The organism is Pseudomonas sp. B20(2017) (assembly GCF_002113125.1).
Taxonomy (GTDB): Bacteria; Pseudomonadota; Gammaproteobacteria; order Pseudomonadales; family Pseudomonadaceae; genus Aquipseudomonas.
Window position 1 is genome coordinate 130,450 of the sequence record NZ_NEJP01000005.1, and the last position, 56,841, is coordinate 187,290.

Genomic DNA, 56,841 nt, shown 5'->3' on the forward strand with positions numbered 1-56,841 from the left:
GAGCGTGGGAACGATCAAGCACAAAGCTAAGCCGCCCTGACGATACCGACTGCCAGCCACAAACCGCATTCGCTGGCAGATCGATTGGGACGCAGAGCGTCCCGGGCTGCATTCCCACGCGGAGCGTGGGAACGATCAAGTTACAGCCATGCGTGGGAGGGCCTACGCCCTGCCAGGTTCCATTCCCCGGTCGACCAACCCGCGCATGGCTCCCCCAAAAAACAGGATGAGCGTTAGCTCGACAAAGCTCTTGATCTTGATCCACAGGTCCCGTCGGCAGGCTGAGTGGAGGGGTTCATCCGGGGGGTAGGCGCGCAGCGCCGTTCGACGCAGTCGAACACATCGAGAGGAGGTGCAGCGAAGCAAACCGGAGGCGATGCCCCCGGATGAATCCCGGAGCGAAGGAACCCCGAGCCTCAGCGAGCGGGCCGAACGTTGGGACAAGCCTTTTTTTGCTTACTTTTTTGAGGCGTTTGTCAAAAAAGTGAGTCGCCGTAAGGGCGAAACCGCCAGCGGCAACCCCCGCAGAAACGGATATTCACCAAAAACCCAAGAGCATGGTCGGCCCAAAGGCCGCCAAGCCCAACCCCAAAACCCTGTCAAAACCCTGAACACACAAGCAGAAACACCCATCCCCATTGAAACCACCCAAACCCTGCCCCATCTAACAGCCATACCCAATTGCGCAGGTGCCCCATGAGCGACCAGCAAGAATTCCCCGAGAACCCCGACGACATCACCGAAACCGACGCCGAACACATCGAACACCACGTCCCCGGCAAAGGCCTCGCCCTGCCCGGCCAGAACCTGCCGGACAAGGTCTACATCATCCCGATCCACAACCGCCCGTTCTTCCCGGCGCAGGTCCTGCCGGTCATCGTCAACGAAGAACCCTGGGCCGAAACCCTCGAACTGGTCAGCAAATCCGAACACCACTCCCTGGCCCTGTTCTTCATGGACACACCCCAGGAAGACCCGCGCCACTTCGACACCAAGGCGTTGCCGCAATACGGCACCCTGGTCAAGGTGCACCACGCCAGCCGCGAAAACGGCAAACTGCAATTCGTCGCCCAGGGCCTGAGTCGCGTGCGCATCAAGACCTGGCTCAAACACCACCGCCCGCCGTATCTGGTGGAAGTCGAATACCCGCACCAGCCCACCGAGCCGACCGACGAGGTCAAGGCCTACGGCATGGCGCTGATCAACGCGATCAAGGAACTGCTGCCGCTCAACCCGCTGTACAGCGAAGAGCTGAAGAACTACCTCAACCGCTTCAGCCCCAACGATCCGTCGCCGCTGACCGACTTCGCCGCCGCCCTTACCTCGGCGACCGGCAATGAGCTGCAGCAAGTGCTCGACTGCGTGCCGATGCTCAAGCGCATGGAAAAAGTCCTGCCGATGCTGCGCAAGGAAGTCGAAGTTGCGCGCCTGCAGAAAGAAATCTCCGCCGAAGTGAACCGCAAGATCGGCGAGCATCAGCGCGAGTTCTTCCTCAAGGAGCAGCTCAAGGTCATCCAGCAGGAACTCGGCCTGACCAAGGACGACCGCAGCGCCGACCTCGAACAGTTCGAGCAGCGCCTGGAAGGCAAAGTCCTGCCGACCCAGGTGCAGAAGCGTCTCGAAGAGGAAATGAACAAACTGTCGATCCTCGAAACCGGATCGCCGGAATACGCGGTCACCCGCAACTACCTCGACTGGGCGACCTCGGTGCCGTGGGGCGTATACGGCGAGGACAAGATCGACCTCAAGCACGCGCGCAAGGTACTGGACAAACACCACGCCGGCCTCGACGACATCAAGGACCGGATCCTCGAATTCCTCGCGGTCGGTGCCTACAAAGGTGAAATCAGCGGCTCCATCGTGCTGCTGGTCGGCCCGCCGGGCGTGGGTAAAACCAGTGTCGGCAAATCGATCGCCGAATCGCTCGGCCGGCCGTTCTACCGTTTCAGCGTCGGCGGCATGCGTGACGAGGCCGAAATCAAGGGCCACCGCCGCACTTACATTGGTGCGCAGCCGGGCAAACTGGTACAGGCGTTGAAAGACGTCGAAGTGATGAACCCGGTGATCATGCTCGACGAGATCGACAAGATGGGCCAGAGCTACCAGGGCGACCCGGCCTCGGCGCTGCTGGAAACCCTCGACCCGGAACAGAACGTCGAATTCCTCGACCACTATCTGGACCTGCGGATGGACCTGTCGAAAGTCCTGTTCGTCTGCACCGCCAACACCCTGGATTCGATTCCCGGCCCGTTGCTGGACCGGATGGAAGTGATTCGCCTGTCGGGTTATATCACCGAAGAAAAAGTCGCCATCGCCAAGCGTCACCTGTGGCCGAAACTGCTGGAAAAGGCCGGCGTGTCCAAGGGCAGCCTGAGCATCAGCGACACGGCGCTCAAGGCCTTGATCGACGGTTACGCCCGTGAAGCCGGCGTGCGCCAGCTGGAAAAACAAATGGGCAAACTGGTGCGCAAAGCGGTGATGAAGCTGATCGACGACCCGAAAGCGGTGATCAAGCTCGGCCCGAAAGATCTCGAAGCGTCCCTCGGCCATCCGGTGTTCCGCAACGAACAGGTGCTGTCCGGCACCGGCGTGATCACCGGCCTGGCGTGGACCAGCATGGGCGGCGCGACTCTGCCGATCGAAGCCACGCGGATTCACACGTTAAATCGTGGTTTCAAACTCACCGGGCAACTGGGCGATGTGATGAAGGAATCGGCGGAGATCGCCTACAGCTACGTCAGTTCACACCTCAAATCCTTCGGTGGCGATCCGAAGTTCTTCGATGAGGCTTTCGTCCACCTGCACGTACCGGAAGGCGCAACACCGAAAGACGGCCCGAGCGCCGGCGTGACCATGGCCAGCGCCCTGCTCTCGCTCGCCCGTAACCAGCCGCCGAAAAAAGGCGTGGCGATGACTGGCGAGCTGACGCTGACCGGGCATGTGCTGCCGATTGGCGGGGTGCGCGAGAAGGTGATTGCGGCGCGGCGGCAGAAGATTTTCGAACTGATTTTGCCGGAGGCGAATCGTGGCAACTTTGAGGAACTGCCGGATTACTTGAAGGAAGGCATTACGGTGCATTTCGCCAAGAAGTTTGCGGATGTGGCGAAGGTGCTTTTCTGACAATGATGTAGTGCCTGCACTGCCGCCTTCGCTGGCAAGCCAGCTCCCACAAGTTCAAATGGTGCTCACGAATCTTGTGTTCAACCGAGAAACCTGTGGGAGCTGGCTTGCCAGCGATGGCGTCAGCCAGGACAGCACCCACTCCCGCACGGTCACACTTTGTCTCATCTTCAGTTATGCTCGCCGTTCGTCGCCAACGCCGGAGCCACTGAATCCATGTCCCCCCTTCGCCTGTTTGTCCCCCTGTCCCTTGCCCTGCTGGCCGCCTGCGCCACGCAACCGAAAACCAACGTGACCGTGGAAAAACAGAGCGAATGCCCGGTGCAACTCAGCAACGGACAAAACCTGATCGTCACCCTGCCCAGCAATCCGAGCACTGGCTACCGCTGGGCCATTCAGGATTCGGCCGGAGGCGTGTTGCGTGCGCTCAGCCCCGAGGTCTATACCAACCCGGAAGATGCCGGCGTGGTCGGCGCGGCCGGTCTATCGACCTGGCGCTTCCAGGCCTTCGCCCCCGGCACCGGTCGTCTACGTCTGACTTCGCAGCAACCGTGGGCACCGGAAGTGTTGCCGGTGGAAACCTTTGACTGCGCCATTTCGGTGAACTGATCGTGGGCTGGCTGATCCTCGCGCTGATGGGCGCCGTGACTTTTCTGTATGGCGTCAGCACCCATGCGGCGTTGCTCTGCCTGCTGGTCAAACCGCTGCCGGTGCTGGCGTTGCTCGGCTGGCTGCACGATGCGCCGCCGAGCGAATATCGCCGCTGGATCAGCCTCGGTCTGATTTTCTCGTTGATCGGCGATGTGCTGCTGGCGTGGCCGGGGGATTTGTTTGTCTTCGGTTTGGGCGCGTTTCTGGTCGCGCATCTGGCGTATCTCAAGGCTTACCTCAGCGATTGCCGGCGCCTGGCCCTGCTGCCGCTGATCCTGGCGCTCAGTGTCGGCGCCGTGCTATTGGGCATCCTGATTTCCAATGGACTGGGTCCGTTGACCGCGCCGGTGATCGTTTACGGCACCGCCATCAGCGCCATGCTCTGGCGCGCCCTGGCCCGACTCGACAGCGGCGTGCCGCAACGTTCGGCATTGTTGGCGGCGGGCGGCGCGGTGGCGTTCGTGTTCTCCGACAGCGTGATTGGCATCAACCGGTTCGTGTCACCGTTCAATGCGGCGCCTTACATCATCATCCTCAGTTACTGGCTGGGGCAGTGGGGGATTGCCGCCTCGGCCTTCTCCCAAACCAAACGCCCCGACCTCTGAAACCGATCGTTCCCACGCTCTGCGTCCTTGTGCAAGTGACGCAGAGCGTCACGGGATGCATTCCCACGCGGAGCGAGGGAACGGTCACTTGCTGCAAAGCGGTTTATCAGACAACCCGCGCATCTGCGCGCCAGTTTGGCTAAAATGCCGGCCTTTTCATCGACACCGCCGGAACCGCCGTGAGCAAAGAACCCGATCGCATTTTCGCCCAACCGATGGCCCAGGTGCCTGACTTCGCCTTCAACGAAGACGTGGTGCGGGTGTTCCCGGACATGATCAAGCGTTCGGTGCCGGGTTACCCGACCATCGTCGAAAACCTCGGCGTGCTCGCGGCGCAGTTCGCCCAGCCGAACAGCGTGCTCTACGACCTTGGCGCCTCGCTCGGTGCAGTGACCCAGGCCCTGCGCCGCCACGTGCGCACCGACGGTTGCCGGGTGATCGCGGTGGATAACTCGGCGGCGATGGTCGAGCGCTGCCGCGAATACCTCAACGGTCAGGATTCGATGTTCCAGGAGTTGCTGCCGGTCGAAGTGATCGAAGGCGACATCCTCGCCCTCGATTTCAAACCGGCGTCGGTGGTGGCGCTGAACTTCACTCTGCAATTCATTGCCCCGGAGCAGCGCACGGCGTTGCTGTCGCGCATTCGCCAGTCGTTGTTGCCGGGCGGCGCGCTGATCCTGTCGGAGAAGCTGCGCTTCAACGATGCCGAAGAACACGCGCTGCTGACCGATCTGCACGTCGCGTTCAAACGTGCCAACGGCTACAGCGAACTGGAAATTGCCCAGAAGCGCAGCGCCATCGAAAACGTCATGAAGCCCGACAGCCTCGAAGAACACCGCGAGCGCCTGCTGGCCGCCGGGTTCTCGAAAGTCGTGCCGTGGTTCCAGTGTCTTAACTTTGCCTCGTTGATTGCCTTGCCATGATTGATCTGTCCCCCCTCGCCCGCCGTCTGGCCGGCACGCCGCTGGCCGAATGGGCCAACACCCTGCAAGTGCAGCTCGACAAGAAAATGGAGAAAGGCCACGGCGATCTGGAACGCTGGCAAAGTGCGCTGGACGCTTTGCCGAAGCTCCAGCCGACCGAAGTCGACCTGCTCGACGGCCTGAAGCTGGACACCGATTGCGACGACGCAACCCGCGCACAGATGCGCACCGCGCTGATGGGCCTGTCGCCGTGGCGCAAGGGGCCGTTCGATCTGTTCGGCGTGCACGTCGACACCGAATGGCGCTCGGACTGGAAGTGGTCGCGGGTCGCTCCGCATCTGGATCTGAAGGGCAAGCGCATCCTCGATGTCGGTTGCGGCAACGGCTACTACATGTGGCGCATGCTCGGTGCCGGCGCCGACAGCGTGATCGGCGTCGACCCGAACTGGCTGTTCTTCTGCCAGTTCCAGGCGGTGCAGCGTTATCTGTCAGAGCCGAATGCCTGGCACCTGCCGTTCCCGTTCGAAGACCTGCCGCCGAATCTGGAAGGCTTTGACACGGTGTTTTCGATGGGTGTGTTCTATCACCGTCGCTCGCCGATCGAGCATTTGCTGGCGCTGAAGGATTGCCTGGTGAAGGGTGGCGAACTGGTGCTGGAGACGCTGGTGGTCGAAGGCGACAAACATCAGGTGCTGGTGCCGGAAGACCGCTATGCGCAGATGCGTAATGTGTGGTTCTTGCCGTCGGTGCCGGCGCTGGAATTGTGGCTGCGTCGTGCGGGTTTCACGGATGTGAAATGCGTGGATGTGAGCACCACCACCGTTGAAGAACAGCGCGGAACCGAGTGGATGAAGTATCAGTCGTTGAGCGATTTCCTTGATCCGGAAGATCACAGCAAGACGATCGAAGGGCTGCCGGCGCCGATGCGGGCGGTGATTGTCGCGAAGAAGTAACCCCGATATCCAGAAAAAGGAGATCCCCTGTGGGAGCGGGCTTGCTCGCGAAGGCGGTGTGTCAGGCACATCAATGTCGACTGGCACTCCCACTTCGCGAGCAAGCCCGCTCCCACATTTGTTTTGTTTTTATTCAGTGGGCTTGGCGCGCCGCGCCCTGAAGAACTCGGTCAACACTGCCCCACACTCCTCCGCCAACACCCCGCCTTCATACAACACTCGATGGTTGAGAAAGCCCTGAGTGAAGAACTGCCCCTGACTCTGCACAATCCCGGCCTTGGGCTCCAGCGCCCCATACACTACGCGGGCGATCCGCGAATGCACGATCAACCCGGCGCACATGCTGCACGGTTCCAGCGTCACGTAGAGCGTGCTGCCCGGCAGACGATAGTTATCCACCGCTTGCGCGGCGGCGCGGATCGCGACCATTTCTGCGTGTGCGCTGGGATCGCTGGTACTGATCGGACAGTTGAAACCACGCCCGATGATCTCGCCGTCCTGCACCAGCACCGCGCCCACCGGCACTTCGCCAAGGGCTGCGCCTTGGGCCGCCAATTCCAGCGCCTCGCGCATGAAATCGCGGTCACGGCTGCGGTCGATGATCGCCGCGGGGCGAATCTGGCGCATCACTTCACCTCGATGGCGGCCATCAGGCCGGTTTCCATGTGATCGATCACGTGGCAGTGGAACATCCACACCCCCGGGTTATCCGCCACCAGCGCCACTTGCGCGCGCTCGTTCTTGCCCAGCAGATAAGTGTCGGTGAAGTACGGCACGATCTTGTGCCGGTTCGACGCAATCACCTTGAAGCTCATGCCATGCAGGTGGATCGGGTGCTGGTACTGGGTCATGTTCTTCAGTTCGAAGATATAGCTCTGACCGAGTTTCAGGCTGGCGATCGGCCGGTCGGCGCAGGTCTTGTCAGTGATGTCCCAGGCCTTGCCGTTGATCTGCCACAGGCTCGGTGGCTTGCCGTTGTCGACATTCACCGACACCGAACCGACCCATTCGAAATTGAAGTTGAGTTTCTCGGCATTGGCCAGGTCCGGCTCGGCCACCGGGTTGGCCGGCAATGCCTTTGGCCAGTCGGTCGGCGCGTCATTGTTGGCCACCGACCGCAGGGTGCCCAAGCGAACCGGACCGTTGCGCAGCGACAGTTCCTCGCCGGCCGGCGGTGCCTTGATCGCCAGGCAGATGCGCATGCCGGGACCGAGCCAGTACTCCTTGCCCAACGGGCGCGGCTCGACCGGATTGCCGTCCAGCGCGTAGATTTTTGCCTCGACGCCGGGAATATTGATGCGGTAAGTCAGGGTGTTGTCGAGGTTGAGCAGGCGTACGCGGGTGATCTGCCCGGCCGGCAACTCGATCACCGGGGTCGGCACGCCGTTGATGGTCGACAGCCGCCCCGCCGTACCGCCACGGGCGGCTTCGCGCGGAATGCTGAATTCGACGAAGTTGCCCTCGTCGTCGATATGCCAGTTTTTCAGGCTCAGGGTCTTTTCGTACCTGAACCCGGTCGGCTCGCGCTCCTCGACAATCAACGGCCCGACCAGCCCGCGCCCGAGTTCTTCGCTGCTGCTGACGTGCGGGTGATACCAGTAGCTCCCGGCGTCCGGCACGCGGAATTTGTAATCGAAATATTCACCCGGCAGTACCGGCAGCTGCGACACGTAAGGCACGCCGTCCATTTCCAGCGGCAGGCGAATGCCGTGCCAGTGAATGGTGGTCGCGACCGGCAGATGGTTGATGAACCGCACCCGCAGCCACTCGCCCTGACGCACGCGCAATTCGGTGCCCGGCGCCGACGGGCCGAACGCCCAGGCTTCAGTCTTGTACCCCGGCACCAGCTCGACGTCCAATGGCGCGGCGATCAGTTCGTAGTCATGTCCTGCGTTGGCATCCGCCACCTTGCCCAACCAGTAACGCGTCGCACCACCGGCTCCCGCACCAACCACTGCAAGACCGGCCAGACCACCGAGTATCTGTCGACGGGTAAAGGACTTGGACACAACTACCTCACGTATCTGCCGCGAGCCTGGGCGCCCGCAAAAGGCGAATACGATACACCTGCGCCTGCGAAACAGTAAGGGCGGCGCGGCGGATGGCCGCACATCCGGAACAATATCGGGTGGTAATCATGTACCGCACACCCCTTGAGCGAGTGGATCACCCTTCTCTTCCCGCTCAAGGAATAGAACGAATGAACCCGACAGAACAACGTCCGCTGCCCAACGACGCCGACAGAGCTGCACTCAAGGTCATGGCCACACAGGTGATCACGGCGTGCCCGAGCCTGAACGACACGGCCCGTCAGATTGCCATTGAAGTGCTCGCCAGACATGGCCTTACCGGCCTCGACCCCGATCACGTCTATTACCATCGATTCAGAACTGCTCAGAGCCTGTCCACATCATTCACCGGTTGGCAGCATTATGGTGAAAAACCCTATGAAAGCCTGACCCTGACGCAACTGGTGATACACCGGTTCCGCGCCACGGATCAGGACAACGCCGACTTGCTCGGTGTATACGGCGGGTTTTACAGCGCAGGACCTGACTCCGAAAACTTCGATGCAAGCAACGAAGTCCGGCTGCACGGTCACGAGGTGATCAACGACTTCTGGAACCTCAATTTCAGCGAGCGTTACCGCAACGAGCTGCAGTCGTTCTGGAATCAGCACTCCAGCGAATTCCGCACACTGGCCAAATGCAACTTCCTCGGCAAAGCCGTTGAGGCCCAAGCGCTCGGCCACCTGAACGACAAGGACTTCCAGACTGCAATCAGCGCGGTCATCGGACCGCTGACCTGGCCCGTGAGCCTGCCAAGTCTGCAAGCCGAGTTCATGCCCGGCCATGGCCTGCGGGTTTGCGCACTGGATATCGACGGCCGCGTGGCCACCGACATCCTGCGCATCATCGACTCGACCGGCCGGCAAATCCTCTATGTGCCGGGCGACAACCAACCATTTCATGTGCTGGACACCCCCACTGACATGCACTGGTGGGCCTTGCAACAGCTGAACGAGAAAGCGCCGCGCGAACTGTTCCTCAAACATTTCTCGCTGGCTGACCGGCACTGGATGACCGAACACATCAGTGACCTGATGAATCGACTGGTCAGCACCTGGGGGCATTCGGATCATCATCTGATCAACCGTAACGATCACACGGTCACGGTGGATGCATTCAGCTGGCTGCGTGACTGTGCCCATAGCGCGATGTTCGCCGAAGCGGATCTTTCCCTGACCTCAAACGCGGATCTGCGCAAGAAACTGTGGATCGGTTATCTGAGCGCCGGCCTGAAAATATTTGGCCCGATGACCGTAGTGGGCTGGCCCGTGGCATTGCCGGTCATTGGCGCCAGTCTCGCCGACATGGGGCTGAACATTGACAGGGCGGTCAATGGCAGGACTGCCGCGGAACGCAAGGAAGGTGTCCTGGCGGCCATTTTCAGCGGCATCGACGCGTTGTTTAATATTCCGTTTCTCAAGGGCACAGGCGCACTGGCGGAGCTCGACGTGCCGTCAGAAGCCATCGAAGCAAGCGAACTGACAGAAGCCGATACAGCAGCGGAACTGGAGCCAGAACAACCGAATGACATCGTGTCTGTTCTGCCAGAACAGCCCTCGGTCATATCCGAACCAGTGCAAGCTTCACAAATCCCGCAACGCTTTCAATCCAATGCAATCCTCGACGGTCTTGATCCGGTTACTGAGCCGGGCAAATATCGCGGCATCTACAGACTCGACACCGATCCTCCCTACGCCATCCAGATGAACGACACGGCCTACTGCGTCCGTTACTTCAACGACTCACAGGGTGGCGGATTCTGGGCGATCATCGACCCGGCCAAACCCAGCCAACTGATCCACGCCATACCCGTGCGCTTGAACAGCGAAGGCCTGTGGGAGCGCATGACTCAACTGGGACTCAAGGGAGGCGGCCAGTGCCTGGGCAGGCAATGCACCGTCGATGTGGCACTTGAGCTTGATACACGCGAACCCTCGCCCGCTGAGCCGGAGCCGTTGGTCACACAACCTGGACCGTCAAACCCTGCGCCCAGCGAGCCAACGGCCATCCGATTGGTCAAGACGCCTTACGCAGTCGATCCGCAGCGGGAGTTCGAACTGAGGCGTTGGGCCCTGCAATTACGTGAAACCCATATTCAACTGCGAATTGGCCCTGACGGCGGGCTGATCGCTCCGGATCGCTATGCCCTGTATTTCGCCGATAAAGCCCGGGCGCTTCGGATCTCCGCCAGGCGCTTCTACAAGAATCTGCCATGGGCCAATCTGCCGCCACGCCCGCCGATACCTGCAATTACCTCTTCAATGACCTTCATGGATTTCGTTGCACAGGCACTCAAGGAAGCGCCCGGCCTGGTGATCGGCGAAACCCCGGGCCGAATCACCAGCATGCGACTGATCATTGAAAACATGCCTGCTCTGGCGCGCGAAGGCGTCAAGACGCTTTATGTGCGCCGACTGCTCAGCGACTTTGCCCAGGCTGACCTGAATGCATACTTCAAGTCCGGCGTCATGTCCGAGGACTTGCAGAAGTACCTGAGTCGCCTCGGTACCGATCCGGCAGGGCAGTTCGACGAACTGGCACTGATCAAAAGCGCCCGAGAAAACGGTATTCGAGTCCAGGCGACCGATTGCGCGGCCTCCTACAAAAGGCCCGATACGCTCGCACGGCCCGAGGAGCAAATCATGACCAATCACCTGACAGCCGACATCATGTTTATCGACAAGAACCTGAATGACGTCGGCAAGTGGGTGGTACTGACAGGCGTGGAAAACACCAATACGTTCAGGGGCGTTGCCGGCATCAGCGAACTGGAAGGCGGCATCGGTTTGCGCATTGAAGAAGTTGATCCGGGACTGGGCGAACGTGTCTCACCGGACCCAGGCATCGATATAGAACGGGGCCCGCATTCAGAAACGCTGGTACAACGCGGGACTTTCGATACCCATTACGTCGACGCACTGGTGCAATTGGAAGCGGCCCCGGTCAGCCGAAGCGAACTGCAAATACACCGACTGCTGTATCGCGCGGGCATGTATGTTTTCGAACGTTCGCAAGGTACCTATCGGTTGTTCCACAGAAGTCTGAACGGCGAGATTGTACAAACCCCTGTCCAGACCTTCGCAGACGGGCGCTATTACATTGATCGCCCGTCCTGGGGTCCGGTACACCGCGTCGCCTACGATAATCTAGAGCAGTTATCCAGCGCACTGAAACAGATGGGGCTGCAACTGCAAAGCCGCCTTCCCCACTGACCTGCCCATTGCCACAAACAAAAAAACCCTGGCCGAAGCCAGGGTTTTTCATTGCATCAATACAACCGGTGTCGCGGGATCATTCCCACTCAATCGTCGCCGGCGGCTTGCTCGACACGTCGTAAGTAACGCGCGAAATACCTTCGATTTCATTGATGATGCGGCCGGAAACGGTTTCCAGCAGTTCGTAAGGCAGGTGTGCCCAACGTGCGGTCATGAAGTCGATGGTTTCCACGGCACGCAGGGCAACGACCCAGGCGTAACGACGGCCGTCGCCGACCACGCCAACCGATTTCACCGGCTGGAACACTACGAAGGCCTGGCTGACCTTGTGGTACCAGTCGGCCTTGCGCAGTTCTTCGATGAAGATGTGGTCGGCGCGACGCAGCAGGTCGGCGTATTCCTTCTTCACTTCGCCGAGGATGCGCACGCCCAGGCCCGGGCCCGGGAACGGGTGACGGTAGACCATGTCGTACGGCAGGCCCAGTTCCAGGCCCAGACGACGGACTTCGTCCTTGAACAGTTCGCGCAGAGGCTCGACCAGTTTCAGGTTCATCTCTTCCGGCAGGCCGCCCACGTTGTGGTGCGACTTGATCACGTGGGCCTTGCCGCTTTTCGCGCCAGCCGACTCGATCACGTCCGGGTAAATGGTGCCCTGAGCGAGGTACTTGATGTTGTCCAGCTTGCAGGATTCGGCATCGAACACGTCGATGAAGGTACGGCCGATGATCTTGCGCTTCTTCTCTGGATCGGCTTCGCCGGCCAGGTTGTTCAGGAACTGGTCTTCCGCGTTGGCGCGGATCACCTTGACGCCCATGTTCTCGGCGAACATGGCCATAACCTGTTCACCTTCGTGCAGACGCAGCAGGCCGTTGTCGACGAAGACGCAGGTCAGTTGATCACCGATGGCCTTGTGCAGCAGCGCCGCAACTACCGAGGAGTCCACACCGCCGGACAGACCCAGCAACACGTTGTCGGTACCGACCTGTGCGCGGATGTTGGCGATGGCGTCTTCGGCGATCTTCGACGGAGTCCACAGGGCTTCACAGCCGCAGATGTCGAGAACGAAGCGCGACAGGATGCGACCGCCCTGCTTGGTGTGGGTCACTTCCGGGTGGAACTGCACGCCGTAGTAAGCGCGCTCGTCGTTGAACATGCCGGCGATCGGGCAGCTCGGGGTGCTGGCCAGGATGTGGAAATCGCTTGGCATCCTGGTGACCTTGTCACCGTGGCTCATCCACACGTCGAGGCCGAACAGGCCGTCGGCGTCGATGTGGTCTTCGATGCCGTCGAGCAGGCGGCTCTTGCCGACCACGTCAACGCGGGCATAACCGAACTCACGCAGTTCGGAGCCTTCAACCTTGCCGCCCAGTTGCTCGGCCATGGTCTGCATGCCGTAGCAGATACCGAAGACCGGAACACCCAGGTCGAACACCGCTTGCGGGCAGCGCGGGCTGTTGGCTTCGTGCACGGACTCGGGACCGCCGGCGAGGATCACGCCTTTTGGCGCGAATTCGCGGATCGCATCTTCGTCCATGTCGAACGGGTGCAGTTCGCAGTACACACCGATCTCGCGCACGCGGCGGGCGATCAGTTGGGTGTATTGCGAACCGAAGTCGAGGATCAGGATGCGGTGAGCGTGAATGTCGAGGGCCATGATTCAGTCTCGTCTAAGTAATTCAGAAACAGTCTTTGATTCAGAAACGACTCGGGGCTGAATAAAACAGCCCCGGTCATTTAACGTTTTGCTTGAAGCCTCAACCTACGCGGTAGTTTGGCGCTTCCTTGGTGATCTGCACGTCGTGAACGTGGGACTCGGCCATGCCGGCACCGGTGATCCGCACGAACTCAGGCTTGGTGCGCATCTCTTCGATGTTGGCGCTGCCGGTGTAACCCATCGAGGAACGCAGACCGCCCATCAACTGGTGAATGATCGCGGTCAGGGTGCCTTTGTACGGCACGCGACCCTCGATACCTTCCGGAACCAGCTTCTCGGCGCCTGCCGAGGAGTCCTGGAAGTAACGGTCGGAGGAACCTTGAGCTTGGGACATGGCGCCCAGCGAACCCATGCCGCGATAAGCCTTGTAGGAACGGCCCTGGAACAGTTCGATCTCGCCCGGTGCTTCTTCGGTACCGGCGAACATCGAGCCCATCATCACTGCCGAGGCACCGGCCACGATGGCCTTGGACAGGTCACCGGAGAAACGGATGCCGCCGTCGGCGATCAACGGAACGCCGGTGCCTTCGAGGGCAGCGGCCACGTTGGCGATGGCACTGATTTGCGGAACGCCGACACCGGCGACGATACGGGTGGTGCAGATCGAGCCTGGACCGATACCGACCTTGACAGCGTCGGCGCCAGCTTCGGCCAGAGCCTTGGCGGCTGCGCCGGTGGCGATGTTGCCGCCGATCACCTGCACTTCAGGGAAGTTCTGTTTGACCCAGCGAACGCGGTCGATCACGCCTTTGGAGTGACCGTGTGCAGTGTCGACCACCACCACGTCCACACCGGCATTGACCAGGGCTGCAACGCGGTCACCGGTGTCTTTACCGGTGCCGACCGCAGCGCCGACACGCAGACGACCTTGATCGTCCTTGCTGGCCAGCGGGTAGGCCTTGGCTTTTTCGATGTCGTTGACGGTCATCATGCCCTTGAGGGCGAACTTGTCGTCGACGATCAGCACGCGCTCGATGCGGTGCTTGTGCAGCAGTTCACGCGCTTCGTTCTTGTCGGCGCCTTCCTTGACCGTGACCAGACGCTCTTTCGGCGTCATCACGTCGCGGACCAGGGCGTCCAGACGGTTTTCGAAACGCACGTCACGGGAGGTGACGATGCCGACCAGGTCGCCATCGTGCAAAACCGGAACGCCGGAAATGTTGTGCATGCGGGTCAGTTCGAACAGATCACGAACCGTGGCGTCAGCCTCGATGGTGATTGGGTCCTTGACCACACCGGCTTCGAACTTCTTGACCTTGCGAACTTCGGCAGCTTGCTGCTCGATGGTCATGTTCTTGTGGATAATGCCGATGCCACCTTCCTGAGCCATGGCGATTGCCAGACGGGCTTCGGTTACGGTGTCCATGGCGGCAGAAACCAGAGGAATGTTCAGCTCGATGCCACGGGTAAGGCGGGTCTTCAGACTGACTTCGTTAGGAAGCACCTCGGAATAACCGGGCACTAGGAGAATGTCGTCGAAGGTCAGAGCTTCTTGGCTGATACGCAGCATCGCGGGGGCTCCCGAGCGGGAAAATGGAAGCGCGCCATTATACTCAGACACCCTACCGGGCTCAATGTAAAACTTGTCTTATATCAATGTTGCTGATGTACGGGAAAAACGCCCCCTACAACTCGACCTTGACCCAGCTCACCGGCTGATCCAGCCAGTCGGCGAATTCGTCGATGAAACTCTGCTTGAACCCCGCTTCCAGCCAGTTGTTGAAGATGAAGCCGAGGTTGGAAAACCCGCATTCCTGCAAATACAGAAAACCGTTGATGTCGTCTTCATGCCCGCATTCAGGGCAGGTGAAGTTGTCGGTGCGGCCCGGCATCCAGTCTTCCAGGCTTTCGAACAGCGCTTCGCCAATCTCCTGGCGGCACTCGGCGCAACCGGCTTCTTCGAGAAAACCCTTGGCCGGGGTGTAGATGCAGCGCTTGGTGATGACTTCCAGCCCATTGATCGGCTCACCGAACGGCAGCGCCTCGGGGTGCAGCACCACCGCGCGGGCACCATCGGCGATGGCGTAGGCCATGCGGTTGCCGGTGCGTCCGCAGGTACTCAGCTCTTCCTTGACGATGTTCTTGCGCACCAGCCAGCGCAGGATCGCCCGGGCCCGGGGCTCGTGCACCGGCAGGTTGGAGATTTTCGGGACGATGATGCTTTGGGAATTCATGAAAAGTCCTGCGGTATGGCTTCTGACGCCTTCGCGGGCAAGCCCGCTCCCACAAGGTTCTCAGTCGCTCACACATCCTGTGTACATCTGAGAAATCTGTGGGAGCGGGCTTGCCCGCGAAGAGGCTCTAAAGGCCGGCAGCTTAATCCCTGAGACAATCCGGTCAAGTGCTTAAATAGCGACCGATCAGCGCAATCCCGCTCGCCAGCACCAGCCAGGTCACCAACCGCACGAAAGCCTCGCGGGACAGGCGCATGGTCAAACGCCGCCCAATCCACAAACCCAGCGCCATCGCCGGCAACAGGCACAGTGCAAGCATCAACAAGGGTAGCTCGGCATACACCCCGGCGATGGCAAACAGGCTCAAACGCACCACCGTGCTGCAACTGATCAGCGCACTTTGCGTGGCCCGGGCTGCGTCTTTGGGCAGTCGGCTGTTGAGGTAGATCGCATAAAGAAAGCCGCCACTGCCGAACAACGCCCCGAACAACCCGCCTACCGTGCCCATCGGCAACGCCCACCCGGCCGACAACTGCGCCGGCCGCGCCTTTATCCACAAGCTGTAAATCGCGTAGGCACTGATAAACAACCCCATCAGCAGCAACAGCAGATCGGACTTGAGGTTGAGCAGAAAGATCACCCCCAGCGTGCACCCCACCGCCATGCACGGCAGCAGCCGCAGCAATTCCGGTTTCGCCACGTCGCGCCGCGACGGGAGCAAGTTGCCGAACGCCGCGACGAAATCCAGCAATACCAACAACGGCACGATCTTCGACAGCGGCATGAACAGAATCAGGATCGGCCCGGCCACCAATGCGGTGCCGAAACCGGCAATCCCGAACACGATGTACGCCAGCGCGACGGCCAGCCCGATCACCGCCCAGCCCTGCGCGCCCCACGACCATTCGCTCAACAACCCCGCCACACTCATTCGCTCGCTTCCTTTATAAGCCTGCGATGACTTTAGCCAGCGCCGAGGGTTGCGACTAATATCATCGAAATCGCCAAGCCATCTCGAAAAGGCATGCCTCGTGCTTTCAACCCGTCAATTACGCTACTTCGTGGAAATCGCCGAGAGCGGCAGCTTCAGCGCCGCGGCCGAACGACTGTTCATCGCTCAATCGGCCTTGAGCCGGCAGATCAAGGACATGGAAACCCGCCTGCAAACGCCGCTGTTCGAACGCACCGCGCGCCAGCCCCGGCTCACCGCCGCCGGCGAAGCGTTCCTGCCCCGGGCGAGAAACCTGCTCAATGAGTTGAACAAGGCCAGCACCCTGGCCACGGAAATCGGCCTGGGCCAGCGCGGCACCTTGCGCCTGAGCCACTCCAGCACCGTACCGATCAGCGGCCGATTGTTGCGCGACATGAGCACTTACCTCGAGCAACAGCCCGGCGTTTCGCTGGACATCGGCACGCTCTCCTCTGAGGTACAACTTGAAGAACTGGCCGAGGGACGGCTCGATATCGGCCTTCTGCGTCTGCCGGTATTGCGTCAACGCGAGGGTGTTCAGATTGTGCCGCTCTACACCGAGCGTTTGCTGCTTGCAGTGCCGGCGGATCATCGACTGGCGTTGACGGAGGCGGTCGATCTGGCGCAATTGAAGGACGAAGCGTTCATCTCCATCCCGCATCCGCAGCGCGGCGGGCTGAGTTATTTGTGCGCCGACCTGTGCATGCGTCACGGTTTCTTTCCCCAGGCCGCTCGGGTGATGTCGCGCAAGACCACACAACTGCAGTTGATCCAGGCGGGATTCGGCATTGCTCTGCTGCCGGAATCAATGCAGGACATCGCGCCCGCCGGGGTGAGATTTCTGCCGCTGACTGGCGATTGCCAGAGCACCGTCGCCCTCGCCTCTCGGCAAAATCCCACAGCTCTGGTGCAACACTTCCTCCAGACATTCACCGGCGAATGCCTTTAAACTGCGATCCATGATTAAAGATCCCTTTGCAAGACTCGGCCTGGACCGCGAAGTCCTGACCGTCAGCCAGCTCAACGGCCGCGCGCGGGTGTTGCTCGAAGACGTGTTCAGCAACATCTGGGTCGAAGGCGAAATCTCCAACCTCGCCCGCCCGGCGTCCGGCCACGTGTATTTCACGCTCAAGGACAGCGGCGCGCAGGTGCGTTGCGCGCTGTTCCGCCAGAATGCTGCGCGGGTGCGTCAGGCGCTGAAGGATGGCCTGGCGGTCAAGGTACGCGGGAAGGTCTCGCTGTTCGAAGGGCGTGGCGACTATCAACTGATCCTCGATACCGTGGAGCCTGCCGGTGACGGCGCCCTGCGTCTTGCTTTCGATGCCTTGAAGGAAAAGCTCAGCGCCGAAGGTCTGTTCAGCGCCGAGCGCAAGGTGCCGCTGCCGGCGCATCCGCAGCGCATCGGCATCATCAGTTCACCGACCGGCGCGGTGATTCGCGACATCATCAGCGTGTTCCGCCGCCGCGCGCCGCAAGTGCAGCTGACGCTGATTCCGACTGCCGTTCAGGGCCGTGAAGCCACCGCACAGATCGTCCGCGCCCTGAAACTGGCGGATGCCCGCGGTTTCGACGCGCTGATCCTGGCCCGTGGCGGCGGCTCGCTGGAAGATCTCTGGTGTTTCAACGAAGAAGCCGTGGCCCGGGCGGTGGATGCCTGTGTGACGCCAATCGTCAGTGCGGTCGGCCATGAAACCGATGTGTCGATCAGCGACTTCGTGGCGGATGTGCGCGCCCCTACACCGTCCGCCGCTGCTGAACTGCTTGCCCCGGATTCCAGCCATCTGATCCGGCAGGTCGAAAGCCTGCATCGCCGACTGGTGATGCGCATGCGTGATCGCCTGATGCGTGATCGATTGCGCCTGGAAGGCATGACCCGCCGCTTGCGCCATCCCGGCGAGCGTTTGCGCCAGCAGGCACAGCGTCTGGATGACCTGGACATGCGCATGCGCCGCGCCTTCGAGCGCCAGCTCAATACCCGTCGCGAACGCCTGATCCGTCTGGAAACCCGCCTCGCCGGGCAACACCCGGGACGCCAACTGGCCCTGTTGCGCCAGCGCCTCGACAGTCTCGCTGAACGCCTGCCACGCGCCATGAACGAAGGCCTGAAACGCCGTCGACTGCAGTTGCAAAGCCAGATGCAAACTCTGCACGTGGTCAGCCCGCTGGCGACCCTCGGTCGTGGCTACAGCATTCTGCTGGATGAGCGCGGCAACGCGATTCGTAACGCCGCGCAGACCCACACCGGCCAGCGCCTCAAGGCCAGACTGGGCGAAGGCGAACTGCAAGTGCGCGTCGAGGACAATCACCTGACGCCTGTCACTCTCTCTTTACTGGACTGATCCATGCCGCGCTTTCTCGCTCCGCTGCTGTTGCTGTGCCTGACCTTCAACGCCCACGCCGACAGTTACATCACCCGCCTGCTGAACAAACCGGTGCCGGGCGGCGTGGCGGTCGTCGATCTGGGCACCGCTGCGCAAGCGCCAAAAGCCACGTATCAGGGCAAACCGGTGCTGGTGGTCAAGGAACAGAACAACTGGCTGGCGATTGTCGGCGTTCCGTTGACCGTCAAACCCGGCGTGCAACAGATCAGCAGTGGCGCCCGTAACCTCAATTTCAGTGTCGGCAACAAGAAATACCCGGAACAGCACATCACCCTGAAGAACACCCAGCAGGTCAATCCGAACCCGGCCAATCTCAAGCGCATCGAGGGCGAGCTGGCCGAGCAGATCAAGGCCTATCGCAGTTTCAGCCCGAACACCCCGAGCAACCTGCTGCTGGACAAACCGGTCAACGGGCCACTGTCGAGCAAGTTCGGCGTGCGCCGTTTCTTCAACGGTGAAGAGCGCAATCCGCACGCAGGCCTCGACTTCGCAGTGCCGGCCGGCACGCCGATCAAGACCCCGGCGGCGGGCAAGGTAATCCTGATCGGCAACTACTTCTTCAATGGCAACACCGTGTTCGTCGACCACGGCCAGGGCTTCATCAGCATGTTCTGCCATATGTCGAAGATTGACGTGCAGAACGGCCAGCAACTGGCGCGCGGCGCGGTGGTTGGCAAGGTGGGCGCTACAGGTCGGGCGACCGGCCCGCACATGCACTGGAACGTCAGCCTGAACGATACGCGGGTCGATCCGGCGATTTTCATCGGGGCTTTCCAGCCCTGATTTGCGGTGAGGCGACTGGCCTCATCGCGAGCAGGCTCGCTCCCACAGGGATTGCGCACGACGAACGGACTGCGCAATCTCTGCAAACATTCACTTTGATTCAGAGAATAAAATCTCGGAAAAAACCGCTTTCCGGGTATTCCTCTCAATTTTTTTCGACTGCTTGCCATCCTCATCCCCCGCGGTTAGGGTTGAAGGCATGAAAACCTCTCACACCCTCATTCAGCTTCGCCAGCACCGCAGCCTGTGCCTCGTCAGCGCACGACTGCCGGGCTGAATCGCTGCGCCTCGTCCCACGCTTTTCCAAGAACGTTCGTTCCACCGGCAGGCCGCCTCTTTTCGGCCCAGACAATAAGGAATTTCCCGATGAGCATGCTCAAAGACCCGTCTTCGAAATACCGCGCGTTTCCAGTGATCAACCTGCCGGATCGCACCTGGCCGTCGAAAACCATCGATGCCGCGCCGATCTGGTGCAGCTCCGACCTGCGTGACGGCAACCAGTCGTTGATCGAGCCAATGGACGCGGTGAAAAAGCTGCGCTTCTGGAAAACCCTGGTGCAGGTGGGCGTGAAGGAAATCGAAGCCTCGTTCCCGGCCGCTTCGCAAACCGACTTCGACTTCGTGCGCACCCTGATCGAAGACGGCCACATCCCGGACGACACCACCATTCAGGTGCTGACCCAGGGCCGTGAAGACCTGATCGAGCGCACCTTCGAATCCCTGCGCGGGGCGAAGAAAGCGATTGTTCACCTGTACAACGCCACCTCCCCTTCTTTCCGTCGCATCGTGTTCAACCAGGACAAGGACGGGATCAAGGCCATCGCCGTGAACGCCGCGAAGCTGTTCGTCAAATACGCAGCCATGCAGCCGGACACCGAATGGACTTTCGAGTACTCGCCGGAAACCTTCAGCGCCACCGAGCTGGAATTCGCCAAGGAAGTCTGTGACGCGGTGATCGAGGTCTGGAACCCGACACCTGAGCACAAGATCATCCTCAACCTGCCGGCCACCGTTGAATGTGCGACCCCGAACGTCTACGCCGACCAGATCGAGTGGTTCCACCGCAACATCAACCGTCGTGACAGCGTGATCATCAGCCTGCACACCCACAACGACCGTGGCACCGGCGTGGCCGCCACCGAGCTGGGCCTGATGGCCGGCGCTGACCGCGTCGAAGGCTGCCTGTTCGGCAACGGCGAGCGTACCGGCAACGTCGACCTCGTGACCGTGGCACTGAACATGTACACCCAGGGCCTCGACCCGCAACTGGACTTCTCCGACATCGATGGCGTGCGCAAGGTCGTCGAAGAGTGCAACCAGATCCAGGTTCACCCACGTCACCCTTACGTCGGCGACCTGGTGCACACCGCCTTCTCCGGCTCCCACCAGGACGCGATCCGCAAGGGCTTCGCCCAGCAGAAATCCGACGCACTGTGGGAAGTACCGTACCTGCCGATCGATCCGGCCGACATCGGCCGCAGCTACGAGGCGGTGATCCGCGTCAACAGCCAGTCGGGCAAGGGCGGCATCGCCTACTTGCTGGAACAGGAATACGGCATCAGCCTGCCACGTCGCATGCAGATCGAATTCAGCCAGGTCGTGCAGCGTGAAACCGATCGCCTGGGCCTGGAGATGACCGCGCAGCAAATCCACGCGCTGCTGCACAGCGAGTACCTGCAAGCCAACACCCCGTATGCGTTGGTCAGCCATCGCCTGCAGGAAGAAAACGGCAACAGCGCCGTCGAAGTGGAAGTGGCGAGCAAGGGTCAGGGCGAGACCAACCTGCACTGGCGCGGCAAGGGCAACGGCGCGCTGGAAGCGCTGGTGGCCGGTCTGCCGATTCCGGTGGAGATCATGGACTACAACGAACACGCTATCGGCGCAGGCACCAACGCCAAGGCGGCGGCCTACATCGAACTGCGTGTGAACGGCGAACGTGCGGTACACGGCGTGGGCATCGATGAGAACATCACCACGGCCAGCTTCAAAGCCCTGTTCAGCGCGCTGAACCGCTCGCTGAGCCAGCCGGAAGCGAAAGCGGCGTAACTGACCGCTGCAATGCAAAAGGCCCCGGAGTGCGAACTCCGGGGCCTTTTTTTGCCTGCCATTCTGGTGCTGTCTGTAATGACCCCTTCGCGGGCAAGCCCGCTCCCACAGGGGACGCTGGTGCACCCCAGACTCATGTGCACCATAGAACACTGTGGGAGCGGGCTTGCCCGCGAAAAGGCCCTTGTAGACACTGCAAGTGTCAGGTGAACTCGAAGGTGTCCGCATCCAGATTCGCCGGGAACCGCTCGCGGTAAGCCGCCAGCGAAGCCGCTTCCAGAACCACCTTGAACACCCCGTCCGCCTCCCCCGCCGCCAGCAAGGTCTCGCCCTGGAAATCCAGTACCTGACTGTCGCCGGTATACGCGAAACCCTTGCCATCGGTGCCAACCCGGTTGACCGCCGCCACATAGCACAGGTTTTCGATCGCCCGGGCCGGCAGCAGCCGGTTCCAGTGCTGACGTCGCGCGCCCGGCCAGTTGGCGGTGTACAACAGCAGATCAGTGTCCTGAGCGTCGCGGCTCCACACCGGGAAGCGCAAGTCGTAGCAGATCAGCGGACGCACCCGCCAGCCCTTGAGCTCGAACTGCACCTGGCGTTCGCCGGGGGTGTAGTGGTTGTGCTCGCCGGCCATGCGGAACAGGTGGCGCTTGTCGTAATGCAGCACCTCACCGTCCGGGCGCGCCCACAGCAAGCGGTTGCGGTGACTGCCGTCGGCGGCCTGGATAATCACACTGCCGGTGACGACCGCGTTCAGCTTCGCAGCCTGGGCCCGCAGCCATTTACTGGTCGGGCCGTTTTCGGCTTCGGCCAGGGTTTCGGACTCCATGGAGAATCCGGTGGTGAACATCTCCGGCAGGATGATCAGATCCGCACCGCGCGCCTGCTCCAGCAAGGCGTCGAAATGCTCGAGATTGGCCTGACGGTCATGCCAGGCCAGGCTGGTCTGGATCAGCGCCAGATTGAGATCGGGCAACGCACTCAGATCACGCATAGTTTGGCCGCCGCTTCCCGCAGCGTCTCCTCACGTTTGGCAAAGCACAGGCGCACCAGGCGCTGGCTTTCGGGTGGATTCTGGTAGAACACCGACACCGGAATACTCGCCACGCCGTGCTCGCGGGTCATCCACATCGCCATCTCGACATCGTTCAGGTCGGGACGAATCTGCGAATAATCGACCAGCTGGAAATAGGTGCCGGTGACCCGGGTAAAACTGAATCGCGACGGCGCCAGCAGATCACAGAACAGATCGCGCTTGGCCTGATAGAAACCCGGCAGCTCTTCGACGTGTTCCGGATGCTCGGCCATGTAATCGGCCAAAGCGAATTGCAACGGCGTCACGCCGCAGAAACTGACGTACTGGTGCACCTTGCGCAGCTCCGCCGTCAGGGCCGGCGGCGCCACGACGTAGCCGGTTTTCCAGCCGGTGACGTGATAGGTCTTGCCGAACGAGCTGACCACGAAGGCGCGCTGATACAGCTCTTCATGGGCCAGCACGCTGACGTGCGGGACGCCGTCGAACACCAGGTGTTCGTAGACTTCGTCGCTGATCACATAGATGTCGCGATCACGGATCAACGCCGCCAGCTGATCCAGCTCGGCACGGCTGATCAGCGCTCCGCTCGGGTTGTGCGGGGTGTTGAGGATAATCATCCGCGTGCGCGGGCTCAGGGCTGCGCTGAGTTGTTCGAAGTCGATGGAAAAATCTTTGAGCCCAAGTTGCACATGCACACAGCGCCCACCGGCCAGCTCTACTGCTGGCTCGTAGCTGTCGTAGGCCGGGTCGAACACGATAACTTCGTCGCCACTGTGGATAACCGCCTGGATGGCGCAAAAGATCGCCTGCGTCGCGCCCGGGGTCACGGTTACTTCGGTATCGGCATCGACATTGACGCCGTAACTGCGGGCGATTTTCGCCGCGATCTGCTGGCGCAGCGCCGGCAGGCCGGTCATCGGCGAATATTGGTTATGGCCACTGGCGATGTGTCGACCGACCGCGTCGCGCAGTGCCTGCGGGCCGTCGAAATCGGGAAAACCCTGGGAAAGGTTGATCGCTCCGGTCTGCGCCGCGAGCTGAGACATCTGCGTGAAAATAGTGATGCCGACATTCGGCAGCTTACTGGTGATCATCGGGGTTCCCTGCTCTGCCCCGGCTCTGACGACGGCGCGGGAGAGCCCGAGGATAGCCCATCCGGCGCCCATAAAAAAAGGGCGCCAAACGCGCCCCTTTTCTCTGTTCGCAGCGACCTTACTTCTTGTCGCGGCGCTTCTTGCTGGCTTTCTTGTTGTGCGACATCAAGCGACGCTTCTTGTTGACCTGGCGGTCGGTCAGCGTGTTCTTGTTGCCTTCGTACGGGTTCTCGCCGCCCTTGAACTCGATACGGATCGGCGTACCGACCAGTTTGAGCACACGACGGTAAGTATTTTCCAGATAGCGCACGTACGACTTCGGCACTTTCTCGATCTGGTTGCCGTGGATCACGATGATCGGCGGGTTCGCACCACCCAGGTGAGCGTAGCGCAGCTTGATCCGGCGGCTGTTGACCATCGGCGGCTGGTGCTCGCTGACCGCGTCTTCGAGAATCTGCGTCAGGCGGCTGGTCGGCCAGCGGGTGACCGCGGACTTGAACGAGTTCTGCACCGAGGCGTAGAGGTTGCCCACGCCAGTACCGTGCAGTGCCGAGATGAAGTGGATATCGGCGAAGTCGACGAAGAACAACCGGCGTTGCAGCTCGACCTTCACGAAATCGCGTTCGCTCGGGGTCATGCCGTCCCACTTGTTGATCGCGATCACCAGCGCACGACCTGCTTCAAGGGCGAAGCCCAGCAGGTTGAGGTCGTGATCGACCACGCCTTCGCGGGCGTCCATCACGAAGATCACCACGTTGGCGTCTTTGATCGCCTGCAGGGTTTTGACCACAGAGAATTTTTCGACTTCTTCGTGGATCTTGCCGCGCTTGCGCACACCGGCGGTGTCGATCAGCGTGTACTTCTCGTCGTTACGCTCGAACGGGATGTAGATACTGTCGCGGGTGGTGCCGGGCTGGTCGTAGACGATCACCCGGTCTTCACCGAGCATGCGGTTGACCAGGGTCGACTTGCCGACGTTCGGACGGCCGATGATGGCGATCTTGATCCCGTCTTTTTCGCTCGGGCCAGGAATGCGCTTGGCTTCCTCGCCTTCGGCGACCACTTCTTCCTCTTCACCTTCGGCCGGCTCGTCGTCATCACGCGGGAAATCGCTCAGGGCGGTTTCCAGCAATTGCGTAATGCCGCGACCATGGGCACCGGCGATCGGGATCGCGTGGCCCATGCCCAGCGGGGCGAATTCGGCGCGGGCCATTTCCGGGTCGATGTTGTCGACCTTGTTGGCCACTACGTGGGAACGCTTGTTACGTTTGCGCAAGTGTTCGGCGATCATCTGGTCGGCGGCGGTGAAGCCGGCCTTGGCATCTACCAGGAACAGAACGACATCCGCTTCTTCGATGGCCAGCAGCGACTGCTCGGCCATTTTTTCGTCCATACCATGCTCGTCACCGGAGATACCGCCGGTGTCGATCAGAATGTAGGAACGCCCTTGCCACTTGGCCTCACCGTACTGGCGATCACGGGTCAGACCGGACAAGTCGCCGACGATGGCGTCGCGAGTCCTGGTCAGGCGGTTGAACAAGGTGGACTTGCCGACGTTCGGTCGGCCCACCAGGGCGATTACGGGAACCATGCGGCTCTCCACTTCGTTATTTCAGAAAATACAAAAGCCGCTGCGAGGCAGCGGCTGGTGCTCGGGGCAACACCCGTGAGTGCTGCAAACCCTGCAGAAGCAAGGCCGCCTGGGGAATTAACCCCAAGCATAGTTGTTACTTGATGGTCAGGGCTTCCAGTTTGCCGCTGTTGCCATACACATAAATCGTGTCACCCACCACCAGCGGACGGGCACGCAGGCCGTCGCTGTCGATGCGCTCGCGGCCAACGAAACGACCGTCCACCTGACTCAGCAGGTGCAGGTAACCTTCCAGGTCACCGACTGCAACGTAGCTGGAGAACACTTCCGGCGCCGACAGTTGACGACGGGCCAGCGAGTCGTTGCTCCACAGTGCTGTGGTGGAACGCTCGTCGACGCCTTCAACGGTGCCTGACGACAGGCTTACGTAGACGTTGCCGAAACCCTGGGCAACACCGGCATAGCTCGAAGCGTCGCGCTGCCAGAGTTGACGGCCGCTTTCCAGATCCAGTGCCGCAACGCGACCCTGATAGCTGGCAACGTACAGGGTGCCGCCGGACAGCAGCAGACCGCCGTCGATGTCGACCACGCGCTCCAGTTCCGAACGACCTTGTGGAATCGCGATCCGCTGTTCCCAGACCGGCACGCCGTTGGAAATGTCGAGAGCGACCACTTTACCGGTCGACAGGCCAGCCACCGCGAGGCGGTTGGTGACGATCGGTGCGCTGGTGCCGCGCAGGGTCAGCACGGCCGGCGTGCTGTCATACACCCAACGCTGATTGCCGGTGGACGCGTCCAGACCGATCAGACGATCGTCCTGGGTCTGCACCACCACCACGTCACCGTTGTTGGCCGGTGGCGCGAGGACTTCGCTGTTGACGCGCGAGCGCCACTTCTCTTCACCGTTGATGGCGTCGAGGGCAACGACTTCACCGCGCAGGGTGCCGACCATGACCAGACCGTAACCCACGCCAACGGCGCCGGACACAGGCAGTTCAAGGTCTTTCTTCCATTTCACGTCGCCGTTGCCACGATCCAGGCCCATCACGATACCGGTCACGTCGGCCGCATAGATGGTGTCACCGTCGATCGCCGGCACCAGCATGTTGTACGTTTCGCCCTGACCGTCACCGATCGAACGGCTCCATTGCTTGTGCAGGACCACTTCTTCTTTGAAGTCGGTCAGCTCGGCCGGTGGCAGTTCTTTTTTGCTGTTGCTGCTGCAACCCGCGGCCAGAATGGCCAGAGCCAGCAATGCTGCATGCTTCCAACGGATCACGTCACGCATCCCCTTTGGCCAGGTCGTCCAGCTTGATTTGAAGGCCACCGACCGCCGCTTCATCCGACAGTGCCGCCTTGGCTTTTTGATACGCCGCGTTCGCTTCGTCGGTACGGCCCAGCTGTACCAGCAGGTCGCCCTTGAGTTCTTCGCGAGTGGCCAGGAACGACTTGTCGGCATCGCCTTCGAGCAGTTTCAGGGCTTCATCGGCCTTGTTCTGTGCGCCCAGTACCTGCGCCAGACGCTGACGGGCGATTTCGCCCAGCGCCGGGTTGGCCGGTTTGGCAACGATGGCCTTGAGTTCGGTCGCCGCGTCGTCCAGCTTGCCACTGTCGACCGCTACCTTGGCCACGAACAGGCTGCCGTACTGCGCGTAGGCAGAACCGCCGAATTCGCTGTTGAGCTTGCCGGCCAGATCCGCAACGCGCGCGGCGTCAGGCTTGCCGTCCGGGGTCAGCGTGGTTTCCAGCAATTGCTGATAGAGCACCGAGGCGCCTTGCGACTGGTTGCTCTGATACTTGTGATATGCCTGCCAGCCGAACACGATGACCAGCGCCAACAGGCCGCCGGTGACCAGAGGTTTGCCGTTGCGTGTCCACCAGTCCTTCAAATCCGCCAACTGTTCGTCTTCGGTACTCGACACCCCAATACTCCTTAATCGCTAAATCGGCTGTTTAGACAGCTTCAACCCTGCACGACGCAGGTGGCCAGGTGTGCAGCGAGCGCATCCCAGGCAATGCTTTGTTGTTCGCCCTGGCCACGCAGGGGTTTGAAACCTACCACTTGCTGGGCCATTTCGTCGTCACCGAGGATCAGTGCGTACAGCGCACCGCTCTTGTCGGCTTTCTTGAACTGGCTCTTGAAGCTGCCGGCGCCAGCATTGACTTGCAGGCGCAGGTTGGGCAGTTGGTCGCGTACACGCTCGGCCAGGGCCAGACCGGCCAGCTCCGCTTCTTCGCCGAAGGCGCAGAGATAGACGTCGACCTGACGGGAGATTTCTTCCGGGATCTGCTCCAGGGTTTCCAGCAGCAGCACCAGACGCTCGATGCCCATGGCGAAACCGACGCCCGGGGTCGGCTTGCCGCCCATCTGCTCGACCAGACCGTCATAGCGCCCACCCGCGCAGACGGTGCCCTGGGCGCCGAGCTTGTCGGTGACCCATTCGAATACGGTTTTGCTGTAGTAATCCAGACCACGCACCAGCTTCGGGTTCAGCACGTAAGGAATGCCGACGGCATCCAGACGGGCCTTCAGGCCTTCGAAGTGGGCACGGGATTCGTCATCCAGGTAGTCGGCCATTTTCGGCGCATCGACCAGCACGGCCTGGGTGTCGGCATTTTTGGTGTCGAGCACGCGCAGCGGGTTGGTTTTCAAGCGACGCTGGCTGTCTTCGTCCAGTTTGTCGTGGTGCGCCGAGAGGTACTCGACCAGCGCTTCACGATAACGGCCACGGGATTCGCTGGTACCCAGACTGTTGAGTTCGAGCTTGACCGCATCGCGGATGCCCAGCTCGCCCCACAGGCGCCAGGTCATGATGATCAGCTCGGCGTCGATGTCCGGACCGTCGAGGTTGAACACCTCCAGACCGATCTGGTGGAACTGGCGATAACGGCCCTTCTGTGGACGCTCGTGACGGAACATCGGGCCGATGTACCAGAGTTTCTGCACCTGGCCACCGCCGGTGATGCCGTGCTCGAGCACCGCACGCACGCACGCGGCCGTGCCTTCCGGACGCAGGGTCAGGGAGTCGCCGTTGCGGTCTTCGAAGGTGTACATCTCTTTTTCGACGATGTCGGTCACTTCACCGATCGAGCGCTTGAACAGCTCGGTGAACTCGACGATCGGCATGCGGATCTGCTTGTAACCGTAGTTATCCAGCAGACGCGAAACGGTGCCTTCGAAATAACGCCATACCGGCGTCTGTTCCGGCAGGATGTCGTTCATGCCACGAATGGCTTGCAGAGACTTGCTCACAGAAATTCCTTAATTCGTTCGATCAGCCGCGCGCGATAACCGCTGCGTCAGCTTCGACCTTCTCGGCCGCTTTCTCGCGGATCAGCTTTTCCAGCTCGTCCACCAGATTGTCATTCGTCAGTTTCTGCGACGGCTTGCCGTCGATGTAAATCAGGTTTGGCGTGCCGCCGGTCAAGCCGATATGGGCTTCCTTGGCTTCGCCGGGGCCGTTGACCACGCAACCGATCACCGCGACATCCAGCGGCACCAGCAGGTCTTCAAGGCGCCCTTCCAGCTCGTTCATGGTCTTGACCACATCGAAGTTCTGCCGCGAGCAGCTCGGGCAGGCGATGAAGTTGATGCCACGGGAACGCAGATGCAAAGACTTGAGAATGTCGTAACCGACCTTCACTTCCTCGACCGGGTCGGCTGCCAGCGAGATGCGGATAGTATCGCCAATCCCCTCGGCGAGCAGCATACCTAGGCCCACGGCGGATTTCACTGTACCGGAGCGCAATCCACCGGCTTCGGTGATGCCCAGGTGCAGCGGCTGGACGATTTCCTTGGCCAGCAGACGGTAGGCTTCAACGGCCATGAACACGTCGGAAGCCTTCACGCTGACCTTGAAGTCCTGGAAATTCAGGCGTTCGAGGTGTTCGACGTGACGCAGGGCGGACTCGACCAACGCGGCCGGGGTCGGCTCGCCGTATTTCTTTTGCAGGTCTTTTTCCAGGGAACCGGCGTTGACGCCGATGCGGATCGGGATCCCGCGGTCACGGGCGGCATCGACCACCGCACGCACGCGGTCTTCGCGACCGATGTTGCCCGGGTTGATGCGCAGGCAGTCCACACCCAGCTCGGCCACGCGCAAAGCGATCTTGTAGTCGAAATGGATGTCGGCAACCAACGGCACCTTGACCAGTTGCTTGATCTTGCCGAACGCCTCGGCGGCGTCCATGTCCGGTACCGAAACGCGGACGATGTCGACGCCGGCGGCTTCCAGACGATTGATCTGTGCGACGGTGGCAGCGACGTCATTGGTGTCGCTGTTGGTCATGCTCTGCACAGCGATAGGGGCATCGCCGCCCACGGGCACGTTACCGACCCAGATCTTGCGCGATTCGCGACGTTTGATTGGAGATTCGCCGTGCATGACTTATTGACCCAACTTCAGGCGAGCGGTCTCGCCACTGGTGAACGGAGCGACATCGACCGGCTGGCCGTTGTAGCTGACCTGCGCGCCACGGGCCACGCCCAGACGCACGGCAAACGGAGGCTTGCCGACGACGGACAGGCTGTCGCCCTTACGCTTGAGGCCGCTGTACAGCACCTTGCCACTGCCATCGGTCACTTGAGTCCAGCAATCGGCGATGAACTGCACCTGAACCTGGCCTTGACCTGCCGCCGGAGCAACTGGCGCTGTCGGCGCGGGTGCGGCGGCGACCGGAGCTGCCGGTGCAGTGACGGTCGGAGCAGGCGTGGCCGGAGCGGCAGGTGCTGGAGTTGCTGGAGCAGCCACCACAGGCGCTGGCGTATGAGCCGGTGCAGCCGGAGTAGCGGCTGGCGCAGCAGGTGCCGGAGCAACCGGTGCGGTCGCTGGAGCGGCGGCCTCGGTCTCGGCGCCGGTCGATTCAACCGTGGTTTCCGATTGAGGCAGCGCCAGAGCGGTCGAACCCTCGGCTTCGCCTTCCGCGACGGCCTGGTCTTCCGGCTCGTCCAGCGGATGAATCTGGGTAGTACCGTCGGCGCCTTCGACTTCAACGTGCTCCGGCGCCAGGCCGATCAGGTCCTTGGTACGCAGCGAGGTCTGATCCTGCCACCAGACGAAACCGCCGCCGATGACCGCGATCAGCAGCAGCAGGCTGACGATACGCAAAATGGTGTGGGAAACCCGTACCGGCTCTTCAATGCGACCCAGCGCGTGGACGTTGCTGCCTTGAGAATCGGTGCCGGTGGACTGGTCGAATTGCTGGACCAGAACGGTCTGGTCCATGCCGAGCAATTTGGCATAGGCGCGAATGTAGCCTCGAGCGAAGGTATGCCCGGGCAACTTGTCGAATGCGCCGGCTTCAAGATTGCTCAGGGAAGTCACGGTGAGGTTGAGCTTGAGGGCCACTTCGGCCAGCGACCAACCATTGCTTTCGCGGGCCTGGCGCAGGGTCTCACCGGGGTTAACGCGATTCGCTGCTACAACTTCGGGATGCGCCGCTTTCATCATTGCTCCGACAGGTATTGCTGATATTCCGGCGTACCGGGATAGAGTCGTTTTAATTGCAGGCCCGCACTGGCGGCCTTGTCGCGATCTTCAAATACTTTTGCCAACCGAACGGCGAGCAACAGACTACGTGCATTTTGCTCGGAGAGCTGGCTGAAACGGTCGTAATAGTCACGCGCGGGCACATAATGCCTGTCTTCGAATGACAACTCAGCCATTTCCAGCAATGCCCGTGGCTGCTGACGGTTCAAACGCAGCGCTTTTTCCAGCTGCTGCTGCGCCACGTCGCGCTGACCAAGCTTCGCCGCCGTCATGCCGAGGTTCTCGAACACCCGCGAACGCTCAGGATACAGGGTATCGGCGGCCGCCTGTTCAAAACGCTCGTAGGCTTCCTTGTAACGCTGTTCTTCGTAGAGAAAACTGCCGTAGTTGTTGAGGATGCGCGCATCGGTGGGGCGAGAGGACAAGGCTTTGCGGAAGTGTTCGTCAGCCAGTTTTGGTTCCATTTCGGCCTGGAACACCAGCCCCAGCGCGGCGTTGGCGTCGGGATCCGACCCGTCCAGCTCCAGGGCCTTCTTCAGTGGAACCTTGGCCCGCTCGGTCATGCCCTGCTGCAAGTATCCCAGCCCCAACTGCACGTAGGCAGCCCGCGCTTCGTCACGGCCCTTGCTGGTCTTCATCGGGTTGTAATCGCCCGACAGGACACAACCAGCACACAGGCTGGTCAACAGCAACAGCAGCGCAAAGCGCAGGGACATAGAGATCCTCTCTTAGTTAGTGTTCGCGGCGTTCTGTGCCAGATCGCTGTCGGCGCTCAATTCACGCACGGCGATGTAACGTTCGCTGCGACGGGTGCGATCCAGCACCTGCCCTACCAATTGACCACAAGCCGCGTCGATGTCTTCACCACGAGTGGTGCGCACAGTGACGTTGAAACCGGCCTGGTGAAGCTGATCCTGGAACCGGCGGATGGCGTTGTTGCTCGGCCGCTCGTACCCGGAATGCGGGAACGGGTTGAACGGAATCAGGTTGATCTTGCACGGAATGTCCTTCAGCAACTCGATCATTTCCACGGCGTGCTCAAGTTTGTCGTTGACGTCCTTGAGCAAGGTGTACTCGATGGTCAGCACGCGCTTCTCGCCCAGTTCGGACATGTAGCGCTGGCACGACTCGAGCAGCATCTTAAGCGGATATTTCTTGTTGATCGGCACCAATTGGTTACGCAATGCGTCATTCGGTGCGTGCAGGGACAACGCCAGGGATACGTCGATGTGCTTGGCCAGCTCATCGATCATCGGCACCACACCCGACGTGGACAGGGTCACGCGGCGCTTGGAGATCCCGTAGCCCAGGTCATCCATCATCAGATGCATGGCGGCCACGACGTTGTCGAAGTTCAGCAGCGGTTCGCCCATGCCCATCATCACCACGTTGGTGATGGCGCGGTCGATGGTTGCCGGAACACTGCCGAAGGATTTGTTGGCAATCCACACCTGACCGATGACTTCGGCGGCGGTGAGGTTGCTGTTGAAGCCTTGCTTGCCGGTGGAGCAGAAACTGCAGTCCAGGGCACAGCCAGCCTGGGACGAAACGCACAAAGTGCCGCGTTTGCCCTGGGGAATATAAACGGTCTCGACGCAGCTGCCGGACGCCACGCGCACCACCCACTTGCGGGTGCCGTCGCTGGAAATGTCCTCGCTGACCACTTCGGGACCACGGACCTCAGCAACAGCCTTGAGCTTTTCGCGCAAGGCCTTGCTGACGTTCGTCATGGCGTCGAAATCATCGACGCCAAAGTGGTGAATCCATTTCATTACCTGACCGGCACGGAAACGCTTCTCCCCGATTGAGTCGAAGAATTTTTCCATTTCCGGCTGGGTCAGACCCAGCAGGTTGGTTTTAACAGTCGATGTAGTCATGGATTCACCTTCACTCTTTAAGCCAATGCTTAGCGAGTGGTTACTTCAGTAGCTGCGAAGAAGTAAGCGATTTCGCGAGCAGCAGCGGCTTCGGAGTCCGAACCGTGAACGGCGTTGGCGTCGATCGACTCAGCGAAGTCAGCACGGATGGTGCCTGGAGCAGCTTCTTTAGGGTTGGTCGCGCCCATCAGCTCACGGTTGCGAGCGATGGCGTTTTCGCCTTCCAGAACCTGAACAACAACAGGACCCGAAGTCATGAAGGCAACCAGGTCGCCGAAGAAACCACGAGCGCTGTGCTCAGCGTAGAAGCCTTCGGCTTCGGCTTTGGACAGTTGCTTCAGTTTCGAAGCTACAACGCGCAGGCCAGCGTCTTCGAAGCGAGTGGTGATCTTGCCGATCACGTTTTTAGCAACGGCGTCAGGCTTGATGATGGAGAAAGTACGTTGAACAGCCATGGTGTAACTCCAGAAACGGTAATTTGCGAAAAATTAAACCCGCGAATTATACGCGGGTTCTTGGGTATTGCCTAACCTGCGAGGACGATCAGTCTATTTCGTCATTCCAGAGCTGCTGAACCGCTTCCAACACCTTCTCACCGACACGGCCAGAGTTGTTGTCGAAGTCAGGCAGCTCCATGATCCATCGCTGCAGGTCGACGAAATTGACAGAAAACGGATCTACACCCGGCTTGGCTTCCGCCAGCTCTTCTGCAATACGTTGAACATCATTCCAACCGTAGCTCATGACAGTCTTACCAGTCAGTGCGGCGCTTCGGCCGCATGGTTAAGCGAATATTTCGGAATTTCGACGGTGATGTCTTCTTCACCGACGATCGCCTGACAAGCCAGGCGCGACTGGGCTTCCAGACCCCAGGCACGATCAAGGAAATCTTCCTCCAACTCGTCGGCTTCTTCCAGCGAGTCGAAACCCTCGCGAATGATGCAGTGACAAGTGGTGCAGGCGCAGACGCCGCCGCAGGCGCTTTCCATCTCGATATGGTGTTCGTGAGCCAGCTCGAGGATCGACGTGCCGGGTGCGGCGTCAACGACCATGCCTTCAGGGCAGAACTTCTCGTGTGGCAGAAAAATGACCTGCGGCATCAGATATCCTCGATTTCATTCAGATTGCGCCCGGACAGAGCGGCTTTCACCGTCTGATCCATACGACGGGCTGCAAAAGCATCGGTCACTTGCGACAGACGCTTGGTCTGCTGCTCGATGGCATAACCATCAGTGCCTTTCATCAGTTCGGTCAGTTCCTGCACCTGCAGATCGATGACCATGCGCTCTTCGGCGTCGAGCAAACGCTCGCCATCCGCCTCCAGAGCACCCTGCACCGCTTCGATCAGGCGCTGGGCATCGACTTGCTGCTCGCGAAGAACGCGGGCGATCTTGTCGTCATTGGCGTGCTGGAACGAATCTTTCAGCATCTTGGCGATTTCGCCGTCGGTCAGACCGTAGGACGGCTTGACCTGGATGCTCGCTTCAACGCCCGAACCCAGTTCACGGGCAGAAACGCTGAGCAGACCATCGGCATCGACCTGGAAGGTCACACGAATTTTCGCCGCACCGGCCACCATCGCCGGGATGCCGCGCAACTCGAAGCGAGCCAGAGAGCGGCAATCGCTGATCAGCTCACGCTCGCCCTGCAATACGTGGATCGCCATGGCCGACTGGCCGTCTTTATAGGTGGTGAAGTCTTGGGCGCGAGCGACGGGAATGGTGGTGTTGCGCGGAATCACCTTCTCCATCAGGCCGCCCATGGTTTCCAGCCCCAGGGACAGCGGAATCACGTCGAGCAGCAGCAGTTCGCCGCCATCGCGCTTGTTGCCGGCCAACGTATCGGCCTGGATCGCGGCACCGATGGCCACCACTTGATCCGGGTCGATTTCGGTAAGCGGCTGACGACCGAAAGCTTCGGCGACGGCTTCGCGAACACGTGGAACGCGGGTCGAACCACCGACCATGACCACGGCGTGCACATCTTCCAGCTCGACGCCGGAATCGCGCACGGCGCGGCGGCAGGCTTTCAGACTGCGGGCGACCATTGGCTCGATCAGCGCATCGAAGGCTTCGCGGGTCAGTTGTGCTTTCCAGTCACCGTAGGCAACTTCAACACTGTCGGCATCCGTCAGGGCTTCTTTGGCGGCGCAGGCAGCTTGCAGCAGGCTGCGCTGTGCGCCCGGATCGAGGTCGGCGGACAAGCCCGCGCTCTCGATGATCCAGCCGGCAATCGCGTGATCGAAGTCATCGCCACCTAGCGCGCTATCGCCGCCGGTTGCCAGGACTTCGAATACACCGCCAGTAAGGCGCAGAATCGAAATATCGAATGTACCGCCGCCCAGGTCGTAAATGGCGACCAGGCCTTCGGCATGCTGATCCAGACCGTACGCTACCGCCGCCGCAGTCGGCTCGTTGAGCAGACGCAACACGTTCAGACCGGCGAGTTTCGCCGCGTCCTTCGTAGCCTGGCGCTGAGCATCGTCGAAGTACGCCGGAACGGTGATCACCGCGCCCACCAGCTCACCGCCAAGGGTAGCCTCAGCGCGCTGACGCAATACTTTCAGGATATCGGCGGAGACTTCGACCGGACTTTTCGGACCCTGCACGGTATCGATGAACGGCATGTGCGATTCGCCGCCGACAAAGCGGTACGGCAGCTGATCGCCCAATTGCTTGACGTCGGACAGACCACGACCCATCAGGCGCTTGACCGACAGCACAGTATTCAGGGGATCGGAGGACGCAGCCAGTTTGGCTGACTCGCCGACTTCGACGCGATCGGCGTGATAACGCACGGCGGAAGGCAGGATGACCCGCCCTTCAGCATCGGCCAGCGGCTCGGAAAGACCACTGCGCAACGCAGCGACCAGCGAATTGGTAGTACCCAAGTCGATCCCCACAGCCAGACGACGCTGGTGCGGTTGAGGACTTTGGCCGGGTTCGGCGATCTGCAGTAGGGCCATCGTGATCAGGACTTATCTGTATATCAGGCGTGCGACCGGAGCGGCACTGGGTTAATCGTCGAGGCGCTCTTCTAACTGGCGCACTTCGTAGGTGAGCTTGTCGAGGAACTGCATGCGCCGCATCAGGCGTTCGGCCTGCTCGCGTTGCGCTGCATCATCCCAACAGGCTGCGAAGCTTTCGCTGAGCTCTTCCTGGGCGGTTTTCAGGCGACGCTTGAACGCCGCGACACCGTCCAGATCGGCACTGTCCTGCAGATCTTCGAGCTCTTCGCGCCATTGCATCTGCTGCAGAAGAAACTCGGGATCGTGGACGGTGACTTCCATCGGCACTTCATGCCCACTGATGGTCAGCAGGTAGCGTGCACGCTGGGCCGGACTCTTGAGTGTCTGGTAGGCATCGTTGAGCCGAGCAGACTGCTCGAGCGCCGACCGCTGCTCGCGCTCGGAAGCATCGGCAAAGCGGTCAGGATGAACGGCGCGCGCCAGCTCGCGATAGCGCGTGGCCAACTGCTCAAGATCCAGACGGAAGCCCGGTTGCAGCTCGAATAAAGCAAAATGACAAGGAATACCCACGACAAGCCTCAGATGTTGAAGCTTTCGCCGCAGCCACATTCACCGCGTACGTTGGGGTTGTTGAACTTGAAGCCTTCGTTCAACCCTTCCTTGACGAAGTCGAGCTCGGTGCCGTCGAGGTAGGCCAGGCTTTTCGGGTCGATGATCACCTTCTCGCCGTGACTTTCGAACACCTGATCTTCTGCAACCACCTCGTCGACAAACTCCAGCACGTAGGCAAGGCCGGAACAGCCTGTGGTGCGAACACCCAGACGAATCCCTTCACCCTTGCCGCGCCCGTCGAGGGAGCGTCGCACGTGTCGAGCAGCCGCTTCTGTCATGCTGATAGCCATCGTTGACTCCTTACTCGTCGCCAAATCTTGAAAGTCAGATCAAGCCTTTCTTCTGCTTGTAATCGCGAACGGCCGCCTTGATGGCGTCTTCAGCGAGAACCGAGCAGTGAATTTTCACTGGCGGCAGGGCCAGTTCTTCGGCCAGCTGAGTGTTCTTGATGGTTTCAGCTTCGTCCAGGGTCTTGCCCTTCATCCACTCGGTAGCGAGGGAGCTGGAGGCGATAGCCGAACCGCAGCCGTAGGTCTTGAACTTGGCGTCTTCGATAACGCCCTGATCGTTGACCTTGATTTGCAGACGCATCACGTCGCCGCACGCCGGAGCGCCGACCATGCCGGTGCCGACATCCGGATCTTCGGCATTCATCTTGCCGACGTTACGCGGGTTTTCGTAGTGGTCGATGACCTTTTCGCTGTAAGCCATGATTCTCAATCCTCACTCATCAGGGCCGCTCTTGAGACCCTGCAACTGCGCTGCGTAAACCGCCGCGTCGCTACAGGATCTGTATCCGGCGGCTTCTATATTTAGTGTGCCGCCCACTCGATCTTCGAGATATCGACGCCGTCTTTGTACATGTCCCACAGCGGCGACAGAGCGCGCAGTTTGGTAACGGCCTCGCAGACTTTCTGCGCGGCGTAGTCGATTTCTTCTTCGGTGGTGAAACGGCCGAAGGTGAAGCGGATCGAGCTGTGTGCCAGTTCGTCGTTGCGGCCCAGGGCGCGCAGTACGTACGAAGGCTCCAGCGACGCCGAGGTGCAGGCCGAACCGGACGATACCGCCAGATCCTTGAGCGCCATGATCAGCGACTCGCCTTCAACGTAGTTGAAGCTCAGGTTCAGGTTGTGCGGAACGCGGGCGGTCAGGCTGCCGTTGACGTACAGCTCTTCCAGGTGCTCGACCTGCTTGTAGAAGCGGTCGCTCAACGCCTTGATACGGACGTTTTCGGCAGCCATGTCTTCCTTTGCCACACGGAACGCTTCGCCCATGCCGACGATCTGGTGGGTAGCCAGGGTGCCGGAACGCATGCCGCGTTCGTGACCGCCACCGTGCATGGTCGCTTCGATGCGCACACGCGGCTTGCGGCTGACGTACAGCGCGCCGATGCCTTTAGGGCCGTAGGTCTTGTGGGCGGAGAACGACATCATGTCGACTTTCAGTTTCTGCAGGTCGATTTCGACCTTGCCGGTGGACTGAGCAGCGTCGACGTGGAACAGAATACCCTTCGAACGAAGCAGCTCGCCGATGGCGGCGATGTCATTGACGGTGCCGATTTCGTTGTTCACGTGCATTACCGACACCAGGATGGTGTCTTCGCGCAGCGCGGCTTCGATCATGGCCGGGGTGATCAGGCCATCTTCGGTCGGATCGAGGTAGGTGACTTCGAAACCTTCACGCTCCAGTTGGCGCATGGTGTCGAGGACGGCCTTGTGTTCGATCTTGGAGGTAATCAGGTGTTTGCCCTTGGAGGCATAGAAATGTGCCGCACCCTTGATTGCCAGGTTGTCGGACTCGGTGGCACCGGAGGTCCAGACGATTTCACGCGGGTCGGCGTTGACCAGATCGGCCACCTGACGACGGGCGTTTTCGACGGACTCTTCGGCTTTCCAGCCGAACACGTGGGAACGGGACGCCGGGTTACCGAAGTTTCCGTCGACCAGCAGGCATTCACTCATTTTTTGCGCAACGCGCGGATCGACCGGGGTGGTCGCAGAGTAATCAAGGTAAATCGGCAATTTCATGGACTATCTCCTAAATCAGGCTGGCTGGCGTGCCGCTAGCTCTCTGGCTGTCATTCGACGGCGGACGCTTCAATCTTGTCCAGGCGCGGCGCCTTGCCATTGCAACGACGCTGATCCTGACGCTGGGCCACTTCCTGCACCTCACGGCGAGTTACGAGGTCGGCCAAGCTGATACCGCTGAGAAATTCGTGAATCTGCAGGCTCAGGTCGCACCACAGGTGATGGGTCAGGCAGGTGTCACCGGAGTGGCAGTCGCCCTGGCCCTGGCATTTTGTTGCATCGACCGATTCGTTCACCGCATCGATCACCTGAGCCACCTGGATGCCCTGCATGTCGCGGGACAACTGGTAGCCACCGCCCGGCCCGCGAACACTGGAAACCAGGTTGCTGCGGCGCAGCTTGGCGAAAAGCTGTTCGAGATAGGACAGGGAGATGCCTTGGCGCTCGGAGATATCGGCCAGGGACACCGGCCCGTGTTGCGCGTGCAACGCCAGGTCAAGCATGGCGGTCACGGCGTATCGGCCTTTTGTAGTCAGTCGCATGGACAATTACCACGGAGTTCGGAATGGGCGGGAGTATGCAATTCCCGAGCATTTAAGTCAACTATAAGACCTAGTGCTTTAGTCGGGTTTACCCGCAAAAGAGCGCGCGAATGATAGCAGGGTCTGCGGCCTAATGGCACACCGGTCGACAGCAGCCCTGCAAGTGCGTCAGTGGAGCTTGGATTCGTCCTTGCCCTTGACGCAGGCGAAGTCTTCTTCACGCAGCTCGGGCAGATCTTTCGCACAGTAATTGCTGCCCAGATCCTTCAGCGCGCCGCACATTCCTTCCAGACGCCCGTCCACCGCTTGCAGGTGATCGAGCAACTGGCCGATGGCACGCGCCACCGGATCGGGCATGTCTTCACTGACGCCGTAGGCGTCGAAGCCGATCTTCTCGGCCATCGCCTTGCGCTTGGCGTCGGCCTCGTCATCGGACTTGACGATGATCCGGCCCGGAATCCCCACCACAGTGGCGCCCGGAGGCACTTCCTTGGTGACCACAGCATTGGAACCGACCTTGGCGCCGGCACCAACGGTAAACGGGCCAAGCACCTTTGCGCCTGCCCCTACCACAACGCCATCACCGAGCGTCGGGTGACGCTTGCCCTTGTTCCAGCTGGTACCACCCAGGGTCACACCCTGATAGATCGTCACGTCGTCGCCGATTTCAGCGGTTTCGCCGATCACGATGCCCATACCGTGGTCGATGAAAAAGCGCCGACCGACCTTGGCGCCCGGATGGATCTCGATTCCGGTCAGCCAGCGACCGAAGTTCGACACCAGCCGCGCCAGCCATTTCAGATCGTTGCGCCAGAGCATGCCGGCCAGTCGATGAATCCAGATTGCATGCATGCCGGGATAGCAGGTCAGGACTTCAAAAGCGTTACGCGCCGCCGGGTCTCGGTGGAATACGCTCTGGATATCTTCACGCAAACGCTCGAACATCATTAATCCTTCCGCTTAAGGAGCTCGCCACGGGCCGCTTTCTGGGTTTCCGTGAGGATGCCACGCAAAATATTCATTTCCGCCCGGCTGACCGAGCTGCGTCCGTACAACCGGCGCAGGCGCGCCATCAAGTGCCGCGGTTTTTCCGGATCGAGGAATTCGATGGCCACCAGAGTCTGCTCCAGGTGCTCATAAAACCGCTCCAGCTCATCCATGGTCGCAAGCTCTGCGCTTTTCACGGAGGCCACTTCTTCCTTCTCGATCTTGGTCGGCTGGCCCTGCGCAGCCAGCCACGCCATGCGCACTTCATAACTCAACACCTGCACCGCCGCCCCGAGGTTCAGCGAGCTGAATTCAGGATCGGAGGGAATGTGCACGTGATAGTGACATCGCTGCAGCTCGTCATTGGTCAGGCCGGAATCTTCACGACCGAACACCAGCGCGATTTCCGCGCCCTGCCCCGCCTCCTCGACCACTTTGGTCCCGCACTCGCGCGGATCCAGCAATGGCCAGGGAATGCGCCGGTCACGGGCGCTGGTACCGAGCACCAGATTGCAACCGACCAAGGCGTCTTCCAAGGTGGCGACGACTTGTGCGCTTTCAAGGATGTCACCGGCACCGGAAGCGCGGGCATCGGCTTCGTGATGCGGAAAGACTCGCGGATCAACCAGCACCAACCGCGACAGGCCCATGTTTTTCATGGCGCGCGCGGTCCCGCCGATGTTTCCCGGATGGCTGGTATTGACCAGGACGACACGAATATTTTGCAGCACGGCGGGCGCTCTCGGACTCGGCAAAGGGGTGCAAATCTTACAGAACAGCCTACCGTTAAGCTATGAAAGCGAACAGCGACCTTCACCTGAAGAAAAGTTCTGATAGAATGCGCGGCTTTCTTTAACAACCTTAGGTGACACATCCATGCAGCCCATGCTGAATATCGCGCTGCGCGCCGCCCGCAGCGCCAGTGAACTGATCTTCCGCTCCATCGAGCGCCTGGATACCATCAAGGTCGACGAAAAAGACGCCAAGGATTACGTATCCGAGGTCGATCGCGCCGCCGAACAGAAAATCATCGACGCCCTGCGCAAGGCTTACCCGAATCACTCGATCATGGGTGAAGAGACCGGCCTGCACGCCGGCACCGGCATCGAAGGCGAAGAATACCTGTGGATCATCGATCCGCTGGACGGCACCACCAACTTCCTGCGCGGCATTCCTCACTTCGCTGTCAGCATTGCCTGCAAATACCGTGGTCGCCTGGAACACGCCGTTGTTCTGGATCCGGTTCGCCAGGAAGAATTCACCGCCAGCCGTGGTCGCGGCGCTCAACTGAACGGTCGTCGCCTGCGCGTCAGCGGTCGCACCAGCCTGGACGGCGCTCTGCTCGGTACCGGTTTCCCGTTCCGTGACGACCAGATGGACAACCTCGACAACTACCTGGGCATGTTCCGCGCTCTGGTTGGCCAGACTGCCGGCATTCGCCGCGCCGGTTCGGCAAGTCTGGACCTGGCTTACGTGGCCGCCGGCCGTTTCGACGCGTTCTGGGAGTCGGGTCTGTCCGAGTGGGACATGGCCGCTGGCGCCCTGCTGATTCAGGAAGCAGGCGGCCTGGTGAGCGACTTCACCGGCGGTCACGACTTCCTTGAAAAAGGCCACGTTGTTGCCGGCAACACCAAATGCTTCAAGGCAGTTCTGACGGCGATCCAGCCGCACCTGCCGGCCTCGCTGAAGCGCTAAGCGTTTCGCGAAACCAAAAAAACACCCTTCGGGGTGTTTTTTTATGGGCATGAAAAAGCACCCCGAAGGGTGCTTTTCTTATAAGCCATCAACCAGTTACTGGCCCGGCTCGTTCTGTGACAGGATCAGCTTGCCTTCCTTGTCGACCGGAATCTGATTGCCCGGATCACGATCCATCCGCACCTTGCCTTCCTTGCCGTCCAGCGAATACCGGACGTCATAGCCCACGACCTTGTCGCTGATGTCATTCACGGTGTTGCAGCGAGTCTGAGTCGTGGTGTAGGTATCACGCTCCTGCATACCCTCCTGAACCTTGTTACCGGCGTAACCACCACCGACCGCACCGGCCACCGTGGCAATCTTCTTGCCGGTGCCACCGCCAATCTGGTTACCCAGCAGACCACCTGCCAGCGCACCGACCACGGTGCCGGCGATCTGGTGTTGATCTTTCACCGGCGCCTGCCGGGTCACTGTCACATCCTTGCACACTTCACGTGGAGTCTTGATTTGTGTTTTGACCGGTTCTACGGCCAGCACTTGCGCATACTCAGGGCCGCTTTTAACCAGGCTGTAGGTGGCAACAGCACCCCCGGCAGTCACACCGACAGCACCCAATACCGCACCAACCAGCAACGACTTGTTCACATGAACCTCCTGACCATCACATGCGGGACGCGCCCGCGCTTCTCCCAGCCTTGGAGCAAAAAAAAAGACGCGAGTTCAACTCGCGTCTTTTTTGACTGACAACCGGGAAAACGATGGCCGTTATGGACGGTCGTCGACTTCCTTCTCGGTATTGACCGGCGGAATCAGGTCTTCCGTCGACAGGTTCAGCCAGATCAGCACCACGTTGGCGATGTAGATCGACGAGTAGGTACCCGCCAGAACACCCACCAGCAGCGCCAGGGAGAAGCCGTACAGGTTGTCACCGCCGAAGAACAGCAGCGCCGCGATCGCCAGCAAGGTCGAAACCGAGGTCGCGATGGTCCGCAGCAGGGTCTGGGTGGTCGAGATGTTGATGTTCTCGATCAGCGTGGCCTTGCGCAGAACACGGAAGTTCTCACGCACCCGGTCGAACACGACGATGGTATCGTTCAGCGAGTAACCGATGATCGCCAGTACCGCCGCCAGCACCGTCAGGTCGAAGGTGATCTGGAAGAACGACAGGATACCCACGGTCACGATCACGTCATGGATCAGCGACACGATGGCGCCGACCGCAAACTTCCACTGAAAGCGGAAAGCCAGGTAGATCAGGATACCGCCGAGTGCCAGCAGCATGCCGAGGCCGCCCTGGTCACGCAGTTCTTCGCCGACCTGCGGGCCGACGAACTCGACGCGCTTGACGGTCGCCGGGTTGTCGCCGCCAACCTTCTGCAGCGCTTCCGCCACCTGATGGCCCAGCTGCGGGTCTTCACCCGGCATGCGCACCAGCAGATCGGTGGTCGCGCCGAAATTCTGCACGACAGCTTCGTGATAACCGGAAGAAACCAGTTGCTCACGCACCTTGGTGACATCGGCCGGACGCTCGTAGGTCAGCTCGATGAGCGTACCGCCGGTGAAGTCCAGACCCCAGTTCATGCCCTTGTGGAACACACTGAAGATTGCCAGCAAGGTCAGGAATACGGTGACGCCGAACGCAAAGTTGCGGACGCCCATGAAGTTGATTGTACGTAACATGGCAGCCCCTTAAATCCACAACTTCTTGAAGTCACGACCGCCGAAGATCAGGTTGACCATCGCGCGGGTGACCATGATGGCCGTGAACATCGAAGTCAGAACCCCGAGGGACATGGTTACTGCGAAGCCCTTCACCGGGCCGGTGCCCATGGCGAAGAGGATGCCGCCGACCAGCAAGGTGGTCAGGTTGGCGTCGAGAATCGCAGTGAATGCCCGACCGAAGCCTTCGTTGATTGCACGCTGCACGGTCATGCCGGCGGCGATCTCTTCACGAATCCGCGAGAAGATCAGTACGTTGGCGTCGACCGCCATACCCATGGTCAACACGATACCGGCGATACCCGGCAGGGTCAGCGTGGCACCCAGCAGCGACATCAGCGCCAGCAGCAGCACCATGTTCACCGCCAGTGCAACGGTGGCGATCAGGCCGAAGAAACGGTAGATGGCGATGATGAACAGCGAGACGAACAGCATGCCCCACAGCGATGCATCGATACCCTTGGTGATGTTGTCCGCACCCAGGCTCGGGCCGATGGTGCGTTCTTCAGCAAAGTACATCGGAGCGGCCAGACCACCGGCACGCAGCAGCAGCGCCAGTTCGGACGACTCGCCCTGGCCGTTCAGGCCAGTGATACGGAACTGAGCACCCAGCGGCGACTGAATGGTCGCCAGGCTGATGATTTTCTTCTCTTCCTTGAAGGTCTGCACCGCGACGTCTTTCTCGACGCCATCGACCACTTGCTTGGTGTAAGTGGTGACCGGACGCTGCTCGATGAAGATCACCGCCATGCTGCGACCGACGTTGCTGCGGGTCGCGCGGCTCATCAGCTCGCCACCGTGGCCATCCAGACGGATGTTCACTTCAGGGGTGCCGTGCTCGCCGAAACCGGCCTTGGCGTCAGTCACCTGGTCACCGGTGATGATCAGGCCACGCTCGATCTGGGCAGGAGGACGCTTGCCTTCGCGGAATTCGAAGGTCTCGGAAGTGGCTTTCGAAGCGCCCGGCTCTGCAGCCAGACGGAACTCCAGGTTCGCCGTCTTGCCGAGGATACGCTTGGCTTCGGCAGTGTCCTGCACGCCCGGCAGCTCAACCACGATACGGTTGGCGCCCTGACGCTGGACGATCGGTTCGGCAACACCCAGCTCGTTGACGCGGTTACGTACCGTGGTCAGGTTCTGCTTGATGGAGTATTCACGGATTTCCGCCAGCTTGGCCGGGGTCATCGCCAGACGCAGCACCGGTTGACCGTTGAGGTCGGCCGGAACAATGTCGAAATCGTTGAAATTCTTGCGGATCAGCGCACGGGCCTGTTCGCGGGAATCAGCATCGCTGAAGCCCAGCTGAATGGCGCCATTGAGTTGCGGCAGGCTGCGATAACGCAGTTTCTCTTTGCGCAACAGGCTCTTGACGTCGCCTTCGTAGACTTTCAGGCGGGCATCGAGGGCTTTGTCCATGTCCACTTCCAGCAGGAAGTGCACACCACCGGACAAGTCCAGACCCAGCTTCATCGGGTGCGCGGCCACGCTGCGCAGCCATTGCGGAGTGGTTTGTGCCAGGTTCAGCGCGACGACGTAGTCATCACCCAATGCCTTGCGGACAACGTCCTTGGCCGGCAGCTGGTCTTCAGCCTTGGTCAGACGGATCAGACCGCCCTTGCCGTTCGCAGCCAGGCTCGAAGCCTTGACGTTGATCCCGGATTCCTTGAGCGCGGTGCTCACGCGATCCAGATCGGCCTGATTGACCTGCAGGGCCGTGCTGGCGCCGCTGATCTGAATGGCCGGGTCATCGGGGTATAGATTCGGAGCGGAATAAATCAGACCGATCGCCAGCACCGCCAGGATCAGAATGTATTTCCACAGAGGATATTTGTTCAGCATCACGCCGCCCGTTATGAACGCGGGGCGCCTTGCGCGCCCCGTCGATTGAGTAGAAGTTGGAACCTTAGATCGCTTTCAGCGTGCCTTTTGGCAGTGTGGCGGCGATGGCGCCCTTCTGGAACTTCATTTCCACGGTGTCGGAAACTTCCAGAACCACGAAGTCATCGGCCACTTTAGTGATCTTGCCGGCGATGCCGCCGGTGGTGACCACTTCGTCGCCCTTCTGCAGGCTGCTCAGCAGGTTCTTCTGCTCTTTGGCGCGCTTGGCCTGTGGACGCCAGATCATCAGGTAGAAGATGACCAGGAAGCCGACCAGGAAAATCCACTCGAAGCCGCCGCCCATAGGCGCTGCAGCCGGTGCAGCCGCGTCAGCCATGGCATTAGAGATAAAAAAGCTCATTTAGCACTCCAGTTGCAAATGTTGAATCTTGGGGTCAGAAAACTCAGTCCAAAGGCGGAACGGGAAGCCCGCGTTTGGCGTAGAAGGCATCGACAAAGGCGGCCAATGTACCCTGTTGAATAGCCTCGCGCAAACCAGCCATCAGCACCTGATAATGGCGCAAATTGTGGATGGTATTGAGCATGCTGCCGAGCATTTCGCCGCACTTGTCCAGATGATGCAGATAAGCGCGGGAGAAGTTCTGGCAGGTATAGCAATCGCAGGTCGGATCCAGAGGCGAATCATCATGGCGATGGAACGCGTTACGGATCTTCAGCACGCCTGTATCAATGAACAGATGCCCATTGCGGGCATTACGGGTTGGCATCACGCAATCGAACATGTCCACACCGCGGCGCACACCCTCAACCAGATCTTCCGGTTTGCCAACGCCCATAAGGTAACGAGGTTTGTCAGCCGGCATCATGCCCGGCAGGTAGTCCAGCACCTTGATCATTTCGTGCTTGGGCTCGCCCACCGACAGACCGCCGATGGCCAGGCCGTCGAAGCCGATCTTGTCCAGGCCTTCCAGCGAGCGCATGCGCAAGTCCTGATGCATGCCGCCCTGAACGATGCCGAACAGCGCTGCCGTGTTGTCGCCATGGGCATTCTTCGAACGCTGGGCCCAGCGCAGCGACAGCTCCATGGATACACGGGCCACGTCTTCGTCAGCCGGGTACGGGGTGCATTCATCGAAGATCATCACGATGTCGGAGCCCAGATCGCGCTGGACCTGCATCGACTCTTCCGGGCCCATGAATACTTTCGAGCCGTCGACCGGGGAGGCGAAGGTCACGCCCTCCTCCTTGATCTTGCGCATGGCGCCGAGGCTGAACACCTGGAAACCGCCGGAGTCGGTCAGGATCGGGCCTTTCCACTGCATGAAATCGTGCAGGTCGCCGTGCGCCTTGATCACTTCGGTGCCCGGGCGCAGCCACAGGTGGAAGGTGTTGCCCAGAATGATTTCCGCGCCAATCGCCTCGATATCACGCGGCAACATGCCCTTGACCGTGCCATAGGTGCCCACCGGCATGAAGGCCGGGGTCTCGACGGTGCCACGGGGAAAGGTCAGACGACCGCGACGAGCCTTGCCATCGGTGGCAAGCAACTCGAAAGACATACGACAGGTGCGACTCATACGGATTCCTCTGGGCCGCGGGGGGCGGGATTACGGGTGATGAACATCGCATCACCGTAGCTGAAAAAGCGGTATCCGTTATCGACCGCGGCTTTGTAGGCAGCCATGGTTTCCGGATAACCGGCGAATGCCGAAACCAGCATCAACAGCGTGGATTCGGGCAAATGGAAATTGGTGACTAAGGCATCGACCACATGAAACGGCCGGCCCGGGAAGATAAAGATGTCGGTGTCGCCACTGAACGGCTTGAGCACGCCATCGCGGGCGGCGCTTTCCAGCGAACGCACGCTGGTGGTGCCGACAGCGATGACGCGACCGCCACGCTCACGGCAAGCGGCGACGGCATCGACCACATCCTGACCGACTTCCAGCCACTCGGTGTGCATGTGGTGATCTTCGATCTTCTCGACGCGCACCGGCTGGAACGTACCCGCGCCAACGTGCAGCGTGACGAATGCAGTCTCGACGCCCTTGGCGGCGATCGCTTCCATCAGCGTCTGATCGAAATGCAGCCCAGCAGTCGGTGCCGCCACCGCGCCGAGTTTCTCGGCATACACGGTCTGATAGCGCTCGCGATCCGAACCTTCGTCCGGGCGATCTATATAAGGAGGCAACGGCATGTGGCCGACGCGATCAAGCAGCGGTAGCACTTCTTCGGCAAACCCCAGCTCGAACAGCGCATCGTGACGCGCCAGCATCTCGGCTTCGCCACCGCCGTCGATCAGGATCTTCGAACCCGGCTTCGGCGATTTGCTGGAACGTACATGGGCCAGCACACGGTGAGTATCGAGCACGCGTTCGATGAGGATTTCCAGCTTGCCGCCGGACTCCTTCTGCCCGAACAGGCGCGCCGGAATCACCCGGGTATTGTTGAACACCATCAGATCGCCGGGACGCAAATGCTCCAGCAGATCAGTGAATTGACGGTGTGCCAGGGCGCCGCTGACCCCATCCAGGGTCAACAGGCGACTACCGCGACGCTCGGCCAAAGGATGGCGGGCAATCAGCGAATCAGGAAGCTCGAAGGTAAAGTCAGCAACGCGCATGATGGGGTTCGTCTAGCAGGGCCGGAAAGTCTAGCGGAAATATCGAAAATTGACCATGAAACGTGATTGACCAACGGTAGGCACCTCTCTATACTTCGCCGCCATTGAGCCCTGATGGCGGAATTGGTAGACGCGGCGGATTCAAAATCCGTTTTCGAAAGGAGTGGGAGTTCGAGTCTCCCTCGGGGCACCAAAATTAGAAAAGGTCTTGCTTAGCAAGGCCTTTTTTTTCGTCTGCCGGAAAGTGCCACTGGCCAACCGGCGAGATTTCACACAGGTTCACTGCATGGAAACGTCACTGGAAACCGTTGCCCTGTTCTCCCTCAAACTCGCGTATGAGGAAGAAGGCTTGAGCCCGATTCTGCGCGATGACATGGTCATGGGCGACTATCAGAAAGACGTGTTCGAATTGCTGGTGCGCCGGGGTGATGTCGAGACGATCCAGTTCAAGATGAACGAGTGCCTGGCGCTGGCGATGGATGCGCTGGGTGGCGTCGAGAAACCGTTGGGGCGCGAACTGCACAAGTTGTCGACCGACTTCAGTCAGGCGCAGTCGCTGGAGCAGCTGGATCAGCCGCTGCTCGCGCTCAAGGGTTATCTCAAGGACATTCTTTAAGCTACGCAGATGAAGAAAGTGGCGCGAAGCTTCTATTTTGATATCTTGCCGTCCACTCGCTAGAGGCCTGTCAACCGCCTCTGTTATCGCGTACTCGGGAATGAACCAAAATGGATGCTGTGTTGTGCTTGCTGGTGATGGCTGGAACCTGGCTGTGGGTAGTGAAGCAACGGGGTGAGTGGAACCTGTTGCTGGCCAACCTTGCCGGCGCCGGAAGTGGCGTGGTAACCGGTATTGTGTTCACGCTGATTTACGACGCAGTCATTGGTACGTCGATGGCGACACCCAACCTGAATCGCAGTCTGGTGGTGTTCATCACCAGCGCGGGTGTTCTGGCGGGGGTATGGCTGTGGATTGCCAATCGCCGTCACCCCGAACATCCGGTTGCACGGCAGGTGCTCGGCGCGGCGTGTGGCCTGGCCGCCGGCATGGCGACCCTGATGTTTCTCGCGGTGAATTATTTCCCCCACACGTGACTGGACGGCGTGACTATTTAACATTCAGGCACAGTTGCCGGGGTAGCTGGATCAGCCAGGCATCGCCCTAGCTGAAACCGAAGTTGGATCATGGAAACGCCACTTCAACAAACACCGACCGGACAAGGTCAGCGTCACTGACTTGTCTTTAAAAGCGTCTGCGCCCACGATCGCGGACTACTCACGTCCCCCAGACCTCGCTCCGACCTTATACTTACATACGCAGGAATAGTTACGCCTACTGGACGCAGATCCTTCATATCGTATGCTTTAGCGTCTTCAAGCAAGTCCTTCTTGTTACCCGTAACGATGATCAAGATAGACTCATTCGGCGCTAGATAGTCGCTTCGAATACGTACTGTTTTCAACGGCGGTCCGTTCGGTTCCTCTTCTACCTTTCCCACAAAGCCCTGCATCACTTGAACAAAATCACCATGATGCGCATTGAGAACTATATCTACCGATTTGGCAGTCCCCCTTCCTTCATTTTTAACAACAAAAAATGATCGAAAGTTGTCCCCATCAATTTCTCGATTCGCCTCAGTCCCGACGAGCTTCGGTTGAAGGTACATTTCCAACAGTAAAGGGCTGGTCAGCGCCACGTTGACCACACTGACAAACAGTGCTGAGACTGAGAGTGTCGTGGCAAACTTCGAAGAATTACTCATGAGCGTACATACAACCGTATTTGAATGATTAGGGAACAACGTACAACCAGAAATTTCTGCCTCTTAAAAGGCGTATAGAAATACTCTTCCAGAGAGTTAGAAGAAGCCTTTATTGCTGAAGTCGATTATCTGCCCTTCCTCCTTTCCACGAAAACGCATTGGTAGTGCTCGCTCTTAGCGCCGAGCCCTCAGCACCCGAATATCCGTCGCAAACCCGTCCGCACCGACCATTTTCTTCCAGCCCACATACTGAAACTCGCCCCGCTCATCGATGTAATCCCCCTTCTCCACCGACCTGCCGCCGACGATCGCCACGCGTTTTTCCTCACCACAGCCGCCATCCGACGGCCGAACGGTGTAGATCACATACGGCTTCACATATTGCGTGGCGCGAAAGTATTGGCCGCAGACTTCATCGACGGTAATCATCATGGTTTTCAGGCGTGCTTCGCCGTCCGTGTCTTCGTGGAGTTTGAGGAAGGAAATTTCGCCGACATCGCTGTAGCCGAGCGAACGGGCGCGTTGGTATTCAGGGGAGTTCTGGTGGGCGATTCGACCTTGCTCGGCGGCCTGGTTCATTCTGTCGGCGAACTCGGCTTTGCCACGGGCAATCATCGCATCGGCCTCGGCCGCTACGTTTTCGCATTGGGCGAATTCCCCGGAGGCGAGGTACTGGGGAGGCAGGTTCGTGCGGTGCTCATTCATGCTCCCCTGGCTGTTCTCCAGATCGCCCATCACCTCAAAGGCGCCGGGTACGCGACCGCTTTGGACGTCAGCCATTTTTTCCTGCATGCGCTGACAGTTGGCGAGGTAATACTTCCAGCTGTTTTCCGGGTGCTCTTTCCAGGCGGCGAATGCCGGAGTCAGCGTGGTAGCAAGGACGAACGCACAAAACAGACGGCAGGTTTTGAGAGCAGGCATGAGTAGTCCATTACGGAGATGAAGTCAGTGGCGCGACGCTACTATTTTGCTATCTTGCCGTCCACTGTCGAGCAAGGTGCCAAAGGCCTGATCAACACCGATTCAGAAGTGAAGAATGCGATGGAAATAGCCGTTATGTTTGTTGCCTGGGCGGCCATGTGGGTATGGGTTGTCAGGCAGCGTGGTGCCTGGAATCTGATCCTCGCCAATGTGCTCGGCGCCGCCAGCGGCATGATGGTAGGCGTGGTGGTCTCGGAGTTTTACATTCGCCTGTTCGGGGCGGACCGGCCGCCCATACCCGGGCTCATGGGCACAGTACTGCAGATGCTGACAACCGCTGCGGCGCTGGTGGGTGTATGGATGCTGGTATCCCATCGATCGCAGGTCGAACATCCTGTTGCGCGTCAGCTACTGGCAGGTCTTTGCGGCACCGTGGCCGGCCTGACAACATTCATGTTTTTTGCACTCAAATAATTTTGCCGGCGTTGAATGCGATGGTTGCTGTAGCAGCGGATGTCTATTTTGCTATCTTGCCGCCCATCTCAGCACTGCGAGCGCTGAATTCAGGTTTTGCAGGTTTAAGGAAAGGATCGAATGGAGTTTCTGCGTTTTCTGGCATTTGTCGCGGCCTGGGGTTTGATGTGGCGCTGGGTGGTGAAAAACCGCGGCAGCTGGAATCTGTTTTACGCCAACCTGGTCGGTGTCGCGGGCGGTTTCATTGTTTCGATGGTGGTGCTGGCGATCACTTTTTCACTGTTCCCGTCGGCGCATCGCTACGACGCCGCGCAGACTGAAAACGTCGTGGCACAGCAGGAAGCCGAGCCGACCTCGTTGCTGCCGGAGGCCGAGGCGGTTGCGAGCCCCGCTGCGCTGAAAGATGCGCCGGTGTTTGCCGCTATCGAGCCGGACAACAAGCCTTCTCCAGCGGATTCCGCGTTGCTGCCGAACTACGCCAGTCGGGCGCCGAAGACGATGTCGGTGCAAACCGTGATCGACCAGAGTGACGATGAGGGGCGCAAGGCCCTGACGGCGCTGAGCAAAAAACTGCGCGCCGACGTCCAGGGCGACAAGTCGATGCTGGCGTATGTCATGTGCAGCCCGTTCGTGACCAGCACCTTGCGCTTCCCCGCATCTGCCCGTTTTGCCGACAGCAAAAGCCTGACGCCGCAGCGCTTCAAGGATCAGGTTTACAGCTTCAGCAACACCGTCACCGCGCGGAACATGAATGGCGACGACGTGACGTACCGCTTCGACTGCTCCGTACAGGAACAGCCAAGCGTTGACTCGACACCTGCCGAATGGCGCCTGATGGCGCTGAAGCTAGAAAAAACGGGCTCTTAAGCCTGGTTTAAGGGTTCGAGGCGCCGGCTGCGCTATCATCGCCGGCCTGTGCGCCTTGAGCTTTTCCCCCGATGCCTCCGACACCTGATGACCTGAGCCCGTTGCCTGCTGTTCTGGCCGGGCCACTGCTGCGCCGACTGGAACCGACGCGCTTAGTGCTTTGGCTGGTCGGCAGCCGCGAACTGTCGTTGACCTTGCGCTTGCAAGGCGTAGGAGACATTCCACTGGATGCCGGGAAATGTACGGTCATTCCTGTGGGTATCCTGGCGTTTGTTCACCTGATCAACGTTCCGCTGGAAACCGTCCTGCCCTGCGACACCCGCATCGACTACGACCTGTTGATCGATGGCTTGCAGCCCATCGCCGACTGGGCGCCACACCTGCTCTACGACGACGCCACCTGCCCGAACTTCGTCCTGCGTTCGCGTATCGATCAGTTGCTCCACGGTTCCTGCCGCAAACCCCATCACCCGGCCGCCGACGGCCTGCTCTGCGTTGACCGGTTGCTGGCTGCCGAAACCGATCCGCAGCAACGCCCCGCCCTATTGATGATGAGCGGCGATCAGGTTTACGCCGACGACGTTGCCGGTCCGATGTTGCGGGCGATTCATGCCCTGATCGAACGCCTCGGTCTGTTTGGTGAGCACCTCGAAGGCGCGGTGGTCAGCGACAGCGCCAAGCTCTACGAGCACCCGGCCAGCTACTACCATCGTGCGGATTTGCTGCCGGCACTGGAAAGCAACGAGTCCCTGCGCGAGCGTTTTTTCGGTGGTGCGCGCAAGCCGATTTTCACCAGCAGCAGCGCCGACAATCACCTCGTGACCTTTGCCGAAGTCATGACGATGTATTTGCTGGTGTGGTCGCCAACGCCCTGGACTCTGGTCAATCCGCAGCCGCCAGCACTGACGCCTGACCGCCTCAAGCGCTATGCCCTCGAACAGACCCGCATCGACGGTTTCAAGGCCGGCCTCGGCCAGGTGGCCCGGGCATTGGCGCACCTGCCGAGCCTGATGATCTTCGATGACCACGACATCACCGACGACTGGAACCTGTCCGCGCAATGGGAGGAAACGGCCTACGGCCATCCGTTCTCCAAACGCATCATCGGCAACGCGCTGATCGCCTACATGTTGTGTCAGGGTTGGGGCAACAATCCGGATGCATTCAGCGCAGTGCTGGAGAAAACCCGAGGCCTGAACGCCAGCGGTGACGACCGCTATCTCGATGCTCCCGTGCAGGACGAATTGATCGGGGAACTGCTGCGTTTTCAGCAATGGCATTTCGTATTGCCGACCAACCCGGCGCTGGTGGTGCTCGACACCCGCACCCGACGCTGGCGCAGCGAAATGGCGCTCAAGCAACCGTCGGGTTTGCTGGACTGGGAAGCCTTGAGCGAACTGCAGCAGGAACTGCTCGACCATCCTTCGGCGATCATCGTTTCGCCGGCACCAATCTTCGGTGTGAAACTGATCGAAACCGTGCAACGAGTATTCAGCTGGTGCGGTTATCCACTGCTGGTGGACGCAGAAAACTGGATGGCCCATCGCGGCGCAGCCCAGGTAATCCTGAACATTTTCCGACACTCACGTACACCGGGCAGTTACGTGGTGCTGTCAGGCGACGTGCATTATTCCTTCGTCTATGAAGTCCTGATCCGACACCGCAAGGCCGGCCCGCGCATCTGGCAAATCACCAGCAGCGGCATCAAAAACGAATTCCCGCCTACCCTGCTGGAATGGTTTGACCGCCTCAACCGCTGGCTCTACTCACCACGCTCGCCGCTCAACTGGCTGACCAAACGCCGCCGCATGCGCGTCGTCCCGTACGTGCCGGAACACGCCGAAGCGGGTGAACGGCTGTGGAACTCGGCGGGGATTGGTCAGGTGTTTTTCAATCAACAGGGGCAACCGAAAGACATCATTCAGCACAACTCGAACGGCGCACCGAAGACCCGTATGTTGGCGCCGGATTTGTCGGACACCCCTGATTAGAAAAATCTCACGTAGAGAGTGAGAAGGATGGCAGGCTCGTCGGAATCAGCTTACAGAAGACCCAGAAACGTCTCGATGAGACTTCGGTGATACTCAGTACGCCGCAGGCAGCCCGTCTGTGGCACAGCCACGGGTAGGAATCGCCTTGTCGCCCTGTACTCATTTCTGAACGTTCTTTGTATCAAGCGAGGTGTGAGATGGACACTATCAACTACACCACAGCTCGTGCGCACTTGGCTGAAACCATGGAACGCGTGAATGAAGACTGCGCCCCATTGTTGGTAACCCGTCAAAAAGGCGAGCCTGTCGTCATGATGTCTCTGGCCGAATACAACGCGCTGGAAGAAACGGCTTATCTGCTGCGTTCTCCGGCCAATGCCGAGCGCTTGATCAAATCGATTGGCGAAATGCGCGCTGGAAAAGCCAAAGTCAGGCAGCTGTTCGAAGAATAAAAATCCAGTTCACGCCAACGGGCTGGGAAGACTACTTATGGTTTCAACAAAACGATAAGACCGGTCTCAAACGAATCAATCTTTTGATCAAAGCGATCCAGCGCCAAACCTTTGAAGGCTTGGGTAAACCGGAGCCGCTCAAGCACAACATGAGCGGCTTCTGGTCACGGCGGATAACTGCCGAGCATCGCCTGGTCTATGCAATCGTAGGCGGCGAAATCTGCGTCATAACTTGCAGATTTCACTACTGACCGGGGGATGAGACATGGCTCAGGGAACGGCCAACTCCTCTGACAATCATCCCCACCTCCCGCTCATCAATCGTCAGCGGCGGCAACAGCCGGATCGTCTTGCCGCGAGTGACGTTGATCAGCAGTCCATGATCCCGCGCGGCAATCAGTGTCAGGTCGCGGATCGGCTGTTTGAGTTCGATGCCGATCATCAGCCCTTGTCCACGAATCGCCAGCACATTCGGATTGTCCGCCAGCTCTGCGCGCAAGCGGGTCAGCAGGCGCTCACCCTGGACCCTGGCATTTTCCAGCAGGCCTTGTTCTTCGATGATCTCGAGCACGGTGCAACCTACCCGGCACGCCAGTGGATTGCCGCCGAAGGTGCTGCCGTGGCTGCCGGGGGTGAACAGATCCGCCGCCCGGCCTCGTGCCAGGCAGGCGCCGATCGGCACGCCGTTGCCCAGGCCCTTGGCGAGGGTCATGACGTCGGGAACGATGCCTTCGTGCTGGAACGCAAACCAGCGGCCGGTACGGCCGATGCCGGTCTGGATTTCGTCGAGCATCAACAGCCAGGCGTGGCGGTTGCACAATTCACGCAGGGTCTTGAGGTAGCCGGGCGGCGCCAGTTGCACACCGCTTTCACCTTGAATCGGTTCGACCAGAATCGCCACGATCCGCTGACCATGCTTGCGCTGCACTTGCTCCAGCGCCTCAAGATCGCCGAACGGCACTTTGACGAAATCCCCGGGCAAGTCATTGAAACCCAAGCGCACCGCCGGGCCATCGCTGGCGGACAGGGTGCCGAGGGTACGGCCATGAAACGCGTTGGCCATCACCACCACCAGCGGCTGCTCGATACCTTTGCGCCAGCCGTACAGACGTGCCAGTTTCAGCGCGGTTTCGTTGGCCTCGGCACCGGAGTTGTTGAAGAATGCCCGCTCCATCCCCGCCAGCCGAGTCAACTTCTGCGCCAGCGATTGTTGCCAGTCGATGCTGTAGAGATTGGAAGTGTGCAGTAGCAATCCGGCCTGCTCGCTGATCGCCGAGACGATGCGCGGGTGCGAGTGGCCGACATTGGTCACCGCCACGCCCGCCACCGCGTCCAGATACTCGCGGCCCGCCTGATCCCAGAGTCGGGTGCCCAGGCCTTTGATGAAGCTCAAGTCCAGCGGTTGATAAGTGTTCATCAGGGCGGCGCTCATGTCGGCAAACTCCAGCAAGGTGAGAAGTTGCTGGCAGTATGGTTATCCACCCGAACTGGATAAACTCGGCAAAACTTCAATCATTTAAAAGCCGGGCTTGATAATGGATCTTTTCCAGTCGATGAGCGTGTACGTCAAGGTTGTGGAGTCCGGCAGCATGACAGCGGCCGCGCTGCAGTGCGAAATGTCCACAACCATGGTGGGCAATCACCTGCGGGCGCTGGAGCAACGGCTCGGTGTGCAACTGTTGCAACGCACCACCCGCCGCCAGCGGCTGACCGAGTTCGGCAGCGTTTACTACCAGCGCTGCCTGGAAGTGCTCGGCCTGGTCGCCGACTCCGAACGCCTCGCCGAACAGACGCTCGATGAACCGCGCGGCATTCTGCGGGTTACTGCGCCGCTGACCTTTGGCGTTGAACGTCTGGCCCCGGCGCTCAGTGAGTTTTCCCTGCAATGTCCGCAGGTCAAACTCGACGTGATCCTGACCAACCGTCGCCCGGACCTGCTGGAAAGCGGTCTCGACGTGGCCTTCCGACTGGGCCACTTCGACCAGTCCAACCTGATCGCCCGCCCCCTGATCGACTACACCCTGACCGTCTGCGCCTCCCCGGAATACGTGGCCCGACGCGGCATGCCGCTCACGCCTGAAGAGCTGCGTCAGCACGACTGCCTGTCCTTCGCCTACCCCGCCGGCGATGACTGGCAATCGGTGGAAAAACAGTGGCGCCTCAGCGGCCCGGATGGCGAAATCATGGTCGACGTCAAAGGGCCAATGCTGATCAACAGTTCCGCCGGCCTGCATCAGGCCGCGCGCACCGGCATGGGCATCGTGATGCTGCCGGACGCGCTGGTGGAGCAGGACCTGCGCGACGGCCGACTGGTCGTCGTGATGCCGGACTACCAGCCGCCAAACCGGCCGATGCATCTGCTTTACGCGCCGGATCGCTATCGGCTGCCGAAACTGCGTCGCTTCGTCGAGTTCGCCATGCAGATGTGGGGCAGACCGTAAGCAACGCGACTACTGTTGGAAATACACCAGGGACGGGATCAACGAATGAACAAAGACATTTCAATACGCGACCTCCTGCCCACGGAAGTGGAGGCGGCAAGGCAGTTTCTCGAGCGGCACGGCTGGGGCCACCGCACCGGCACCGCCGAGCATTTCGCCCAGCTCATCCAGAACTCCCAACGCACCGCCATTGCATTGAGCGGCCAGCAGATTGTCGGTTTCGCCCGAGGCC

The 56,841-nt window shown here is 60.2% G+C and carries 56 protein-coding genes and 1 tRNA gene (1 of these 57 only partly in view); 21 read left to right on the forward strand and 36 right to left on the reverse strand.

The window, feature by feature from the left end:
- Positions 1–696 precede the first annotated feature (696 nt).
- From lon to cmoB, 5 genes are all read left to right on the forward strand, one after another.
- Positions 697–3,120, forward strand: coding sequence for an endopeptidase La (gene lon / locus CAF63_RS09140; protein WP_085684586.1), 2,424 nt, complete (start codon positions 697–699; stop codon positions 3,118–3,120).
- Positions 3,121–3,336: 216 nt separating this feature from the next.
- The gene (locus CAF63_RS09145; RefSeq protein ID WP_085684588.1) at positions 3,337–3,729 is read left to right on the forward strand and encodes a protease inhibitor I42 family protein; all 393 of its coding nucleotides are present in this window, start codon (positions 3,337–3,339) and stop codon (positions 3,727–3,729) included.
- A gap of 2 nt (positions 3,730–3,731) precedes the next feature.
- Entirely contained in the window at positions 3,732–4,376 is a 645-nt protein-coding gene (locus CAF63_RS09150) for a lysoplasmalogenase (protein WP_178081280.1), read from the forward strand.
- 215 nt (positions 4,377–4,591) lie between these two features.
- Positions 4,592–5,299, forward strand: coding sequence for a carboxy-S-adenosyl-L-methionine synthase CmoA (gene cmoA, locus CAF63_RS09155; protein WP_219737186.1), 708 nt, complete (start codon positions 4,592–4,594; stop codon positions 5,297–5,299).
- A complete protein-coding gene (gene cmoB / locus CAF63_RS09160; RefSeq protein ID WP_085684593.1) occupies positions 5,296–6,252 on the forward strand; it encodes a tRNA 5-methoxyuridine(34)/uridine 5-oxyacetic acid(34) synthase CmoB in 957 nt (318 codons plus the stop codon). The genes cmoA and cmoB overlap by 4 nt, the downstream gene beginning before the upstream one ends.
- Before the next feature lie 129 nt (positions 6,253–6,381).
- Here the strand turns inward: cmoB and tadA are convergent, their stop codons facing one another.
- Together tadA and CAF63_RS09170 are read right to left on the reverse strand one after the other, a co-directional pair.
- Positions 6,382–6,879, reverse strand: a complete 498-nt coding sequence (gene tadA / locus CAF63_RS09165) for a tRNA adenosine(34) deaminase TadA (protein WP_085684595.1) — start codon at positions 6,877–6,879, stop codon at positions 6,382–6,384.
- Positions 6,879–8,261 carry a multicopper oxidase family protein gene (locus CAF63_RS09170; protein WP_085684597.1) on the reverse strand — a complete coding sequence of 461 codons (1,383 nt, stop codon included), beginning with the start codon at positions 8,259–8,261 and terminating at the stop codon, positions 6,879–6,881. The genes tadA and CAF63_RS09170 overlap by 1 nt, the downstream gene beginning before the upstream one ends.
- A 128-nt stretch (positions 8,262–8,389) precedes the next feature.
- Here CAF63_RS09170 and CAF63_RS09175 point away from each other — a divergent pair, with 128 nt between their 5' ends.
- Positions 8,390–11,533, forward strand: coding sequence for a membrane-targeted effector domain-containing toxin (locus CAF63_RS09175; RefSeq protein WP_085684861.1), 3,144 nt, complete (start codon positions 8,390–8,392; stop codon positions 11,531–11,533).
- Between the two features lie 79 nt (positions 11,534–11,612).
- Here CAF63_RS09175 and guaA read toward each other — a convergent pair whose 3' ends face one another.
- The 4 genes from guaA to CAF63_RS09195 form a co-directional block, all read right to left on the reverse strand.
- A complete protein-coding gene (gene guaA, locus CAF63_RS09180; protein WP_064599229.1) occupies positions 11,613–13,190 on the reverse strand; it encodes a glutamine-hydrolyzing GMP synthase in 1,578 nt (525 codons plus the stop codon).
- Positions 13,191–13,290: 100 nt separating this feature from the next.
- Positions 13,291–14,760 carry an IMP dehydrogenase gene (guaB, locus tag CAF63_RS09185; RefSeq protein WP_085684599.1) on the reverse strand — a complete coding sequence of 490 codons (1,470 nt, stop codon included), beginning with the start codon at positions 14,758–14,760 and terminating at the stop codon, positions 13,291–13,293.
- A 115-nt stretch (positions 14,761–14,875) separates the two neighbouring features.
- Positions 14,876–15,424: a hypothetical protein gene (locus CAF63_RS09190; protein ID WP_011335799.1), complete on the reverse strand. Its 549-nt coding sequence runs from the start codon at positions 15,422–15,424 to the stop codon at positions 14,876–14,878.
- 163 nt (positions 15,425–15,587) lie between these two features.
- Complete coding sequence (locus CAF63_RS09195; protein ID WP_085684601.1) at positions 15,588–16,355, reverse strand: sulfite exporter TauE/SafE family protein; 768 nt, start codon at positions 16,353–16,355, stop codon at positions 15,588–15,590.
- Positions 16,356–16,455: 100 nt separating this feature from the next.
- On the opposite strand from CAF63_RS09195, the gene CAF63_RS09200 reads away from it, so the two are divergent.
- The 4 genes from CAF63_RS09200 (at position 16,456) to leuA (ending at position 21,604) form a co-directional block, all read left to right on the forward strand.
- Complete coding sequence (locus CAF63_RS09200) at positions 16,456–17,343, forward strand: LysR family transcriptional regulator (RefSeq protein ID WP_085684603.1); 888 nt, start codon at positions 16,456–16,458, stop codon at positions 17,341–17,343.
- Positions 17,344–17,353: 10 nt separating this feature from the next.
- The gene (xseA, locus tag CAF63_RS09205) at positions 17,354–18,733 is read left to right on the forward strand and encodes an exodeoxyribonuclease VII large subunit (protein WP_007956669.1); all 1,380 of its coding nucleotides are present in this window, start codon (positions 17,354–17,356) and stop codon (positions 18,731–18,733) included.
- 3 nt (positions 18,734–18,736) lie between these two features.
- Positions 18,737–19,558, forward strand: coding sequence for a peptidoglycan DD-metalloendopeptidase family protein (locus tag CAF63_RS09210; RefSeq protein ID WP_085684606.1), 822 nt, complete (start codon positions 18,737–18,739; stop codon positions 19,556–19,558).
- Positions 19,559–19,924: 366 nt separating this feature from the next.
- Entirely contained in the window at positions 19,925–21,604 is a 1,680-nt protein-coding gene (gene leuA, locus CAF63_RS09220; RefSeq protein ID WP_007956672.1) for a 2-isopropylmalate synthase, read from the forward strand.
- Between the two features lie 202 nt (positions 21,605–21,806).
- Here the strand turns inward: leuA and CAF63_RS09225 are convergent, their stop codons facing one another.
- The 21 genes from CAF63_RS09225 to trmJ all read right to left on the reverse strand — a co-directional run bounded on the left by CAF63_RS09225 (position 21,807) and on the right by trmJ (position 40,558).
- The gene (locus CAF63_RS09225) at positions 21,807–22,598 is read right to left on the reverse strand and encodes an amidohydrolase (protein ID WP_064383905.1); all 792 of its coding nucleotides are present in this window, start codon (positions 22,596–22,598) and stop codon (positions 21,807–21,809) included.
- Entirely contained in the window at positions 22,586–23,734 is a 1,149-nt protein-coding gene (locus CAF63_RS09230; RefSeq protein ID WP_085684608.1) for a pyridoxal phosphate-dependent aminotransferase, read from the reverse strand. Before CAF63_RS09230 ends, CAF63_RS09225 begins: the two co-directional genes overlap by 13 nt.
- Positions 23,735–23,852: 118 nt before the next feature.
- The gene (gene der, locus CAF63_RS09235) at positions 23,853–25,325 is read right to left on the reverse strand and encodes a ribosome biogenesis GTPase Der (RefSeq protein ID WP_085684610.1); all 1,473 of its coding nucleotides are present in this window, start codon (positions 25,323–25,325) and stop codon (positions 23,853–23,855) included.
- A gap of 136 nt (positions 25,326–25,461) precedes the next feature.
- Entirely contained in the window at positions 25,462–26,613 is a 1,152-nt protein-coding gene (gene bamB, locus CAF63_RS09240) for an outer membrane protein assembly factor BamB (protein WP_039765728.1), read from the reverse strand.
- Complete coding sequence (locus CAF63_RS09245) at positions 26,606–27,247, reverse strand: tetratricopeptide repeat protein (protein ID WP_011335807.1); 642 nt, start codon at positions 27,245–27,247, stop codon at positions 26,606–26,608. The genes bamB and CAF63_RS09245 overlap by 8 nt, the downstream gene beginning before the upstream one ends.
- A 41-nt stretch (positions 27,248–27,288) precedes the next feature.
- Entirely contained in the window at positions 27,289–28,578 is a 1,290-nt protein-coding gene (gene hisS, locus CAF63_RS09250) for a histidine--tRNA ligase (protein WP_064383908.1), read from the reverse strand.
- A 22-nt stretch (positions 28,579–28,600) separates the two neighbouring features.
- Positions 28,601–29,710 carry a flavodoxin-dependent (E)-4-hydroxy-3-methylbut-2-enyl-diphosphate synthase gene (gene ispG / locus CAF63_RS09255; RefSeq protein ID WP_007956680.1) on the reverse strand — a complete coding sequence of 370 codons (1,110 nt, stop codon included), beginning with the start codon at positions 29,708–29,710 and terminating at the stop codon, positions 28,601–28,603.
- 3 nt (positions 29,711–29,713) lie between these two features.
- Positions 29,714–30,772, reverse strand: a complete 1,059-nt coding sequence (locus tag CAF63_RS09260; protein WP_085684612.1) for a RodZ domain-containing protein — start codon at positions 30,770–30,772, stop codon at positions 29,714–29,716.
- On the reverse strand, positions 30,772–31,530 hold the full coding sequence (gene pilW / locus CAF63_RS09265) for a type IV pilus biogenesis/stability protein PilW (protein WP_085684614.1): 759 nt from the start codon (positions 31,528–31,530) through the stop codon (positions 30,772–30,774). The genes CAF63_RS09260 and pilW overlap by 1 nt, the downstream gene beginning before the upstream one ends.
- 12 nt (positions 31,531–31,542) lie before the next feature.
- Positions 31,543–32,691 carry a 23S rRNA (adenine(2503)-C(2))-methyltransferase RlmN gene (rlmN, locus tag CAF63_RS09270; RefSeq protein WP_085684616.1) on the reverse strand — a complete coding sequence of 383 codons (1,149 nt, stop codon included), beginning with the start codon at positions 32,689–32,691 and terminating at the stop codon, positions 31,543–31,545.
- 29 nt (positions 32,692–32,720) lie between these two features.
- Positions 32,721–33,146 carry a nucleoside-diphosphate kinase gene (ndk, locus tag CAF63_RS09275; protein ID WP_039765715.1) on the reverse strand — a complete coding sequence of 142 codons (426 nt, stop codon included), beginning with the start codon at positions 33,144–33,146 and terminating at the stop codon, positions 32,721–32,723.
- An 88-nt stretch (positions 33,147–33,234) separates the two neighbouring features.
- On the reverse strand, positions 33,235–33,435 hold the full coding sequence (gene iscX, locus CAF63_RS09280; RefSeq protein WP_085684618.1) for a Fe-S cluster assembly protein IscX: 201 nt from the start codon (positions 33,433–33,435) through the stop codon (positions 33,235–33,237).
- A 14-nt stretch (positions 33,436–33,449) separates the two neighbouring features.
- Entirely contained in the window at positions 33,450–33,791 is a 342-nt protein-coding gene (gene fdx / locus CAF63_RS09285) for an ISC system 2Fe-2S type ferredoxin (protein ID WP_007956685.1), read from the reverse strand.
- Positions 33,791–35,656: a Fe-S protein assembly chaperone HscA gene (hscA, locus tag CAF63_RS09290; RefSeq protein WP_085684620.1), complete on the reverse strand. Its 1,866-nt coding sequence runs from the start codon at positions 35,654–35,656 to the stop codon at positions 33,791–33,793. The genes fdx and hscA overlap by 1 nt, the downstream gene beginning before the upstream one ends.
- A gap of 51 nt (positions 35,657–35,707) precedes the next feature.
- Positions 35,708–36,229, reverse strand: a complete 522-nt coding sequence (hscB, locus tag CAF63_RS09295; protein WP_085684622.1) for a co-chaperone HscB — start codon at positions 36,227–36,229, stop codon at positions 35,708–35,710.
- Between the two features lie 8 nt (positions 36,230–36,237).
- On the reverse strand, positions 36,238–36,561 hold the full coding sequence (iscA, locus tag CAF63_RS09300; protein WP_003227904.1) for an iron-sulfur cluster assembly protein IscA: 324 nt from the start codon (positions 36,559–36,561) through the stop codon (positions 36,238–36,240).
- Positions 36,562–36,595: 34 nt separating this feature from the next.
- Positions 36,596–36,982, reverse strand: coding sequence for a Fe-S cluster assembly scaffold IscU (iscU, locus tag CAF63_RS09305; protein WP_003227907.1), 387 nt, complete (start codon positions 36,980–36,982; stop codon positions 36,596–36,598).
- Positions 36,983–37,083: 101 nt separating this feature from the next.
- On the reverse strand, positions 37,084–38,298 hold the full coding sequence (locus tag CAF63_RS09310; protein ID WP_007956689.1) for an IscS subfamily cysteine desulfurase: 1,215 nt from the start codon (positions 38,296–38,298) through the stop codon (positions 37,084–37,086).
- Between the two features lie 50 nt (positions 38,299–38,348).
- Positions 38,349–38,840, reverse strand: coding sequence for a Fe-S cluster assembly transcriptional regulator IscR (iscR, locus tag CAF63_RS09315; RefSeq protein WP_007956690.1), 492 nt, complete (start codon positions 38,838–38,840; stop codon positions 38,349–38,351).
- A 168-nt stretch (positions 38,841–39,008) separates the two neighbouring features.
- Positions 39,009–39,785 (reverse strand): serine O-acetyltransferase, encoded by a 777-nt coding sequence (gene cysE, locus CAF63_RS09320; RefSeq protein ID WP_007956691.1) that lies wholly within the window; start codon positions 39,783–39,785, stop codon positions 39,009–39,011.
- A gap of 2 nt (positions 39,786–39,787) precedes the next feature.
- Positions 39,788–40,558 carry a tRNA (cytosine(32)/uridine(32)-2'-O)-methyltransferase TrmJ gene (gene trmJ, locus CAF63_RS09325; protein WP_085684624.1) on the reverse strand — a complete coding sequence of 257 codons (771 nt, stop codon included), beginning with the start codon at positions 40,556–40,558 and terminating at the stop codon, positions 39,788–39,790.
- Positions 40,559–40,703: 145 nt separating this feature from the next.
- Here trmJ and suhB point away from each other — a divergent pair, with 145 nt between their 5' ends.
- A complete protein-coding gene (suhB, locus tag CAF63_RS09330) occupies positions 40,704–41,522 on the forward strand; it encodes an inositol-phosphate phosphatase (RefSeq protein ID WP_007941397.1) in 819 nt (272 codons plus the stop codon).
- Between the two features lie 96 nt (positions 41,523–41,618).
- On the opposite strand, the gene CAF63_RS09335 is transcribed toward suhB, so the two are convergent.
- The 6 genes from CAF63_RS09335 to queA form a co-directional block, all read right to left on the reverse strand.
- Positions 41,619–42,167 carry a glycine zipper 2TM domain-containing protein gene (locus CAF63_RS09335; protein WP_007956693.1) on the reverse strand — a complete coding sequence of 183 codons (549 nt, stop codon included), beginning with the start codon at positions 42,165–42,167 and terminating at the stop codon, positions 41,619–41,621.
- A 120-nt stretch (positions 42,168–42,287) separates the two neighbouring features.
- The gene (gene secF, locus CAF63_RS09340; RefSeq protein WP_085684627.1) at positions 42,288–43,202 is read right to left on the reverse strand and encodes a protein translocase subunit SecF; all 915 of its coding nucleotides are present in this window, start codon (positions 43,200–43,202) and stop codon (positions 42,288–42,290) included.
- 9 nt (positions 43,203–43,211) lie between these two features.
- Positions 43,212–45,080, reverse strand: a complete 1,869-nt coding sequence (gene secD / locus CAF63_RS09345) for a protein translocase subunit SecD (RefSeq protein WP_007956695.1) — start codon at positions 45,078–45,080, stop codon at positions 43,212–43,214.
- Positions 45,081–45,144: 64 nt separating this feature from the next.
- Positions 45,145–45,480: a preprotein translocase subunit YajC gene (yajC, locus tag CAF63_RS09350; RefSeq protein ID WP_007956696.1), complete on the reverse strand. Its 336-nt coding sequence runs from the start codon at positions 45,478–45,480 to the stop codon at positions 45,145–45,147.
- 43 nt (positions 45,481–45,523) lie between these two features.
- Positions 45,524–46,639 carry a tRNA guanosine(34) transglycosylase Tgt gene (gene tgt, locus CAF63_RS09355; RefSeq protein WP_162803510.1) on the reverse strand — a complete coding sequence of 372 codons (1,116 nt, stop codon included), beginning with the start codon at positions 46,637–46,639 and terminating at the stop codon, positions 45,524–45,526.
- 14 nt (positions 46,640–46,653) lie between these two features.
- Positions 46,654–47,703 (reverse strand): tRNA preQ1(34) S-adenosylmethionine ribosyltransferase-isomerase QueA, encoded by a 1,050-nt coding sequence (queA, locus tag CAF63_RS09360; RefSeq protein WP_085649336.1) that lies wholly within the window; start codon positions 47,701–47,703, stop codon positions 46,654–46,656.
- 108 nt (positions 47,704–47,811) lie between these two features.
- Here queA and CAF63_RS09365 point away from each other — a divergent pair.
- From CAF63_RS09365 to CAF63_RS09375, 3 genes are all read left to right on the forward strand, one after another.
- Positions 47,812–47,896 (forward strand) — tRNA-Leu (locus CAF63_RS09365).
- Between the two features lie 93 nt (positions 47,897–47,989).
- A complete protein-coding gene (locus CAF63_RS09370; RefSeq protein WP_007956700.1) occupies positions 47,990–48,319 on the forward strand; it encodes a hypothetical protein in 330 nt (109 codons plus the stop codon).
- A gap of 110 nt (positions 48,320–48,429) precedes the next feature.
- On the forward strand, positions 48,430–48,795 hold the full coding sequence (locus CAF63_RS09375; protein WP_085684631.1) for a hypothetical protein: 366 nt from the start codon (positions 48,430–48,432) through the stop codon (positions 48,793–48,795).
- A gap of 134 nt (positions 48,796–48,929) precedes the next feature.
- On the opposite strand, the gene CAF63_RS09380 is transcribed toward CAF63_RS09375, so the two are convergent.
- Together CAF63_RS09380 and CAF63_RS09385 are read right to left on the reverse strand one after the other, a co-directional pair.
- Entirely contained in the window at positions 48,930–49,463 is a 534-nt protein-coding gene (locus CAF63_RS09380; protein WP_085684633.1) for a hypothetical protein, read from the reverse strand.
- Positions 49,464–49,637: 174 nt separating this feature from the next.
- Positions 49,638–50,384, reverse strand: coding sequence for a hypothetical protein (locus tag CAF63_RS09385; protein ID WP_085684635.1), 747 nt, complete (start codon positions 50,382–50,384; stop codon positions 49,638–49,640).
- Between the two features lie 27 nt (positions 50,385–50,411).
- Between CAF63_RS09385 and CAF63_RS09390 the strand changes: the two genes are divergently transcribed.
- The 5 genes from CAF63_RS09390 to CAF63_RS09410 all read left to right on the forward strand — a co-directional run bounded on the left by CAF63_RS09390 (position 50,412) and on the right by CAF63_RS09410 (position 54,419).
- The gene (locus CAF63_RS09390; protein ID WP_256574500.1) at positions 50,412–50,858 is read left to right on the forward strand and encodes a hypothetical protein; all 447 of its coding nucleotides are present in this window, start codon (positions 50,412–50,414) and stop codon (positions 50,856–50,858) included.
- A gap of 120 nt (positions 50,859–50,978) precedes the next feature.
- Positions 50,979–51,725: a hypothetical protein gene (locus tag CAF63_RS09395; RefSeq protein ID WP_085684637.1), complete on the forward strand. Its 747-nt coding sequence runs from the start codon at positions 50,979–50,981 to the stop codon at positions 51,723–51,725.
- A gap of 71 nt (positions 51,726–51,796) precedes the next feature.
- Positions 51,797–53,716: an alkaline phosphatase D family protein gene (locus CAF63_RS09400; protein ID WP_085684639.1), complete on the forward strand. Its 1,920-nt coding sequence runs from the start codon at positions 51,797–51,799 to the stop codon at positions 53,714–53,716.
- Between the two features lie 197 nt (positions 53,717–53,913).
- Complete coding sequence (locus CAF63_RS09405; protein ID WP_085684641.1) at positions 53,914–54,168, forward strand: type II toxin-antitoxin system Phd/YefM family antitoxin; 255 nt, start codon at positions 53,914–53,916, stop codon at positions 54,166–54,168.
- Positions 54,165–54,419, forward strand: coding sequence for a Txe/YoeB family addiction module toxin (locus tag CAF63_RS09410; RefSeq protein WP_085684643.1), 255 nt, complete (start codon positions 54,165–54,167; stop codon positions 54,417–54,419). The genes CAF63_RS09405 and CAF63_RS09410 overlap by 4 nt, the downstream gene beginning before the upstream one ends.
- Here the strand turns inward: CAF63_RS09410 and CAF63_RS09415 are convergent.
- Positions 54,413–55,600, reverse strand: coding sequence for an aspartate aminotransferase family protein (locus tag CAF63_RS09415; protein ID WP_085684645.1), 1,188 nt, complete (start codon positions 55,598–55,600; stop codon positions 54,413–54,415). The two genes, CAF63_RS09410 and CAF63_RS09415, sit on opposite strands and share 7 nt — an antisense overlap.
- Positions 55,601–55,703: 103 nt before the next feature.
- On the opposite strand from CAF63_RS09415, the gene CAF63_RS09420 reads away from it, so the two are divergent.
- Positions 55,704–56,609 carry a LysR family transcriptional regulator gene (locus tag CAF63_RS09420; RefSeq protein WP_007956710.1) on the forward strand — a complete coding sequence of 302 codons (906 nt, stop codon included), beginning with the start codon at positions 55,704–55,706 and terminating at the stop codon, positions 56,607–56,609.
- 45 nt (positions 56,610–56,654) lie between these two features.
- On the forward strand, positions 56,655–56,841 hold the 5' end (the start) of the coding sequence (locus tag CAF63_RS09425) for a GNAT family N-acetyltransferase (protein WP_085684647.1). The gene runs 218 nt beyond the window's last position; only the first 187 of its 405 coding nucleotides appear in the window; the start codon lies at positions 56,655–56,657; its stop codon lies beyond the right edge, outside the window.

Excerpts from the sequence above, each read along its gene's own strand:
- ndk (WP_039765715.1), bottom strand. The coding sequence starts at position 33,146 with ATGGCTGTTCAACGTACTTTCTCCATCATCAAGCCTGACGCCGTTGCT.
- CAF63_RS09370 (WP_007956700.1), top strand. The coding sequence starts at position 47,990 with ATGGAAACGTCACTGGAAACCGTTGCCCTGTTCTCCCTCAAACTCGCG.
- CAF63_RS09400 (WP_085684639.1), top strand. The coding sequence starts at position 51,797 with ATGCCTCCGACACCTGATGACCTGAGCCCGTTGCCTGCTGTTCTGGCC.
- CAF63_RS09420 (WP_007956710.1), top strand. The coding sequence starts at position 55,704 with ATGGATCTTTTCCAGTCGATGAGCGTGTACGTCAAGGTTGTGGAGTCC.
- CAF63_RS09145 (WP_085684588.1), top strand. The coding sequence starts at position 3,337 with ATGTCCCCCCTTCGCCTGTTTGTCCCCCTGTCCCTTGCCCTGCTGGCC.
- CAF63_RS09375 (WP_085684631.1), top strand. The coding sequence starts at position 48,430 with ATGGATGCTGTGTTGTGCTTGCTGGTGATGGCTGGAACCTGGCTGTGG.
- iscX (WP_085684618.1), bottom strand. The coding sequence starts at position 33,435 with ATGAGCTACGGTTGGAATGATGTTCAACGTATTGCAGAAGAGCTGGCG.
- cmoB (WP_085684593.1), top strand. The coding sequence starts at position 5,296 with ATGATTGATCTGTCCCCCCTCGCCCGCCGTCTGGCCGGCACGCCGCTG.
- CAF63_RS09225 (WP_064383905.1), bottom strand. The coding sequence starts at position 22,598 with ATGCGTGATCTGAGTGCGTTGCCCGATCTCAATCTGGCGCTGATCCAG.
- CAF63_RS09405 (WP_085684641.1), top strand. The coding sequence starts at position 53,914 with ATGGACACTATCAACTACACCACAGCTCGTGCGCACTTGGCTGAAACC.
- der (WP_085684610.1), bottom strand. The coding sequence starts at position 25,325 with ATGGTTCCCGTAATCGCCCTGGTGGGCCGACCGAACGTCGGCAAGTCC.
- tadA (WP_085684595.1), bottom strand. The coding sequence starts at position 6,879 with ATGCGCCAGATTCGCCCCGCGGCGATCATCGACCGCAGCCGTGACCGC.
- secF (WP_085684627.1), bottom strand. The coding sequence starts at position 43,202 with ATGTTACGTACAATCAACTTCATGGGCGTCCGCAACTTTGCGTTCGGC.
- CAF63_RS09395 (WP_085684637.1), top strand. The coding sequence starts at position 50,979 with ATGGAGTTTCTGCGTTTTCTGGCATTTGTCGCGGCCTGGGGTTTGATG.
- CAF63_RS09175 (WP_085684861.1), top strand. The coding sequence starts at position 8,390 with ATGTACCGCACACCCCTTGAGCGAGTGGATCACCCTTCTCTTCCCGCT.
- hscA (WP_085684620.1), bottom strand. The coding sequence starts at position 35,656 with ATGGCCCTACTGCAGATCGCCGAACCCGGCCAAAGTCCTCAACCGCAC.
- cmoA (WP_219737186.1), top strand. The coding sequence starts at position 4,592 with ATGGCCCAGGTGCCTGACTTCGCCTTCAACGAAGACGTGGTGCGGGTG.
- pilW (WP_085684614.1), bottom strand. The coding sequence starts at position 31,530 with ATGTCCCTGCGCTTTGCGCTGCTGTTGCTGTTGACCAGCCTGTGTGCT.
- CAF63_RS09415 (WP_085684645.1), bottom strand. The coding sequence starts at position 55,600 with ATGAGCGCCGCCCTGATGAACACTTATCAACCGCTGGACTTGAGCTTC.
- iscA (WP_003227904.1), bottom strand. The coding sequence starts at position 36,561 with ATGGCTATCAGCATGACAGAAGCGGCTGCTCGACACGTGCGACGCTCC.
- fdx (WP_007956685.1), bottom strand. The coding sequence starts at position 33,791 with ATGCCGCAGGTCATTTTTCTGCCACACGAGAAGTTCTGCCCTGAAGGC.
- secD (WP_007956695.1), bottom strand. The coding sequence starts at position 45,080 with ATGCTGAACAAATATCCTCTGTGGAAATACATTCTGATCCTGGCGGTG.
- guaA (WP_064599229.1), bottom strand. The coding sequence starts at position 13,190 with ATGGCCCTCGACATTCACGCTCACCGCATCCTGATCCTCGACTTCGGT.
- CAF63_RS09195 (WP_085684601.1), bottom strand. The coding sequence starts at position 16,355 with ATGAGTGTGGCGGGGTTGTTGAGCGAATGGTCGTGGGGCGCGCAGGGC.
- CAF63_RS09380 (WP_085684633.1), bottom strand. The coding sequence starts at position 49,463 with ATGAGTAATTCTTCGAAGTTTGCCACGACACTCTCAGTCTCAGCACTG.
- iscR (WP_007956690.1), bottom strand. The coding sequence starts at position 38,840 with ATGCGACTGACTACAAAAGGCCGATACGCCGTGACCGCCATGCTTGAC.
- tgt (WP_162803510.1), bottom strand. The coding sequence starts at position 46,639 with ATGTCTTTCGAGTTGCTTGCCACCGATGGCAAGGCTCGTCGCGGTCGT.
- ispG (WP_007956680.1), bottom strand. The coding sequence starts at position 29,710 with ATGCACGGCGAATCTCCAATCAAACGTCGCGAATCGCGCAAGATCTGG.
- queA (WP_085649336.1), bottom strand. The coding sequence starts at position 47,703 with ATGCGCGTTGCTGACTTTACCTTCGAGCTTCCTGATTCGCTGATTGCC.
- rlmN (WP_085684616.1), bottom strand. The coding sequence starts at position 32,691 with ATGACTACATCGACTGTTAAAACCAACCTGCTGGGTCTGACCCAGCCG.
- yajC (WP_007956696.1), bottom strand. The coding sequence starts at position 45,480 with ATGAGCTTTTTTATCTCTAATGCCATGGCTGACGCGGCTGCACCGGCT.
- iscU (WP_003227907.1), bottom strand. The coding sequence starts at position 36,982 with ATGGCTTACAGCGAAAAGGTCATCGACCACTACGAAAACCCGCGTAAC.
- leuA (WP_007956672.1), top strand. The coding sequence starts at position 19,925 with ATGAGCATGCTCAAAGACCCGTCTTCGAAATACCGCGCGTTTCCAGTG.
- CAF63_RS09385 (WP_085684635.1), bottom strand. The coding sequence starts at position 50,384 with ATGCCTGCTCTCAAAACCTGCCGTCTGTTTTGTGCGTTCGTCCTTGCT.
- xseA (WP_007956669.1), top strand. The coding sequence starts at position 17,354 with ATGATTAAAGATCCCTTTGCAAGACTCGGCCTGGACCGCGAAGTCCTG.
- CAF63_RS09260 (WP_085684612.1), bottom strand. The coding sequence starts at position 30,772 with ATGAAAGCGGCGCATCCCGAAGTTGTAGCAGCGAATCGCGTTAACCCC.
- suhB (WP_007941397.1), top strand. The coding sequence starts at position 40,704 with ATGCAGCCCATGCTGAATATCGCGCTGCGCGCCGCCCGCAGCGCCAGT.
- cysE (WP_007956691.1), bottom strand. The coding sequence starts at position 39,785 with ATGTTCGAGCGTTTGCGTGAAGATATCCAGAGCGTATTCCACCGAGAC.
- CAF63_RS09310 (WP_007956689.1), bottom strand. The coding sequence starts at position 38,298 with ATGAAATTGCCGATTTACCTTGATTACTCTGCGACCACCCCGGTCGAT.
- lon (WP_085684586.1), top strand. The coding sequence starts at position 697 with ATGAGCGACCAGCAAGAATTCCCCGAGAACCCCGACGACATCACCGAA.
- CAF63_RS09190 (WP_011335799.1), bottom strand. The coding sequence starts at position 15,424 with ATGAATTCCCAAAGCATCATCGTCCCGAAAATCTCCAACCTGCCGGTG.
- CAF63_RS09230 (WP_085684608.1), bottom strand. The coding sequence starts at position 23,734 with ATGATCACCAGTAAGCTGCCGAATGTCGGCATCACTATTTTCACGCAG.
- bamB (WP_039765728.1), bottom strand. The coding sequence starts at position 26,613 with ATGCGTGACGTGATCCGTTGGAAGCATGCAGCATTGCTGGCTCTGGCC.
- CAF63_RS09210 (WP_085684606.1), top strand. The coding sequence starts at position 18,737 with ATGCCGCGCTTTCTCGCTCCGCTGCTGTTGCTGTGCCTGACCTTCAAC.
- guaB (WP_085684599.1), bottom strand. The coding sequence starts at position 14,760 with ATGCTGCGTATCAGCCAAGAAGCTCTGACCTTCGACGACATTCTCCTA.